General features: G+C 61.6%; 40 protein-coding genes and 16 pseudogenes (1 of these 56 running past the window's edge). 30 read left to right on the top strand and 26 right to left on the bottom strand.

Features of this window, described 5'->3' with window-relative positions:
• From AC0V2S_RS04990 to AC0V2S_RS04950, 9 genes and pseudogenes are all read left to right on the top strand, one after another.
• Window positions 1-355, top strand: a pseudogene (locus tag AC0V2S_RS04990) (peroxiredoxin) (it extends 283 nt beyond the left edge of the window).
• A gap of 82 nt (window positions 356-437) precedes the next feature.
• Window positions 438-1031: an NADPH-dependent FMN reductase gene (ssuE, locus tag AC0V2S_RS04985; protein WP_475508769.1), complete on the top strand. Its 594-nt coding sequence runs from the start codon at window positions 438-440 to the stop codon at window positions 1029-1031.
• A gap of 183 nt (window positions 1032-1214) precedes the next feature.
• Window positions 1215-2180: a sulfonate ABC transporter substrate-binding protein gene (locus AC0V2S_RS04980; protein WP_475508768.1), complete on the top strand. Its 966-nt coding sequence runs from the start codon at window positions 1215-1217 to the stop codon at window positions 2178-2180.
• 64 nt (window positions 2181-2244) lie between these two features.
• On the top strand, window positions 2245-3393 hold the full coding sequence (gene ssuD / locus AC0V2S_RS04975; protein WP_475508767.1) for an FMNH2-dependent alkanesulfonate monooxygenase: 1149 nt from the start codon (window positions 2245-2247) through the stop codon (window positions 3391-3393).
• Between the two features lie 17 nt (window positions 3394-3410).
• Window positions 3411-4205: an aliphatic sulfonate ABC transporter permease SsuC gene (gene ssuC / locus AC0V2S_RS04970; RefSeq protein WP_475508766.1), complete on the top strand. Its 795-nt coding sequence runs from the start codon at window positions 3411-3413 to the stop codon at window positions 4203-4205.
• Entirely contained in the window at window positions 4202-5023 is an 822-nt protein-coding gene (ssuB, locus tag AC0V2S_RS04965; protein WP_475508765.1) for an aliphatic sulfonates ABC transporter ATP-binding protein, read from the top strand. Before ssuC ends, ssuB begins: the two co-directional genes overlap by 4 nt.
• 31 nt (window positions 5024-5054) lie before the next feature.
• Window positions 5055-5270, top strand: a complete 216-nt coding sequence (locus AC0V2S_RS04960; protein WP_056842174.1) for a TOBE domain-containing protein — start codon at window positions 5055-5057, stop codon at window positions 5268-5270.
• Between the two features lie 449 nt (window positions 5271-5719).
• On the top strand, window positions 5720-6907 hold the full coding sequence (gene desA, locus AC0V2S_RS04955; RefSeq protein WP_475508764.1) for a delta-9 fatty acid desaturase DesA: 1188 nt from the start codon (window positions 5720-5722) through the stop codon (window positions 6905-6907).
• A gap of 135 nt (window positions 6908-7042) precedes the next feature.
• Window positions 7043-8028: pseudogene (locus AC0V2S_RS04950) on the top strand (GGDEF domain-containing protein).
• A gap of 145 nt (window positions 8029-8173) precedes the next feature.
• Here the strand turns inward: AC0V2S_RS04950 and aguA are convergent.
• The 3 pseudogenes from aguA to AC0V2S_RS04935 form a co-directional block, all read right to left on the bottom strand.
• Window positions 8174-9267: pseudogene (gene aguA, locus AC0V2S_RS04945) on the bottom strand (agmatine deiminase).
• Between the two features lie 38 nt (window positions 9268-9305).
• Window positions 9306-10183, bottom strand: a pseudogene (gene aguB, locus AC0V2S_RS04940) (N-carbamoylputrescine amidase).
• A 137-nt stretch (window positions 10184-10320) separates the two neighbouring features.
• A pseudogene (locus AC0V2S_RS04935) lies at window positions 10321-10958 on the bottom strand (TetR/AcrR family transcriptional regulator).
• Between the two features lie 187 nt (window positions 10959-11145).
• On the opposite strand from AC0V2S_RS04935, the pseudogene AC0V2S_RS04930 reads away from it, so the two are divergent.
• From AC0V2S_RS04930 to pcaC, 7 genes and pseudogenes are all read left to right on the top strand, one after another.
• Window positions 11146-12008, top strand: a pseudogene (locus AC0V2S_RS04930) (CoA transferase subunit A).
• On the top strand, window positions 12008-12790 hold the full coding sequence (locus tag AC0V2S_RS04925; RefSeq protein ID WP_475508763.1) for a CoA-transferase subunit beta: 783 nt from the start codon (window positions 12008-12010) through the stop codon (window positions 12788-12790). The pseudogene AC0V2S_RS04930 and the gene AC0V2S_RS04925 overlap by 1 nt, the downstream one beginning before the upstream one ends.
• A complete protein-coding gene (gene pcaF / locus AC0V2S_RS04920; protein WP_475508762.1) occupies window positions 12787-13992 on the top strand; it encodes a 3-oxoadipyl-CoA thiolase in 1206 nt (401 codons plus the stop codon). Before AC0V2S_RS04925 ends, pcaF begins: the two co-directional genes overlap by 4 nt.
• Window positions 13993-14189: 197 nt before the next feature.
• Window positions 14190-15479 (top strand): MFS family transporter, encoded by a 1290-nt coding sequence (locus tag AC0V2S_RS04915; RefSeq protein ID WP_475508761.1) that lies wholly within the window; start codon window positions 14190-14192, stop codon window positions 15477-15479.
• Between the two features lie 45 nt (window positions 15480-15524).
• The gene (locus tag AC0V2S_RS04910) at window positions 15525-16877 is read left to right on the top strand and encodes a 3-carboxy-cis,cis-muconate cycloisomerase (protein ID WP_475508760.1); all 1353 of its coding nucleotides are present in this window, start codon (window positions 15525-15527) and stop codon (window positions 16875-16877) included.
• A gap of 9 nt (window positions 16878-16886) precedes the next feature.
• On the top strand, window positions 16887-17675 hold the full coding sequence (gene pcaD, locus AC0V2S_RS04905) for a 3-oxoadipate enol-lactonase (RefSeq protein WP_475508759.1): 789 nt from the start codon (window positions 16887-16889) through the stop codon (window positions 17673-17675).
• Window positions 17676-17689: 14 nt separating this feature from the next.
• The gene (gene pcaC / locus AC0V2S_RS04900; RefSeq protein WP_475508758.1) at window positions 17690-18082 is read left to right on the top strand and encodes a 4-carboxymuconolactone decarboxylase; all 393 of its coding nucleotides are present in this window, start codon (window positions 17690-17692) and stop codon (window positions 18080-18082) included.
• A 99-nt stretch (window positions 18083-18181) separates the two neighbouring features.
• Here pcaC and AC0V2S_RS04895 read toward each other — a convergent pair whose 3' ends face one another.
• Window positions 18182-19012, bottom strand: a complete 831-nt coding sequence (locus AC0V2S_RS04895; protein WP_475508757.1) for an aldo/keto reductase — start codon at window positions 19010-19012, stop codon at window positions 18182-18184.
• Between the two features lie 241 nt (window positions 19013-19253).
• Window positions 19254-20525: an OprD family porin gene (locus AC0V2S_RS04890; RefSeq protein WP_475508756.1), complete on the bottom strand. Its 1272-nt coding sequence runs from the start codon at window positions 20523-20525 to the stop codon at window positions 19254-19256.
• A 237-nt stretch (window positions 20526-20762) separates the two neighbouring features.
• Between AC0V2S_RS04890 and AC0V2S_RS04885 the strand changes: the two genes are divergently transcribed.
• Entirely contained in the window at window positions 20763-21644 is an 882-nt protein-coding gene (locus AC0V2S_RS04885) for a DMT family transporter (RefSeq protein ID WP_475508755.1), read from the top strand.
• Between the two features lie 62 nt (window positions 21645-21706).
• Here the strand turns inward: AC0V2S_RS04885 and AC0V2S_RS04880 are convergent, their stop codons facing one another.
• Entirely contained in the window at window positions 21707-23047 is a 1341-nt protein-coding gene (locus tag AC0V2S_RS04880; RefSeq protein WP_475508754.1) for an MFS transporter, read from the bottom strand.
• Window positions 23048-23553: 506 nt separating this feature from the next.
• Between AC0V2S_RS04880 and quiC the strand changes: the two genes are divergently transcribed.
• Entirely contained in the window at window positions 23554-25479 is a 1926-nt protein-coding gene (quiC, locus tag AC0V2S_RS04875; protein ID WP_475508753.1) for a 3-dehydroshikimate dehydratase QuiC, read from the top strand.
• 67 nt (window positions 25480-25546) lie between these two features.
• On the top strand, window positions 25547-26215 hold the full coding sequence (locus AC0V2S_RS04870; RefSeq protein ID WP_475508752.1) for a TetR/AcrR family transcriptional regulator: 669 nt from the start codon (window positions 25547-25549) through the stop codon (window positions 26213-26215).
• A 125-nt stretch (window positions 26216-26340) separates the two neighbouring features.
• Here the strand turns inward: AC0V2S_RS04870 and AC0V2S_RS04865 are convergent, their stop codons facing one another.
• From AC0V2S_RS04865 to aroQ, 5 genes are all read right to left on the bottom strand, one after another.
• Window positions 26341-27357: a TRAP transporter substrate-binding protein gene (locus AC0V2S_RS04865; protein ID WP_475508751.1), complete on the bottom strand. Its 1017-nt coding sequence runs from the start codon at window positions 27355-27357 to the stop codon at window positions 26341-26343.
• Between the two features lie 59 nt (window positions 27358-27416).
• The gene (locus tag AC0V2S_RS04860; protein WP_475508750.1) at window positions 27417-28697 is read right to left on the bottom strand and encodes a TRAP transporter large permease subunit; all 1281 of its coding nucleotides are present in this window, start codon (window positions 28695-28697) and stop codon (window positions 27417-27419) included.
• A complete protein-coding gene (locus AC0V2S_RS04855) occupies window positions 28694-29221 on the bottom strand; it encodes a TRAP transporter small permease (RefSeq protein WP_475508749.1) in 528 nt (175 codons plus the stop codon). The genes AC0V2S_RS04860 and AC0V2S_RS04855 overlap by 4 nt, the downstream gene beginning before the upstream one ends.
• A gap of 75 nt (window positions 29222-29296) precedes the next feature.
• Entirely contained in the window at window positions 29297-30151 is an 855-nt protein-coding gene (locus AC0V2S_RS04850) for a shikimate dehydrogenase (RefSeq protein ID WP_475508748.1), read from the bottom strand.
• A gap of 2 nt (window positions 30152-30153) precedes the next feature.
• Window positions 30154-30594, bottom strand: a complete 441-nt coding sequence (aroQ, locus tag AC0V2S_RS04845) for a type II 3-dehydroquinate dehydratase (RefSeq protein WP_475508747.1) — start codon at window positions 30592-30594, stop codon at window positions 30154-30156.
• A gap of 279 nt (window positions 30595-30873) precedes the next feature.
• On the opposite strand from aroQ, the pseudogene AC0V2S_RS04840 reads away from it, so the two are divergent.
• Together AC0V2S_RS04840 and AC0V2S_RS04835 are read left to right on the top strand one after the other, a co-directional pair.
• Window positions 30874-31956: pseudogene (locus AC0V2S_RS04840) on the top strand (methyl-accepting chemotaxis protein); the annotation flags it as partial.
• Window positions 31942-32814 carry a methyl-accepting chemotaxis protein gene (locus tag AC0V2S_RS04835; protein ID WP_475508984.1) on the top strand — a complete coding sequence of 291 codons (873 nt, stop codon included), beginning with the start codon at window positions 31942-31944 and terminating at the stop codon, window positions 32812-32814. The pseudogene AC0V2S_RS04840 and the gene AC0V2S_RS04835, both read left to right, overlap by 15 nt.
• 184 nt (window positions 32815-32998) lie before the next feature.
• Here AC0V2S_RS04835 and AC0V2S_RS04830 read toward each other — a convergent pair whose 3' ends face one another.
• Window positions 32999-34924, bottom strand: coding sequence for a DUF2207 domain-containing protein (locus tag AC0V2S_RS04830; RefSeq protein ID WP_475508746.1), 1926 nt, complete (start codon window positions 34922-34924; stop codon window positions 32999-33001).
• Between the two features lie 2 nt (window positions 34925-34926).
• Window positions 34927-35480, bottom strand: a pseudogene (locus tag AC0V2S_RS04825) (LemA family protein).
• 209 nt (window positions 35481-35689) lie between these two features.
• Between AC0V2S_RS04825 and AC0V2S_RS04820 the strand changes: the two are divergent.
• Window positions 35690-35929 carry a hypothetical protein gene (locus AC0V2S_RS04820; RefSeq protein WP_475508745.1) on the top strand — a complete coding sequence of 80 codons (240 nt, stop codon included), beginning with the start codon at window positions 35690-35692 and terminating at the stop codon, window positions 35927-35929.
• Window positions 35930-35945: 16 nt separating this feature from the next.
• Here AC0V2S_RS04820 and AC0V2S_RS04815 read toward each other — a convergent pair whose 3' ends face one another.
• Window positions 35946-37253, bottom strand: coding sequence for a flavin-containing monooxygenase (locus AC0V2S_RS04815; RefSeq protein ID WP_475508744.1), 1308 nt, complete (start codon window positions 37251-37253; stop codon window positions 35946-35948).
• Between the two features lie 195 nt (window positions 37254-37448).
• Here AC0V2S_RS04815 and aspT point away from each other — a divergent pair.
• The 3 genes and pseudogenes from aspT to AC0V2S_RS04800 all read left to right on the top strand — a co-directional run bounded on the left by aspT (window position 37449) and on the right by AC0V2S_RS04800 (window position 40653).
• Window positions 37449-39139, top strand: a pseudogene (gene aspT, locus AC0V2S_RS04810) (aspartate-alanine antiporter).
• A 155-nt stretch (window positions 39140-39294) separates the two neighbouring features.
• Window positions 39295-40068 (top strand): annotated as a pseudogene (locus AC0V2S_RS04805) (PAS domain-containing protein); the annotation flags it as partial.
• A complete protein-coding gene (locus AC0V2S_RS04800) occupies window positions 40054-40653 on the top strand; it encodes a methyl-accepting chemotaxis protein (RefSeq protein ID WP_475508983.1) in 600 nt (199 codons plus the stop codon). The pseudogene AC0V2S_RS04805 and the gene AC0V2S_RS04800, both read left to right, overlap by 15 nt.
• 170 nt (window positions 40654-40823) lie before the next feature.
• On the opposite strand, the gene ppa is transcribed toward AC0V2S_RS04800, so the two are convergent.
• The 8 genes from ppa to exaC all read right to left on the bottom strand — a co-directional run bounded on the left by ppa (window position 40824) and on the right by exaC (window position 49472).
• Entirely contained in the window at window positions 40824-41351 is a 528-nt protein-coding gene (gene ppa, locus AC0V2S_RS04795; protein ID WP_475508743.1) for an inorganic diphosphatase, read from the bottom strand.
• A gap of 112 nt (window positions 41352-41463) precedes the next feature.
• The gene (locus AC0V2S_RS04790; protein WP_475508742.1) at window positions 41464-42276 is read right to left on the bottom strand and encodes a M90 family metallopeptidase; all 813 of its coding nucleotides are present in this window, start codon (window positions 42274-42276) and stop codon (window positions 41464-41466) included.
• Window positions 42277-42289: 13 nt separating this feature from the next.
• Entirely contained in the window at window positions 42290-42946 is a 657-nt protein-coding gene (locus AC0V2S_RS04785) for a DedA family protein (RefSeq protein WP_475508741.1), read from the bottom strand.
• Window positions 42947-43182: 236 nt separating this feature from the next.
• The gene (locus AC0V2S_RS04780) at window positions 43183-43638 is read right to left on the bottom strand and encodes a GNAT family N-acetyltransferase (RefSeq protein ID WP_108098881.1); all 456 of its coding nucleotides are present in this window, start codon (window positions 43636-43638) and stop codon (window positions 43183-43185) included.
• Window positions 43639-43754: 116 nt separating this feature from the next.
• A complete protein-coding gene (gene eutC / locus AC0V2S_RS04775) occupies window positions 43755-44582 on the bottom strand; it encodes an ethanolamine ammonia-lyase subunit EutC (RefSeq protein WP_475508740.1) in 828 nt (275 codons plus the stop codon).
• A 131-nt stretch (window positions 44583-44713) separates the two neighbouring features.
• Window positions 44714-46108 carry an ethanolamine ammonia-lyase subunit EutB gene (locus AC0V2S_RS04770; protein ID WP_475508739.1) on the bottom strand — a complete coding sequence of 465 codons (1395 nt, stop codon included), beginning with the start codon at window positions 46106-46108 and terminating at the stop codon, window positions 44714-44716.
• Window positions 46109-46249: 141 nt separating this feature from the next.
• Complete coding sequence (gene eat / locus AC0V2S_RS04765; RefSeq protein ID WP_475508738.1) at window positions 46250-47620, bottom strand: ethanolamine permease; 1371 nt, start codon at window positions 47618-47620, stop codon at window positions 46250-46252.
• Between the two features lie 331 nt (window positions 47621-47951).
• The gene (gene exaC / locus AC0V2S_RS04760; RefSeq protein WP_475508737.1) at window positions 47952-49472 is read right to left on the bottom strand and encodes an acetaldehyde dehydrogenase ExaC; all 1521 of its coding nucleotides are present in this window, start codon (window positions 49470-49472) and stop codon (window positions 47952-47954) included.
• A 276-nt stretch (window positions 49473-49748) separates the two neighbouring features.
• On the opposite strand from exaC, the pseudogene AC0V2S_RS04755 reads away from it, so the two are divergent.
• The 5 genes and pseudogenes from AC0V2S_RS04755 to AC0V2S_RS04735 form a co-directional block, all read left to right on the top strand.
• A pseudogene (locus AC0V2S_RS04755) lies at window positions 49749-50672 on the top strand (sigma-54-dependent Fis family transcriptional regulator); the annotation flags it as partial.
• Between the two features lie 65 nt (window positions 50673-50737).
• Window positions 50738-51646 (top strand): annotated as a pseudogene (locus AC0V2S_RS04750) (sigma-54-dependent Fis family transcriptional regulator); the annotation flags it as partial.
• 200 nt (window positions 51647-51846) lie between these two features.
• Window positions 51847-53193: pseudogene (gene mpl, locus AC0V2S_RS04745) on the top strand (UDP-N-acetylmuramate:L-alanyl-gamma-D-glutamyl-meso-diaminopimelate ligase).
• A 3-nt stretch (window positions 53194-53196) separates the two neighbouring features.
• Window positions 53197-53825, top strand: a pseudogene (gene ubiX, locus AC0V2S_RS04740) (flavin prenyltransferase UbiX).
• Window positions 53818-54114: a YceK/YidQ family lipoprotein gene (locus AC0V2S_RS04735; protein WP_475508736.1), complete on the top strand. Its 297-nt coding sequence runs from the start codon at window positions 53818-53820 to the stop codon at window positions 54112-54114. Before ubiX ends, AC0V2S_RS04735 begins: the two are co-directional and overlap by 8 nt.
• A 141-nt stretch (window positions 54115-54255) precedes the next feature.
• On the opposite strand, the pseudogene AC0V2S_RS04730 reads toward AC0V2S_RS04735, so the two are convergent.
• From AC0V2S_RS04730 to AC0V2S_RS04715, 4 genes and pseudogenes are all read right to left on the bottom strand, one after another.
• Window positions 54256-54866: pseudogene (locus tag AC0V2S_RS04730) on the bottom strand (class I SAM-dependent methyltransferase).
• A gap of 107 nt (window positions 54867-54973) precedes the next feature.
• On the bottom strand, window positions 54974-55288 hold the full coding sequence (locus AC0V2S_RS04725; protein ID WP_475508735.1) for a DUF5629 family protein: 315 nt from the start codon (window positions 55286-55288) through the stop codon (window positions 54974-54976).
• A gap of 65 nt (window positions 55289-55353) precedes the next feature.
• Window positions 55354-55995: an oxidoreductase gene (locus AC0V2S_RS04720; protein ID WP_475508734.1), complete on the bottom strand. Its 642-nt coding sequence runs from the start codon at window positions 55993-55995 to the stop codon at window positions 55354-55356.
• Between the two features lie 36 nt (window positions 55996-56031).
• Window positions 56032-57671: pseudogene (locus AC0V2S_RS04715) on the bottom strand (C13 family peptidase); the annotation flags it as partial.

Below are 57671 nucleotides of genomic sequence, written 5' to 3'. Positions count from 1 at the left end.
CGATCATCGCTGACGCCGACCGCAAAGTGTCGAGCCTCTACGACCTGATTCACCCCAACGCCAACGACACCCTCACCGTGCGTTCGCTGTTCGTGATCGACCCGAACAAAAAGGTGCGCCTGACCATCACCTACCCAGCCAGCACCGGCCGCAACTTCAACGAAATTCTGCGGGTGATCGACTCGCTGCAGCTGACCGACACCTACAAGGTTGCCACCCCCGCCAACTGGCAGGACGGTGACGAGGTGGTGATCGTGCCGTCGCTGCGTGACGAAGACGAAATCAAGCAACGCTTCCCAAAGGCTACCGTGCGGTGAAACCGTACCTGCGCCTAACCCCTCAACCCAATCGCTGATAGCGGCAACGTACATACCTGAGCGCGCTTGAGCCTCGGGCCAAGGCCCCCAGCAACAAGTCGGCAAGGCAAGGAGTAGGCAATGTTAGTGGTTTCGTTGAGCGGTAGTCCCAGCCAGAGATCCCGCAGTGGAATCTTGCTGGAGCGCTCGCAGCGTTGGCTGCAACAGCGCGGCGTGGAAGTGGTGAGCTACCGCATTCAAGACTTCGACGCCGAAGAACTGCTGCATGCCCGCTTTGATAGCCCGCAGATCCAGGCCTTGCAGGCCCACGTGGCTGCGGCCGACGGTTTGCTGATTGCCACGCCGGTTTACAAGGCCTCGTTCTCCGGTGCCTTGAAGGTGTTGCTGGACCTGCTGCCCGAGCGCGCCCTGGAGCACAAAGTGCTGCTGCCGTTTTCTACCGGCGGCAGCAGCGCGCACATGCTGGCTGTGGATTACGCCCTGCGCCCGGTGCTCACCGCACTCAAGGCGCAGGAAGTGCAGCACGGTGTATTCGCCGATGACAGCCAGATCGCCTACGGCGAAAACGGCGCCGCCGCGCAGTTGGCCGTGAGCCTGGAGCAGCGCCTGGAAGACGCGCTGGAACAGTTCCTCAGCGCCCTGGCCCGCCGGCCCAAACCCCTTGATCCGAATGTATTGAATCAGCGGTTGCTGGCGGCGAATTGGAGTATCTGACGCATTAGTTACTCCCCTCTCCCGCTTGCGGGAGAGGGGCGGGGGGTGAGGGGCCTTTGAGATTTCCCCCTCACCCCAGCCCTCTCCCTCAGGGAGAGGGGGCAAAAAAACCAAAAACATCAGCCTTACTCACCCGCCAACGGGCAAGCAGGCGACATCACTTAAACAGCAAAGGAGAGCGCCATGCGCCCAGTAAATTTGCGTCGGAGTTTGGTCGCCCTGTTTGTTGCGGCCACCGCTTTGGGCGCCGTCAGCCAAGCACAAGCCGAAACCCTGCGGATCGGTTATCAGAAGTACGGCACCCTGGTGCTGCTCAAAGCCAAAGGCACCTTGGAAAAACGCCTCGCCGAACAAGGCGTGGACGTTAAATGGACCGAGTTCCCCGGCGGCCCGCAGCTGCTTGAAGGCCTGAACGTAGGCTCCGTGGACTTCGGCGTCACCGGCGAAACCCCGCCGGTATTTGCCCAGGCCGCCGGCGCCGATCTGCTCTACGTCGCCTCCGAGCCACCGGCACCGCACAGCGAAGCGATCCTGGTGCCGAAAGACTCGCCGATCAAATCGGTGAAAGAACTCAAAGGCAAGAAAGTGGTGCTCAACAAGGGCTCCAACGTGCACTACCTGCTGGTGCGCGCCCTGGAAGACGCCGGCCTGAAATACAGCGACATCGACGTGGTGTACCTGGCCCCGGCCGACGCCCGTGCCGCGTTCGAACGCGGCAGCGTAGACGCCTGGGTTATCTGGGACCCCTTCCAGGCTGCCGCCGAAAATCAGCTGGGTGCTCACACCCTGCGTGACGGCCAGGGCCTGGTAGACAACCACCAGTTCTACCTCTCCACCAAGCCGTACGCCGAGAAGAACCCGAAAGTCATCGCCACCCTGATCGATGAAGTTCGTGCAGTCGGTGAAGACTCCAAAGCCGACCCGCAAGCCGTCACCGAACAAGTGGCACCGCTGCTGGGCCTGTCCAAGGAAATCACCCTGACCGCGGTGAAACGCCAAGGCTACGGCGCCCAGTTCATCACCCCGGAAGTGGTGGCTGCGCAGCAGAAAATCGCCGACACCTTTTACGCACTCAAATTGATTCCCAAGCCGTTGAGCATCAAGGACGTGATCTGGACGCCGCCGGCCAAAGTCGCCAGCGCCCAGTAATCAACTAATCGGCAATACCGCCGCTGCCCCGCGTGGGCAGCGGCACTTAAAGGAGACAACTCCCATGAGCTTGAACATTTTCTGGTTTCTTCCCACCCACGGCGACGGTCATTACCTTGGCACCGCTCAGGGCGCTCGCGCGGTCGATCACGGCTACCTGCAACAAATTGCCCAGGCGGCTGACCGCCTCGGTTTTGGTGGCGTACTGATCCCGACAGGGCGGTCCTGCGAAGATTCCTGGCTGGTGGCGGCATCGCTGATTCCGGTTACCACGCACCTCAAATTTCTCGTGGCGCTGCGCCCCGGCATTATTTCGCCGACTGTAGCGGCACGTCAGGCAGCCACGCTGGATCGTCTGTCCAATGGCCGTGCCCTGTTCAACCTGGTCACCGGCGGTGATCCCGACGAGCTGGCCGGCGACGGCCTGTTTCTGAGCCACGAAGAACGCTACGAAGCCTCGGTGGAATTCACCCGCATCTGGCGCCGTGTGCTCGAAGGCGAAACCGTCGATTACGACGGCAAACACATCACCGTAAAAGGCGCCAAGCTGCTTTATCCGCCGCTGCAACAACCGCGTCCCCCGCTGTACTTCGGTGGCTCCTCGGGCGCTGCACAAGACCTGGCCGCCGAGCAGGTGGAAATGGTCCTGACCTGGGGCGAGCCACCAGCCGCCGTCGCCGAGAAAATCGCCCAAGTGCGCGAGAAAGCCGCCGCCCATGGCCGCACCGTACGCTTCGGTATTCGCCTGCACGTGATCGTGCGTGAAACCAACGAAGAAGCCTGGGCCGCGGCCGATCGCCTGATTGCCCACGTGGACGACGAAACCATCAAAAAGGCCCAGGCATCCTTGGCGCGTTTCGACTCCGTTGGCCAACAACGCATGGCCGCCCTGCACGGCGGCAGCAAAGACAACCTCGAAGTCAGCCCCAACCTGTGGGCCGGCGTCGGCCTGGTGCGTGGGGGTGCCGGTACCGCATTGGTGGGCGATGGCCCAACCGTGGCGGCGCGCGTGAAGGAATACGCAGACCTGGGTATCGACACCTTTATCTTCTCCGGCTACCCGCACCTGGAAGAGTCGTACCGCGTGGCCGAGCTGCTGTTCCCGCACCTGGATGTGGCCCGTCCGCAGCGCCCTGAAGGCGCCAACTATGTCAGCCCGTTCGGCGAGATGATCGCCAACGACGTGTTGCCCAAAGCCGTATCGGCGAGCTGACGGTCAGGGACGCAGACATGAGCACACCTCTAAAAAAAGTCGTCGACCGCGTAGCACCCTTCGTGCTGCCGCTGGCGCTGCTCGCCATCTGGCAACTGGCGGTGGTTACCGGCTGGTTGTCGACGCGCATTTTGCCGGCGCCGAGCGCGGTGTTTGAAGCCGCCGTGACGTTGGTGAAAAGCGGCGACATCTGGCACCACCTGGCCATCAGCGGCTGGCGTGCCGGCATCGGTTTTCTGATTGGCGGAAGCATCGGCCTGACCCTGGGCTTTATCACCGGCCTGTCGAAGTGGGGCGAGCGCTTCCTCGACAGCACCGTGCAGATGATCCGCAACGTGCCGCACCTGGCGCTGATTCCGCTGGTGATTCTGTGGTTCGGTATCGATGAGTCGGCGAAGATTTTTCTGGTTGCCCTCGGCACCGTGTTCCCGATTTACCTCAACACTTACCACGGCATCCGCAACGTCGACCCGGCGTTGGTGGAGATGGCGCGCAGTTATGGTCTGTCCGGTTTCGGCCTGTTCCGTCAGGTGATTCTGCCGGGCGCCTTGCCCTCGATTCTGGTCGGCGTGCGCTTTGCGCTGGGCTTTATGTGGCTGACGCTGATCGTGGCGGAAACCATTTCGGCCAGCTCCGGTATCGGCTATCTGGCGATGAATGCCCGGGAGTTTCTGCAGACCGATATCGTCGTCGTCGCAATTCTGCTCTACGCCCTGCTGGGCAAACTGGCCGATACCACGGCCCGTGCTCTGGAACGTGTGTGGTTGCGCTGGCACCCCGCCTATCAAGTGAAAAAAGGCGGTGCCGCATGAACGCATTCAACCCTAATGGCGTGGCGCCCCAGCACCTCAAAGGTGGTATTCCGCTGGCGGTGCGTGGCCTGCATAAAGCGTTCGGTGAGCGCGAAGTACTGCACGACATCGAGCTGCTGATTCCGGCCGGGCAATTCGTCGCCGTGGTCGGGCGCAGCGGTTGCGGCAAAAGTACCTTGCTGCGTTTGCTCGCCGGCCTGGATACGCCCACCAGCGGCGCCTTGCTGGCCGGTTCAGCACCGCTGGCCGATGCCCGCGAAGACACGCGTTTGATGTTCCAGGACTCGCGCCTGCTGCCGTGGAAACGGGTGATCGACAACGTCGGCCTGGGCCTTTCCGGCGACTGGCGCGGTCGTGCCCTGGAAGCCTTGCAAGCGGTCGGCCTGGCCGAGCGTGCCCATGAATGGCCGGCGGCCTTGTCCGGCGGCCAGAAGCAGCGTGTGGCCTTGGCCCGAGCGCTGATTCACCAGCCGCGCCTGCTGCTGTTGGACGAGCCGCTGGGCGCGCTGGATGCCCTGACCCGCATCGAGATGCAACAACTGATTGAAGGCCTGTGGCAGAAGCATGGTTTTACCGTGCTGCTGGTGACCCACGACGTGGCCGAAGCGGTGGCAATTGCCGACCGCGTGATTCTGATTGAAGACGGCCATGTCGGCCTGGACCTGCCGGTAAACCTGGCCCGCCCACGGCAACGTGGCTCGGCGCGCCTGGCGGCACTGGAAGCCGAAGTACTCAACCGCGTGCTGGAGATTCCCGCCGGCCCGCCGCCACCCGAACCTGTTTCACCCTTGCCTACGCAACTGCGTTGGGCGCTGTAAACAAACCCCTCGAAAGACCAGGAGAAACACCATGACCATTAAAGCGATCAACGTCCGTAACCAGTTCAAAGGCACCATCAAGGAAATCGTACTGGGCGACGTACTGTCGGAAATCGACGTACAAACTGCTTCGGGCATCGTCACTTCCGTGATCACCACCCGTTCGGTTAAAGAGCTGGAACTGGGCGTGGGCAGCGAAGTGATTGCCTTCGTTAAGTCCACCGAAGTATCGATCGCCAAGCTCTAAGTAGCTGCGTTCGATGTTTCCAGGAAATCGAGGCTAAAGCCTCTCCCACAGGGATCGCGATTGCGCTTTTTGTGGGAGAGGCTTCAGCCTCGATGCTTTTAAGCCGTTGGCCGCCACTCAGCCTAATGCGGCTCCCCGCCCCAATGCACACCCCAACCCCTGCAGAACGCTGGCTTGGCGGGTGTCTGCTGCCTTCGCTTGCAGCTGAAATCCCAGGCTATGCCTCCGCTCGCTGGCCGGCTCGGCGTACCCAGGCTGGCACCAAGTTTGCTCAATAACAGGTCACTGAACGTAACCTGCGGCCTTTCATTGATGACTAGCCGTGAGGCTGGGCTAAAAATTGAACATATTTTGATCTAAGAGCAGGGTGGTTTTCTCACACTGCTTGGAGATAATGCCCACGCCTGGCTGCTCCTGCCGCGCCTTCACTTTCCGAGGTAGCTCCATCTATGTGGTACAACGGTTTTCTCGACCTGTCGGCCTGGCAGGTATTGGCGGTCACCTTGCTGATAACCCACGTGACTATCGTGTCCGTGACGGTTTATCTGCACCGCTATTCCGCGCACCGCTCGTTGGAACTGCATCCTGCGCTGAAGCACTTTTTCCGCTTCTGGCTGTGGATGACCACCGGCCAGAACACCCGTGAATGGACTGCCATTCACCGTAAGCACCACGCCAAGTGCGAAACCGTAGACGACCCCCACAGCCCGGTGATCAAAGGTCTGTCGACCGTGCTGCGAACCGGCGCGGAGTTGTACCGCGCTGAAGCGGAAAATCCGGAAACCCTGCGTATTTACGGCAAGAACTGCCCCGAGGACTGGATCGAGCGCAAGGTGTACTCGCGCTTCCCGCTCGGTGGTATCGCCATCATGGCGGTCATCGACCTGGCCCTGTTCGGCGCCTTGGGCATTACCGTTTGGGCCGTGCAGATGATGTGGATTCCGGTGTGGGCCGCCGGCGTTATCAATGGCCTGGGCCATGCCGTGGGCTACCGCAACTTCGAATGCCGCGATGCCGCGACCAACCTCGTGCCGTGGGGCATCCTCATCGGCGGCGAAGAGCTGCACAACAACCACCACACCTACCCGAACTCGGCGAAGTTGTCGGTGCGCAAGTGGGAATTCGACATGGGCTGGGCGTGGATTCAGCTGTTCAGCTTCTTGCGTCTGGCCAAAGTGCAGCGCGTGGCCCCGATTGCCCACCGGGTGACCGGCAAAGGCTACTTGGACATGGACACCGCCATGGCCATCCTCAACAACCGTTTCCAGATCATGGCCCAGTACCGCCGCGCCGTGATCGCGCCGCTGGTAAAACTGGAGCTGGCCAAGGCCGACGCCTCGGTACGCGCCAAGTTTCACCGTGCCAAAGGCCTGTTGTCCCGTGAAACCAGCCTGCTGGACGAGCGTCACCATGCGCGTATCCAAGTGATGCTGGAGCAAAGCCAGGCGCTGAAAGTGATCTACGAAAAACGCCTGGCCCTGCAACATATCTGGGTGAAAACCAGCAGCAACGGCCACGACATGCTTGAAGCGATGAAGGTGTGGGTACACGAGGCGGAGCAGAGCGGCATTCAGTCGCTGCGAGATTTCGCCGAACACCTGAAAACCTACTCACTGCGCCCAGCCGGTGCGCTGTGACAACGAGAAGAAGATCGCTAAAAAAGCGCCGTAAAGCGCCTAAGCCCGCCGTTCGGCGGGCTTTTTTCTGCCTAAGGAATTGGCACCTTATGCTGCGCGAATGGTCGTAGCTTCGTTACTAGAAAAGGACATCGAATGGACGAACATTCTCACCCCGCCCCGCCGCTTTCTCCTGAATTGGAAGAGTTGACGCTGGCGCTCTTGCACAGCCGTGGCGAAGTGGAGCGCTTGCGTGAGCGCGAGCACCTGTTCAGCTCGCTGTTGGACAGCGTCAACACCGTGCTCTGGGCCTTTGATTGGGATGCTCAGCGCATTATCTACGTGAGCCCCGCTTACGAGCGCGTGTTCGGCCGCAACGCCGGTCTGCTGCTGGCCGACTACGGCGAGTGGCTGAACTGCATCTACCCCGACGACGTCGAGCATGCCGCCGCGAGCTTTGCCGAAGTGCTGGTCAAAGGCGCCGTGGAAGACCGCGAATACCGCATTCTGCGGCCCGATGGGCAACTGCGCTGGCTGAGCGACAATGCTTTATCAGCCGCCAGGCCGAAGCCGGCAAACCGCTGATTGTGGTGGGCATCGCCGAAGACATCACCGACAAGAAACACCTCGAAGGCGAGCTGCACCGCCTGGCCACCACCGACGTGCTGACCCAGAGCAGCAACCGCCGCTACTTCTTCGAATGTGCCCACAGCGAAATTCCAGCAAGCGACTCAGGAAGAGGCGCCCTTGGCATTTCTGCTGTTGGATGTGGATAACTTCAAACACATCAACGACACCTACGGCCACCCGATGGGCGACGTGGTGCTGCAACGCATTGCCCAGTGCGGCACGGCCGCCTTGCGGCGCGGGGATCTGTTCGGGCGTATTGGCGGCGAAGAGTTCGCTGCGTTATTTCCCTGCTGCACTGAAGAATTGGCCCTGCAGATTGCCGAGCGCTTGCAGCGGGAAATTCAGCGGTTGGTATTCAGCTGCAACGGCACCACGTTTGGCGTAACCGTGAGCCAGGGGCTGACGAGTTTGACCCACGCTGACGCGACGCTGGATACCCTGTTTGCCCGGGCGGATGCGGCGATGTATGACGCTAAGCGGCAGCAGGGAAGAACCGGATTATTCGCGCGTAGATTCGTAAGCCGCGACCCTCACCCCCAGCCCCTCTCCCGCAAGCGGGAGAGGGGAGCCAGATCGCGTTCTGACCCGATACTCCGCTTTAGCCCCCTCTGCCCGCTTGCGGGAGAGGGTTGGGGAGAGGGTTTTTCGCTGACAGATTTACGCCGGCTGCTGCTGCGTAATGCAGTGAATATTCCCGCCACCCAGCAAAATCTCCCGCCCCGGCACCATCACCACTTCATGCTCCGGAAACAGGCGCTGCAGAATCGCCTTGGCTTCGGCATCTTTCGGATCATCAAAGCTCGGCGCGATGATGCCGCCGTTTACGATCAGGAAGTTGACGTAGGAACCGGCCAGACGAATCGACGGGTCACGCTCCTGCGTACCTGCTACCAAGTCCACACCCGCGCACTCTTCGTCGGTCGCATACAGCGGCCCCGGAATCGGCATCTTGTGCACCACCAACTGGCGGCCTTTGGCGTCTTTTACGGTTTCCAGTACGCGCATGGCGGCCTGGCAGCGCTCGTAGTTGGGGTTCTGTGCATCGTCGGTCCAGGCCAGCAGCACTTCACCGGGGCGCACGTAGCAGCAGAAGTTATCCACATGGCCGTCGGTTTCGTCGTTGAACAGGCCGTCGGGCAGCCAGATCACGGTGTCGATGGCCAGGTGGTCGCCTAGCACCGCTTCGATTTCTTCGCGGGTCAGGTGCGGGTTGCGGTTGCGGTTCAGCAGGCATTCTTCGGTGGTGATCACCGTGCCTTCGCCGTCGACGTGAATCGAGCCGCCCTCGAGCACAAAGCCTTCGGTGCGGTAACGGTCGCGGCGCTCGATTTCGAGGATCTTGCTGGCCACCTGATCGTCGCGCATCCACGGCGAATACAGGCCGCCGTCGAAGCCGCCCCAGGCGTTAAAACCCCAGTCCACACCGCGAACCACGCCTTCGGCGTTGCGTACGAAAGTCGGGCCGGTGTCGCGTACCCAGGCATCGTCGGTGGTGATTTCCAGCACGCGGATGTTGTCGCTATCCAGGCGCGCGCGGGCGTTTTCGTATTGCTCGGCGCTGACGCACACCGTCACCGGCTCGAAGCGGGCAATGGCCTTGGCCACGGCGGTGAACGCCGCCTGCGCCGGCTTGCCGCCAGGCGCCAGTTGTCTGGCCGTTGTGGCCAGACCATCCAGGTCTGGCTGTGGGGCGCCCACTCGGCAGGCATATGGAAGCCATCGGCGCGGGGGGTGGTGTTCAGTGTGGTCATTGGCAAGTCCCGGTATCGGTAGTTCTTTGCGGTAGGGGTCAGGATTCGAGGGCACCGTCGAGGGTCTTGATCGCGCCGTACAGATTCGGCCGACGATCACGGAAGCTGCCCCAGGCGCTGCGGATGTGTTCCAGCTGATCCAGGTCGAAAGTATGCACCAGGATGCCTTCTGCGGTTTCGTTCAGCTCCTGCACTTTTTCGCCGAACTGGTTGGCGATAAAGGACGAGCCGTAAAAGGTGATGTCGTAGCCGTCCTGCGCCTCGTTGCCGATGCGGTTGGAGGCAATCAGCGGCATCAGGTTGGCGCCGGCATGGCCTTGTTGCACGCGCTGCCAGTGGTCGCGCGAGCTGATGGATTGGTCATGGGGCTCGCTGCCGATGGCGGTGGGGTAGAACAGAATTTCCGCCCCTTGCAGCGCCATGCTGCGCGCGCACTCGGGGAACCACTGGTCCCAGCAGATGCCCACGCCAATCTTCGCGTAGCGGGTGTTCCACACCTTGAAGCCGGTGTCGCCGGGGTTGAAGTAGTACTTCTCGTGGTAGCCCGGGCCGTCGGGGATATGGCTTTTGCGGTACACGCCCAGGTTGCTGCCGTCGGCATCGATGATGGCAATGCTGTTAAAGCGCGCGCGGCCGGCCAGTTCGAAATAGCTGATCGGCAACACCACCTGCAGCTCTTTGGCCAGCTTCTGAAAGTGGGCGATGGCAGCGTTGGTCTCGGTGGGCGTGGCCAGCTGCAAATACTCAGGGTTGGGCTTCTGGCAGAAGTACGGGGTCTCGAACAGTTCCTGAATCAGGATGATCTGCGCGCCTTTAGCGGCAGCCTCACGGACCAGTTTTCGGCCGTGGCGATATTCGCCGCGCGGTCCCAGGAACAAGCCATCTGCGTGGCGGCGACAGTGACGGAACGAGCCATAAAGCACCTCTTTTATTGTTGGCAGGCTAAACGCCCAATGAGCAGGTGCGACTTTATAGTCGATAAAATCCGACTTAGAAGGTGATTATTTCTATTGCTTGCCTTTTATCGATAAAAATACAGATAAATATCGGCTATTAAAGCGGAGGTTCACGCTTGGGCAGGAAAGCCGGCAGGTACAGACCCAGATAAACATCGAATACTCGCATGCCTTCTTCGGCCAGGCGCGGGGTGATAGCGCCGTGCTGCTGCACCGAGCGGGCGTACACCCGGTCGCTCAGCTCCAGGGCCAGGGCAAACACGTCGAGCTCGGCGGGCAGGGTGGGCAGGGGGAAGTGGCGGTCGAACAGTTCGTGGAGCAGACGGCCCAGTTCGATATCGTGCTGGCGGTCGGCCTGGGTGACCTCGCTCAGGCCGTGCTGGGCGAGGATCAGTTGCCGGGCCGCCGCATCGCTCGTGTAAATGTCGAGCATCCGTTGCTCCACCAGGCCGACAGGTCGCGCCAGTGCTTGAGGCTGGCATGGTCGATGGGCAACGCCAGCGCGGCGCGAAAGGCGGCATGCACATCGGCGGTCAGCGCTTCGAGAATCGCCGGCACGCTGGCGAAGAAGTGATACACGGAGGAGGGCGGCATTTGCGCGCGTTCGGCCACGCTGTAGATGGACAGGCCGGTCACGCCCTCTTCGGCCAGCAGTGTCCGGGCGGCATCCACAATGGCGGCGATACGGGCCTGGCTGCTGGCGCGGGGTTTGCGGGCGGTGGCGGGACGCTGCATATGGCTCTCCTTGAACGAGGCGCTATTGGATGACAGCCGGCATAAGCGCGCAAGCCACTTACTTCACTGTTCGATAATCGAACGGATAGTCGATTATCGGATTGTTCCCCTCCCGTGCGCGGCGTACTGTTTTCCCACCCGGCGTCTACCCTTTTGGCACGCCTCGGATAACAAGACGAGATCGAACATGGCTGAACTCCTGTCTCTGCGCGAAGCGGTCGAGCGCTTTGTCCACGATGGCGACACCGTTGCCCTCGAAGGCTTTACCCACCTGATTCCGACTGCCGCGTCCCACGAATTGATTCGTCAGGGTAAAAAAGACCTGACCCTGGTGCGCATGACCCCGGACCTGGTCTACGACCTGCTGATCGGTGCCGGTTGCGCCAAGCGCCTGGTGTTTTCCTGGGGCGGCAACCCCGGTGTCGGTTCGCTCCATCGCCTGCGTGATGCCGTCGAAAAAGACTGGCCCCATGCGTTGGAAATCGAAGAGCACAGCCATGCGGATCTTGCCAACTCCTACGTCGCCGGCGCCTCGGGCCTGCCGTTCGCGGTGCTGCGTGCCTACGCCGGTTCCGACCTGCCCAAGGTCAACCCGCTGATCAAGACCGTCACCTGCCCGTTCACCGGTGAAGTGCTTGCGGCCGTGCCGTCGGTGCGCCCGGACGTCACCGTCATCCACGCGCAGAAAGCCGACCGCAAGGGCAACGTATTGCTCTGGGGCATTCTCGGCGTGCAGAAAGAAGCGGCCCTGGCGGCCAAGCGCTGCATCGTTACCGTGGAAGAAATCGTCGACGACCTTAATGCGCCGATGAACGCCTGCGTATTGCCCCTTGGGCGCTGACCGCCGTGTGCCTGGTGCCAGGTGGCGCGCACCCTTCATACGCCCATGGCTACTACGAGCGCGACAACCGCTTCTACCAAGCCTGGGACCCGATTGCCCGCGACCGTGCAACCTTCACCGCGTGGATCGATGAATACATTCGTGGCACCGAAGACTTCGCCGCTTTCCAGCAGAAGATCGCCAGCAAGCAACAAGCGGAGGCCAAGTAATGAGCGACTACAGCACCAATGAAATGATGACCGTCGCCGCCGCCCGCCGCCTGAAAAATGGCTCGGTGTGCTTCGTCGGTATCGGCCTGCCTTCCAAGGCCGCCAACCTCGCGCGGCTGACCTCGTCGCCCGACGTGGTTCTGATCTACGAGTCCGGCCCGATTGGCGCCAAGCCCACCGTGTTGCCGCTGTCGATTGGTGACGGCGAGCTGGCTGAAACCGCCGACACCGTGGTGCCGACCGGCGAGATTTTCCGTTACTGGCTGCAAGGCGGGCGTATCGACGTCGGCTTTCTCGGCGCCGCCCAGGTGGACAAGTTCGGCAATATCAACACCACCGTGATCGGTGATTACCACAAGCCCAAAGTGCGCCTGCCCGGTGCCGGTGGCGCGCCGGAAATCGCCGGGTCGGCCAAGTCGGTGCTGATCATCCTCAAGCAATCGCACCGCACCTTTGTGGATAAGTTGGCCTTTATTACCTCCGTTGGTTTTGGCGAGGGCGGCGACCACCGTCAGCGTTTGGGCCTGCCGGGCAAAGGGCCGGTCGGCATCATTACCGACCTGTGCATCATGGAGCCGGAAGCCGGCACCAACGAATTTATCGTCACCTCGCTGCATCCGGGCGTAACCCGCGAGCAAGTGGTGGAAGCCACTGGCTGGCAGATTCGGTTTGCCGAGAACGTCACCGTCAACGAAGCGCCGCAAGCCCACGAACTGGAAGCGCTGCGTGCCCTCGAAGCGCGTACCGCCGCAGCCCACGGCCAGGCCGGGGGTGAGGAATGACCCGCGACGTTTTTATCTGCGATGCCGTGCGCACGCCGATTGGTCGCCTGAACGGCGGCCTGGCGCCGGTGCGTGCCGATGACCTGGCCGCGGTGCCGCTCAAGGCGCTGATGGAGCGCAATCCGCAGGTGGATTGGACCGCGCTGGACGAAGTCTTTATGGGCTGCGCTAACCAGTCCGGCGAGGACAACCGCAACGTCGCGCGCATGGCCGTGCTGCTCGCCGGTCTGCCGGAGAGCGTGCCGGGCGTTACCCTTAACCGCCTGTGTGCCTCGGGTATGGAAGCGGTCGGCGCCGCCTTCCGCGCCATCGCCAGCGGCGAGATGGAATTGGCCATCGCCGCCGGCGTCGAGTCGATGACCCGTGCGCCATACGTAATGGGCAAAGCCGACAGCGCCTTTGGCCGTGGGCAGAAACTGGAAGACACCACGCTCGGCTGGCGCTTCGTAAACCCGGCGATGAAAGAGCAGTACGGCGTCGACCCGATGCCGGTCACCGGCGACAACGTGGCCGAGGATTACAGCATCAGCCGCGCCGACCAGGACGCCTTCGCCCTGCGCAGCCAGCAACGTGCAGCGGCCGCCCAAGAGGCTGGTTTCTTCGCCGAAGAAATCGTGCCGGTGGTGATTAAAGGCAAGAAGGGCGACACCGTATTTAGCGTCGACGAACACCCGCGTGCCGATACCAACGCCGAAGGCCTGGCCAAGCTGAAACCGGTAAACGGTGCGGATAAAACCGTCACCGCCGGCAATGCCTCGGGCCTTAACGATGGCGCCTCGGCGATCATCCTGGCATCGGCCGAGGCGGTGAAGAAATTCGGCCTCACCCCGCGTGCCAAAGTGCTCGGCATGGCCAGCGGCGGCGTGGCGCCACGCGTAATGGGCATCGGCCCGATTCCTGCGGTGCGCAAGTTGCTGGAGCGTTTGAACCTGGCCATCGACGCGTTCGATGTGGTCGAGCTGAACGAAGCCTTTGCTGCGCAAGGGTTGGCGGTGATGCGTGACCTCGGTCTAGCCGACGACAGCGCCAAGGTGAACCCCAATGGCGGTGCTATCGCCCTCGGCCATCCGCTGGGCATGAGTGGTAATCGCCTGGTGCTGACTGCGGTGCATCAATTGCAGAAGACCGGCGGCAAGCTGGCGTTGGCGACGATGTGTGTCGGCGTGGGGCAGGGTTTGGCGATTGCCATCGAAGCTGTGTAGGCCGCTATCCCGAGCCTGTCTTGAATTCTGGGTCCCAGCCTTCGCTGGGACGACGGTGGACTCTCACCCACCACCGTCATCCCAGCGCAGGCTGGGATCCAGGTACACCGATCAAAGCAAAGGAAGGTGCTTTGGTTTGAACGGGGTTGCAGTTGCTGGGTCTAGACTCAGGCAAACCCTCTGATGAGTAACAAATTATGACCACCCCGCATTACACCGGCGAAGAGCGCAGCAAGCGCATCTTTGCGATCGTAGGTGCCTCTTCGGGCAACTTGGTTGAATGGTTCGACTTCTATGTCTATGCCTTCTGCGCCATCTATTTCGCCCCGGCCTTCTTCCCGTCTGACGACCCCACGGTGCAGTTGCTCAACACCGCAGGCGTATTCGCCGCCGGGTTTCTGATGCGCCCCATCGGCGGCTGGCTGTTCGGTCGACTCGCCGACAAGCGCGGTCGCAAGCACTCGATGATGATTTCGGTGCTGATGATGTGCGCCGGCTCCCTGGTCATCGCCTTTATGCCGACCTACGCCACCATCGGCGCCTGGGCGCCGGCCATTCTGCTGATGGCGCGGATGTTCCAGGGCTTGTCAGTGGGCGGCGAATACGGCGCCACGGCGACCTATATGAGTGAGGTGGCGCTGCGTGGCCAACGGGGTTTCTTCGCTTCGTTCCAGTACGTGACCCTGATCGGCGGGCAACTGCTGGCGGTGTTGCTGGTGGTGATCCTGCAGCAGTTCCTGACCGAAGAAGAACTGCGTGACTGGGGCTGGCGCATTCCGTTCGTAGTCGGCGCCTGTGCGGCGGTGATTTCCTTGTTGCTGCGTCGCAGCCTGGAAGAAACCACGACTGCCGAGCAACGTGCCGACAAGGACGCCGGCAGCATTGCCGCGCTGTTCAAACACCACAAGGCAGCGTTTATCACCGTGCTCGGTTACACCGCCGGTGGTTCGCTGATTTTCTATACGTTCACCACCTATATGCAGAAGTACCTGGTGAACACCGCCGGCATGCACGCCAAGACGGCGAGCTACATCATGACCGGCGCGCTGTTCCTGTACATGTGCATGCAGCCGGTGTTCGGCATGCTCTCCGACCGCATCGGCCGCCGTACTTCCATGCTCTGGTTCGGCGGCCTCGGCACCCTGTGCACCGTGCCGATTCTGCTTAGCCTGAAAACCATCAGCAGCCCGTTTCTGGCGTTTGTGCTGATTACCCTGGCGCTGGCCATCGTCAGTTTCTACACCTCCATCAGCGGCCTGGTGAAAGCGGAAATGTTCCCGCCACAAGTGCGTGCATTGGGCGTGGGCCTGGCGTATGCGGTGGCCAACGCGATATTCGGCGGCTCGGCGGAATACGTGGCGCTGGGGCTGAAAAGCATCGGCATGGAAAACACCTTCTACTGGTACGTGACGGCGATGATGGCGATAGCGTTCCTGTTCAGCCTGCGCTTGCCGAAACAGGCTGCGTATCTGCATCACGATCACTAAGATCGGTGCGCGCGCCTGTTTGGCGCGCGCCATTAAGGACGATGTATGAGCAACAAGTTGTTCGACACCTACTTCACCCAGCCGGCCATGCGCGCGATCTTTTCCGATCACGGTCGTCTGCAGGGCATGCTCGATTTCGAAGCCGCGTTGGCCCGTGCCCAAGCGGCCACCGGGCTGATTCCCGCCGAGGTTGTGCCGCCGATTCAAGGCGCCTGCCAGGCCGACTTGTTCGATGTGGATAACCTCGCCGTGGCCATCGCCACCGCCGGCAACTCGGCTATTCCATTGGTCAAGGCGCTGGGCAAACAGATTTCCGCCGTAAGCGCGCAAGCCGAGCGCTATGTGCACTTGGGCGCCACCAGCCAGGATGTGATGGACAGCGGCCTGGTGCTGCAACTGCGCAGCGCCATCGACCTGTTCGAGAAAGACTTGGCCACCCTGGCCAATGCCCTGGCCAGTCAGGCCAGCCTGCACTGCGCCACGCCGATGGCCGGTCGCACCTGGTTGCAGCACGCCACGCCGGTGACGCTGGGGATGAAAATCGCCAGTACCCTGGGCGCCATTACCCGTCACCGTCAGCGCTTGGCCGAACTCAAGCCGCGCCTGCTGGTGCTGCAATTTGGCGGTGCGTCCGGCAGCCTCGCGGCTTTGGGCGACAACGCTATGCCGGTGGCCGAATCGTTGGCCGCTGAATTGAATCTGCGCTTGCCGGAGCAGCCTTGGCACACTCAGCGTGATCGCCTCGTGGAGTTTGCCAGTTGGCTCGGCCTGGTCGCTGGCACGCTGGGCAAACTCGGTCGCGACCTGAGTCTGCTGATGCAAACCGAAGCCGGCGAAGTGTTCGAGCCGTCGGCGCCGGGCAAAGGTGGTTCGTCCACCATGCCGCACAAACGTAACCCGGTGAGCTGCGCCGTGTTGATCGGCGCGGCTACCCGCGCGCCCGGTTTGGTCGCGACGATGTTTTCGGCGATGCCGCAAGAACACGAACGCAGCCTGGGCCTGTGGCACGCCGAATGGGAAACCTTGCCGGAGCTGTGCTGCCTGCTGTCGGGTGCGCTGCAACAAGCGTTAGTGGTGGTGCCGGGGCTGGAAGTAAATGCCGAGCGCATGCGCCGCAACCTCGACCTGACCCAAGGCCTGGTGCTGGCCGAAGCGGTGAGCATCACCCTGGCCCAGCGCATCGGCCGCGACGCCGCGCACCATCTGCTGGAACAGTGCTGCCGCCTGGCGGTGGAGCAGGGCGTGCACCTGCGCCAGGTGCTCGGCGAAAACGCCGAGGTCACCGCCCAGCTCAGCGACGAAGAATTGGACCATCTGCTCGACCCCGCCCATTACCTCGGCCAGGCGCGTCTGTGGGTGCAGCGCGCGATTGCCGACCATCAGTTACTGAGTGCTTAGGAGCGTTTCATGCCTGCCGTACACCTCGCCGATGGCGACCTGAACTACCTACTCGAAGGCGATAAACACCTGCCGGTGCTGGTGCTGTCCAACTCGTTGGGTACCGACCTGCATATGTGGGACGCGCAGATCGAAGCGTTCACCCAGCACTTCCAGGTGCTGCGTTACGACACCCGTGGCCATGGCAAATCCTTGGTCACCGAGGGCACCTACAGCATCGAACAGAACGGCCGCGACGTGCTGGCGCTGCTTGATGCGCTGGCGATCGAGCAGGTGTATTTCTGCGGGTTGTCGATGGGCGGGCTGATTGGTCAGTGGCTGGCGATCAATGCGCCAGAGCGTCTCAAGCGCGTGGTGCTGTGCAACACCGCCGCCAAGATCGGCAATGACGATGTATGGAACCCGCGTATCGAGATGGTGCTGCGTGACGGCGCGGCGGCCATGGTTGCACTGCGCAACGGCTCCATCGCCCGCTGGTTTACTCCGGCATTTGCAGAAGCTGAAACCGCTAAGGTCGAGGCCGTGGTCGGCATGCTCGCCGCCACCTCGCCGCAAGGCTACGCCGCCAACTGCGCCGCCGTGCGCGATGCCGATTTCCGTGAGCAGATTGGCGCCGTGACCTTGCCGCTGTTGATGGTGTGCGGCACCGAAGATGCGGTGACCACGCCAGCGGATGGGCGCTTTATTGTCGAGCGCGTAGCGGGTGCCCAACTGGTGGAATTCCACGCCGCGCACCTCTCCAACGTCGAGGCTGGCGATGCCTTCAGCCAGGCTGTTCTCGACTTTCTTACCCACTGATTGGCGGACGCCCGATGGACGAAAAACAACGTTATGACGCCGGCATGGAAGTACGCCGCGCGGTACTCGGCGACGCCCACGTCGACCGCAGCCTGAAGAACCTCACGCCGTTCAACGAAGAGTTCCAGGAAATGATCACCCGCCACGCCTGGGGTGATATCTGGACGCGCCCGGGCTTGCCACGCCATACCCGCAGTTTGATCACCATCGCCATGCTGATCGGCATGAACCGCGAGGGCGAATTGAAGCTGCACCTCAAGGCCGCGAAGAACAACGGCGTGACGCGCGAGGAGATTAAAGAGGTGCTGATGCAGAGCGCGATTTATTGCGGGATTCCGGCAGCGAATGCCACGTTTCATCTGGCAGAAGAAGTGTGGGATGAGATGGGCGTGGAATCCCTGGAGTAGGCGAAGTTCGTTGCGTAGGAGCGAGCTTGCTCGCGAAGCTCTTTAGATCAAACGCTTCGCTAGCAAGCTAGCTCCTACAGAAAAGCCGCGCCGTGCTGATCAATCCCACTTCGGCGCAAACGCCGGGTTCACAATCCGCACATCCTTGGGCAACGCCGCAATCGCCGCGCGGTCTTCGTCGTCCAGCTTCACCTTTACTGCCTCCAGGTTGGCCCGCTGATTCACCACGCTATTGGACTTGGGAATCGCCGCCACACCGTCCTGCTCCAACAACCACCCCAACGCAATCTGACTCGGCAGCACGCCATGCTTCTTGGCGATGCGTTGCACCGTTTCCGTCTCCGCGCCCTGGCCACGCGCCAGCGGGGTATAGGCGGTCAGCGCCATGCCGTGCTGACGGGCAAAATCGAGCACCGGTTGCTGGTTCAACAGCACGTGGTATTCCACCTGCACCACGGCCAACGGCGCGCCCAGTTCCACCACCGCGCGGGTGAGTTGCGCGACGTTGAAGTTGGCCACGCCGATCTGCCGCGCCTTGCCTTCTTCACGCAGCTTCACCAGGGTTTCGATGCTGCGTTCCAGGTTCCAGCCTTCGCTTTCCTGGCCCGGCCAGTGGATGAGGAACAGGTCGAGGCAATCGTCGCCCAGCGCTTTGCGGCTGGCATCCAGCGAATCGCGCATGGCTTGCGGGGCGAGCTGGTTGTGCCAGACCTTGGTGGTGACATGGATCTTTTCACGGGGCAGGGACGTCTGCGCCAGGGCTTTGCCGACGGCGGCTTCGTTGTCGTATGCCGTGGCCGTGTCGAGGTGGCGGTAGCCCAGGTCCAGGGCCTGTTCGACGAGGCGCGTACAGTCATCGCCGAGCATCCGCCAGGTGCCCAGGCCGACCTTGGGAATGTGCAGGCCGGTGCGGGTGGTGATGGATTCCATAAAAGCGGCTCCCTGTGGGGTGGGTGTGGGGGTTGGACTCTACAGTCTTTCGAGTGTTCGGTACCGCTGGGAAAACCCTCTCCCCAGCCCTCTCCCGCAAGCGGGCAGAGGGGGCCGGTCACGCGCAGATTAGCTCCCCTCGCCCGCTTGCGGGAGAGGGGTTGGGGGAGAGGGCGGCCATAAAAAAGCCCATCAAAGAGATGGGCTTGGAGGCCAAATTCAGCCAAGAAATTGTGCCTGTTTACAGCAACGAAATCGGGTAGCTGACGAAAATCCGGTTCTCATCAAACTCGTTGGTGCTGTAGTCACGGCGCATGGTCGAGTTGCGCCATTTGAAGTTGAGGTTCTTAAACGTACCGCTCTGCACGGTGTAGGCGAGCTCGGATTCACGCCCCCATTCCTTGCCGTCAGTGATGGTGCCGGTGTGCACGTTATCGCCGCTGATATAGCGGTTCATCAGGGTCAGCCCCGGCACGCCCACGGCGGCGAAGTTGTAGTCGTGACGCACCTGCCAGGATTTCTCCTTGGCGTTGTCGTAGCTGGAGTTGTAGCTGTCGTTCGCCAGGGTGCCACCGCTGGTGCCGTTGACGCGCATCCACAGGGTGTCGCCGGTCAGCTTTTGCAGGCCGACATAAAACACGCTGCCGCCGTATTTGGCCGAGAGCATGGCGAACGCGGTTTTGTTGTCCAGGTCGCCGGCCAGTTGGCTGCCGTCTTCTTTGCCGATGAAGTAGCCCAGGTTGGCGCCCAGAGTCACGTCGCCCACTGGTTGGCTATGCAGCACGTTGAAGTATTGCTGCTGGTAGATATCTTCCAGCTCGGAATACCACACGCCAATGGTGGTGCGCTTTTCGTTGAAGGTGTACTCGCCGCCGCCGAAGTTGAAACGGTCGGAAAGCACCGCCGCGCGACCGTTCATGGACATATCTTCCATGCTCGCATCGTTACGCGGGCTGTTCTGGCGGAACTGGCCGCCGTACAAGGTGAGGCCGTCGATTTCCTGCGAGGTTACCTGGCCGCCACGGAAGGTTTGCGGCAGCGAGCGACCGTCATCGGAACGCAGAATCGGCAGCACCGGCATCCATTCGCCGACCTTCAATTCGGTCTTGGAAATCTTCGCTTTGGCGGCCACACCCAGGCGCCCAAAGTTATCGGCTGGGCGGCCATCGTCGTGCACTGGCAGCAGTTGTGTGCCGGCAGTGCCTTTGCCGCCGTCCAGTTTCTGCGAGTACGTACCCAGTACATCCACACCAAAACCGACCAGGCCAGGGGTGTAGCCGGATTTCACGTCGAGGATAAAGTTTTGCGTCCACTCTTCAGCCTTGCCCTGCGCATTGTCGGGGTTGGTGAAGTTGCGGTTGAAGTAGGCGTTGCGCAAGTTCAGCGTGGCCTTGGTGTCATCCAGAAAACCTTCAGCTTGGGTCAACGGGGTGAACCCTGCGACGGCGAAGGCGATCAGAGCTGGGGCGCGAGCAGGACGCAATGCGCCCTTTTTGAAAGAGACATGCAGCATCGGAGTAGACCTTTTTTGTAGTTGTTGGTCATCGCAAGCGCCGCAGGGCGGCGTTCAATGTGAGAGGCATAGTGGAAGTAGTAACTAAACGGTTCAATTCGATAATCGTCGTTTTGTTCGGTTATCGAACGCTAATTAACCGGGTAGTACATTCGTCCGAGGCGCCAGGGGGCCGCTATAGTTCAGCGGCCTGTAAGCTGTTTTTTAAATGTCAGCGCACGTTTTTTTGAGAGCCGTATGAGTTTGCCAAGCTCCCCACTGTCCACCGCCCAGCAGCCGTTTCGCGGCATTTTGCTGATTCTGCTGGCCACCTTTCTGTTTTCCAGCCACGACGCTTTGTCGAAATACCTGTCGGGTTTTTACCCGGTGGTGATGGTGGTGTGGGCGCGTTATGTGGTGCACACCTTGCTGATGGCAGGCATCTTTCTGCCGCAATCGGGCTTGCGTGTGCTGCGCAGCAAACGGCCGGCTTTGCAGGTGTTGCGGGCGGTGTGTCTGCTGGGCACCAGCCTGTTGTTCACCACCGGTATTCGCTATATCCCGTTGGCCGAAGCCACGGCGGTCAACTTTCTCGCGCCGTTGCTGGTAACTGCGCTGTCGGTACCGCTGCTCGGCGAGCGCGTGACCAAGGGCCAATGGGCGGCGGTGCTGGTGGGGTTTTCCGGGGTGCTGGTGATTGTGCATCCGGGCGGCGAACTGTTTACCCCGGCGGTGCTGCTGCCGTTCGGTTCGGCGCTGTGTTTTGGCGTGTACCAGATCCTTACGCGCATCCTCGCCACAGTCGATACACCCACCACCAGCAACTTTTTCGCCGGCCTGTGCAATACCTTGCTGGTCAGTCTGCTGGTGCCGTTCTTCTGGCAAGTGCCGACCTGGGGGCATGCAGTGTTGATGATTGCGCTGGGCACCTGCGGTATGACGGCGCACCTGATGCTGACTCAGGCGTTCCGCTACGCGGCACCGGCATTGCTGGCGCCGTTTGGCTACTGCCAGATCGTGTTTGCCGGGCTGCTCGGGTTTGTGGTGTTTGCCCATACGCCGTCGATGAGCGCCATGCTGGGCATTGCCATTATTTGCCTGAGCGGGTTGGCGGCGGCGTGGTTGCAGAAGCGCCAATAATTCAAAAGCATCGCTGCTAACACTAAAAAAGGCCCCGAAGGGCCTTTTTTAGTGCGCGGTCGTTAAGCCTGTTTCACCTCAGGCACCTTGCGCGGCGCCATAAAGTAGAGCCAGGTCAGCGCCAGGAAGTACATGGTCGGAATCAACGTAAACAACACGGCGTAATTGTTGTTGGTGACGGTCAGTACATACCCCACCAACTGCGTCATAAACATCCCGCCAATCGCCGCACACATCCCGCCAAAACCAAACACGGTGCTCATCATGTGCTTGGGCGTGAAGTCCATTACCAGGCTCCAGATATTGGCGGTCCACGCCTGGTGCGCGCCCACGCCCAGGGCGATGGCCAGCACGGCGATCCACAGCCCGCTTGCATGCGCCGCGAAGATCACGCCGATGATGGCGCAGGCACAGAGCAGCATCGACAGCAGCCGTGCCTTAATTGCGTTCATACCGCGGCCGATCAGCCACGACGACAACACGCCGCCGCCGATGCTGCCGAAATCGGCGGTGAGCCAGATCAGAATCAGCGGAATGCCCATCTGCGACACGCTGATGCCCAGGTTGTATTGCTGGTTCAGAAACGGCGGCAGCCAGTACAGGTAAAACCAGAACACCGGCGCGGTCATCGAGAACGCGATGGCAAATGCCCAGGTGCCACGCATGCGCAGAATTTCGCGCAGCGGTACGCGGGCCTGGGCCGGTTCTTCGTTGTGCTGGATGTAGTCGAGTTCGCTCTGTTTAACGCGTGGGTGGTCTTCGGGGTTGAAGTATTTCAGGCCCCAGAACACCAGCCAGATCGCGCCCAGTGCCGACATGCAGAGGAACACCGCCTGCCAGCCCCAGGCCACTAGAATCAGCGGCAGCAAGGCGGGGGTGAGCATGGCGCCGACGTTGGTGCCGGCGTTGAAGATGCCGGTGGCCACGGCCCGTTCGCCGGCCGGGAACCAGATGCGGGCGGTCTTCACGCAGGCCGGGTAGTTGGCCGCTTCGGTGAGGCCGAGCACAAAGCGGCAAACCATAAAGCCGACCGCCGAGGTGGCCAGGCCATGGGCGCCAGTGGCGATGCTCCAGAGCAGTACGGCGAAGAAGAAGGCGCGTTTGACGCCGACCCTGTCGATAAACCGCCCTTGCAGCAGAAAGCCGATGGCGTAGCCGACCTGGAACCAGAAGTTGATGTTGGCGTAGTCCATCGCCGTCCAGCTCATCTTCTCGGCGAGCACCGGTTGCATCACGCCCAGTGCGGCGCGGTCGATGTAGTTCAGGGTGGTGGCGAAAAACACCAGGGCGAGCATGGCCCAGCGGGTTTTGCCCACTGCCATGGCGCCGCGGATTTTGTCGCCGATGCCGGCGTGGGGCGAAACGGCCTGCGCCGCTACGGGAGTGCTTTGGGACTGAATCATGGGGGTGACCATCCGTTCTAAGACTGCGCGAGCATTCCTGCTTTTGAGTAAAGCAGGCGTCTCAAGGCAGACGACTTGCGTGCGGACCGTTCGCCGGAGTGCGGCGCGGCAGGCTAGGGCAAGACGGTGTCTGCGGCTAAGGGCGTGTCAGGGGCGCAAGGCCCGTCTGAGTGCGGTCTGGATGGCGAGAGGCGTGATGATGAGCATGAGGGTGTACCTGTTTTTGAAATTGTTATGGTCTGGTTATGTACCGCGATCGCCTGATTTCGGCCCTTTAACGACTGCATGCACGGCAAGGGGACCGAAGAGCGACTGCAATGTGGAACCGATGTTGGTCACTGGCGAAAAAATCGTCAATTCGATAAACGGCCATTTGGTCGATAATCGAACACAAAAGTAACCAGTCAGTACAAAATTCTTTTCGCATTAAAGCTGATGGCGAATACTCCATGCACCCTGATTCGCATCGTCAAACGGTGCGCGCCAACAAAAACAGGAGTTGAAGCATGCAACGTTCGATTGCCACCGTTTCCTTGAGCGGCACCCTGCCGGAAAAGCTTGAAGCCATTGCTGCCGCCGGTTTCGACGGGGTAGAAATCTTCGAAAACGACTTGCTCTACTACGCCGGCAGTCCGCGCGAGATCCGCCAGATGTGCGCGGATCTGGGCATCGCCATCACCCTGTTTCAGCCCTTCCGTGATTTTGAAGGCTGTCGCCGCGACCGCCTGGCGCGCAACCTTGACCGCGCCGAACGCAAGTTCGACCTGATGCAGGAGTTGGGCACGGACCTGGTGCTGGTGTGCAGCAACGTGGCTGCTGATTCGCTGGGCGACACGCAAATTCTGGTCGACGACCTGCGCCTGCTTGGCGAGCGCGCCGGTGCACGCGGCTTGCGGATTGGTTACGAAGCCCTGGCCTGGGGCCGGCATGTAAATACCTACCAGCAGGTCTGGGAGATCGTTCGCCAGGCCGACCACAGCGCCGTCGGCGTGCTGCTCGACAGCTTCCACACCCTGTCGCTCAAGGGCGACCCGGCTGCTATCGCCGATATCCCCGGCGACAAGATCTTCTTCGTGCAGATGGCCGATGCGCCGATTCTGGCGATGGACGTGCTGGAGTGGAGCCGGCATTTTCGTTGCTTCCCCGGCCAGGGCGAATTCGACTTGGCGGGCTTTCTCGCGCCGATCATTCGCAGCGGCTACACCGGCCCGCTGTCGCTGGAAATCTTCAACGATGGCTTTCGCGCCGCGCCGCCGCGCGCCAACGCGGCCGATGGCCTGCGTTCGCTGCTTTATCTCGAAGAGAAAACCCGCAACCTGCTGGAGCGCCAGGCCAGCGAGGGCACGATTACACCTGTGCCGGCCGGCAGCCTGGACATGCTGGTCAACCCGCCCGCTGCCAGCCGGTACGACGGTGTGGAGTTTCTGGAATTCGCCGTGGATGGCGAGCAGGGCACCAAGCTCGCCGGTTGGTTAGAGCGTCTGGGCTTTGCCCGCGCCGGTCAGCACCGTTCCAAAGACGTGAGCCTGCTGCGCCAGGGCGATATCAATATCGTGCTCAACGCCGAGCCCTATTCGTTTGCCCACAGCTTTTTCGAAGCCCACGGCCCGTCGCTGTGCGCCACCGCCCTGCGGGTAAAAGACAGCCACAGCGCCTTCGAGCGCGCCCGTGAATTCAAGGGCCAGCCGTACCGTGGCCTGGTCGGGCCGAACGAGCGGGAGATTCCGTCGCTGCGCGCGCCGGATGGCAGCCTGATTTATCTGGTGGGTCAGGCCGAGAACGGTCTGTATGACAGCGACTTCATCCTTAATGACAGCGTTGTGCCCAGCGGCAATCTGCAGCGCATTGACCATATGGCCATGGCCCTGCCGGCCGACAGCCTCGACAGTTGGGTGCTGTTCTACAAAGCATTGTTCGACTTTGCCGCCGACGACGAAGTGGTGCTGCCAGACCCCTACGGCCTGGTAAAAAGCCGCGCCCTACGCAGCAGCTGCAGCTCGGTGCGTCTGGCGCTGAATATCTCGGAAAACCGCAACACCGCCATCTCCCATGCGCTGTCCAGCTACCGGGGTTCCGGCGTGCACCACATTGCGTTTGCCTGCGACGACCTTTTTGCCGAAATCAACCGCGCCAAAGACGCCGGCGTGCCGCTGCTGGATATCCCGCTGAACTACTACGACGACCTGGCCGCGCGCTTTGATTTCGACGATGAGTTTCTGAGCGAGCTGGCCTATTACAACGTGCTTTACGACCGTGATGCCCAGGGCGGCGAGCTATTCCACGTGTACACCGAGCCGTTCGAAGGGCGGTTCTTCTTCGAGCTGTTGCAGCGCAAGAATGGCTATGTGGGGTATGGCGCGGCGAACGTGGCGGTGCGGTTGGCAGCCATGGCTAAAGTGCGCAGCGGCTCCGGTCGCCAAACCCGCTTGTAGTGCTTTCATCGGATCACGGCCAGGACCATAATCGCCGCTACCTTGCCCAACCGGCCGTGAGCCTTGTATGACCCTTATCCAAGAACTTCCCGAGGAGCTTCCGGAGGCCCCTCGCAAAAGTCGCAAGAACAACCCGGAAAAGACCCGCGAGAATATCTTGCAGGCGGCCATCGTCGAGTTCGTTCAGCAGGGCCTGTCCGGCGCCCGCGTGGACGCCATCGCCGAGCGCACCCACACGTCCAAGCGGATGATCTACTACTACTTCAACAGCAAAGAAGAGCTCTACGTTGAAGTGCTGGAGAAACTCTACGGCGACATCCGGCGCACCGAGGCTCAGTTGCACCTGGCTGAGTTGGAGCCGTTCGAAGCCATCCGCCGACTGGTGGAATTCACCTTCGATCACCACGACCGCAACGTGGATTTCGTGCGCATTGTCTGCATCGAAAACATCCACAACGGCGCCAACGTCAAACAGTCGCCGACCATCCGTTCGCTCAGCCACAACGTGCTCAATCTGCTGGATGAAACCCTGCGCCGTGGCGAAGCGGCGGGGCTGTTCCGCCCGGGGCTGCAAGCCATCGACATGCATTTGCTGATCAGCTCGTTCTGTTTTTACCGGGTGTCCAACCGCCATACGTTCAGCGAGATCTTCCAGATCGACCTGACGGATGAGCAGGTAAAACAGCGGCATAAGGCGATGATCTGCGAATCGGTGCAGGCGTATCTGCGTAAATAAAAAAACGGCCTGTAACGGCCGTTTTTTTATGTGCGCTTCTTGTTGGGCTTCGCTGCGCTCAACCCAACCTACCCGATGTCGTAGGTTGGGTTGAGCGCAGCGAAGCCCAACTAAGCTCCCGCCACTCAGTTACTGGCGCGTACCGCCTCCACCGACTCATACATGGCCTTGACCAGCGCCGGGTCCATATCTTTGGAGAACTGCTCGATCACCGGTTTTACTTTTTCGCGGAAGCGTTCCATTTCGGCCGGCGAAATGGAGTTGGCCTGCATCTCCGTCGACAGCTCGCTATACGCCGAATCCTGAGCGACTGCGGTGATCTGACGTTGGTACACGGTTGCCTCTTTGGCCGCCTCGGTGATCACAGCCTGCTCCTCTGCGTTGAGCTTGCCCCAGCTTTTCGCGCCAATCACAAAAGACTGCGGGTTATAGATGTGCTGGGTCACGCTCAGGTATTTCTGCACTTCGTTGAACTTGCTGCCTTTGATCACGGTGAAGGGGTTCTCCTGGCCATCCACGGTCTTCTGTTCCAGGCCCGTGTACACCTCAGGGAACGGCATTGGTACCGGGTTGGCGCCGAGGGCCTTGAAGGTTTCCAGGTAGATAGGGGACTGAATCACGCGCACCTTCAGGCCCGCCATGTCTTCCCACTTGGTGACCGGGGTTTTGCTGTTGGTCAGGTTGCGGAAACCCAGGTCCCAGTAACCCAGATTCAACAGGCCTTTGCTTTCCAGGCGCTTGGCCAGTTCTTTGCCGACCGGGCCGTCGATCACGGCCTGGGCTTCCTTGGTGTTGTTGAACAGAAACGGGAAGTCGAGCAGTGCGAACTCAGGCACTTGCGCGGCGAGAATGCCTGAGTTGAGTACGGTCAGATCCAGGGTCGAGCCTTGCAGCGCGGACACGGTTTGCAGGTCGCCGCCCAGCACGCCGCCGGGGAACAGGCGCACGGTCATTTTGCCGCCGCTTTTCTCTTTCACCAGGTCGGCGAATTTCTGCGCGCCCTGGCCCTGGGGGTGTTCCTTCACGTTCTGGAACGCAAAGCGCAGGGTGTGCTCACTGATTTCGGCGTGGGCGGTCAGACCGTTGAGCAGCAGGCCTGCAGCGCAGGCAGAAGTGAGTAAGGGTTTCAGCCATTTTTTCATTGTCGGTGTTCTCCATTGTTGTTGTTTTGAAGCACGAGACTTTCCTTGGGACCCGGCGCTTAGCCGGTGAAAAACTTCAGCGGCACCAGCACCAGTTGCGGGAATATCACCAGCAAGGCCAGCACTATCAATTGCGCCAGCATGAACGGCCAGACGCCGCGGGTGATCTCTTCCAGGGTCAACTTGGAAACGCCACACACCACGTTGAGCACGGTGCCCACCGGCGGGGTGATCAAGCCAATCGAGGTGTTCACCAGAAACAGCACGCCGAAATACACCGGATCGATTCCGGCCTGAATCACTACCGGCATCAGCACGGGCGTGAGGATCAGGATAGAAGGCGTCATGTCCATTACGGTGCCTACCAGCACAATCAGCAGCATGATCATCAGCAGCAGCGCGGTGGGGGAATCGAGGAACGGCGCCAACACGTCGGTAAGTTGGCCAGGCAGGTCGGCGATGGTGATCAGCCAGGACGACACCATGGCTGCCGCCACCAGCAGCATCACCACCGAGGTGGTTTTGGCCGCCGATAACACCACTTCGTAAAGCTGGCTGAGCTTGAGCTCGCGGTAAATGAACAGCGACACGAACAGCGCGTATACCGCCGCCACCACGGCCGCTTCGGTGGGGGTGAAAATGCCGAACTTGAGACCAAAGACAATGATCAAGGGCAAGCCCAGGGCCCAGCTGCCATCGAGCAGGGTTTTGATGATTTCGCTGCGACTGGCCTTGGCCGGCGTGGCGATATTTTCGCTGCGCGAAACAAACCACCAGGCGACTGCCAACGAAACGCCGAGCAGCAGGCCGGGCACGATGCCCGCCAGAAACAGCTTGGAAATCGATACGCCCGAGGCCACCCCGAACACGATAAAACCAATGCTCGGCGGAATGATCGGCGCCAGGATGCCACCCGAGGCGATCAGCCCGGCAGCGCGTTCTTTGTTGTGGCCGGCTTGCACCATCATCGGCACCAGGAGTGCCGCCAAGGCAGCGGCGTCGGCCACAGCCGAACCGGACAGCGACGCCAGCAGACACGAAGCAATGATCGCCACGTAACCCAGGCCACCACGCTTATGGCCGACCAACGCCATGGCGATGTTCACGATGCGTCGAGACAGGCCGCCGGCATTCATGATTTCGCCGGCCAGCATAAAGAAAGGTACGGCCAGCAGCGGGAAACTGTCAGCGCCGTTGAGCAGGTTCTGGGCAATGATCTGGGCGTCGAAGAGGTCCAGTTGCCACATCAGCACCACGCTCACCAACAACAAGGCAAAAGCAATCGGAATACCCAGGGCCATGGTGCCGAGCAGGGAGCCGAGAAACAGTAGAAGGGTCATGGGCGGCTCCCTTCGCTGGCGGGCAGGTGCACCGACTCGATCTCCGCCTTGCCCAACGGCAAGCGCCCCTGCAGGGCCAGAATCAGCTCGCCAATGATGATGGGAATAGCCGTTACGCCGAACACCACGCCGATGCCATAGAACCAGGCCATGGAGAGGCCGGAGGCGGGGGCGACCACGTCAAGGTTGATGACGGCTTGCTGCCAGCTGCCACTCAAGATCAGCCAGGCGATGTACAGCATCATCAGTTGACCGATGGCCAGGCACAGGTTGCGCCCGCGTGCGGGTAGCTTCTTGATCAGCAGATCAAGGCCCAGGTGACCGCGTTCGCGCATGGCAATCAGTGAGCCGAGAAACACCATCAGCACAAACAACCAGCGCGACAGCTCTTCGGAAATGGTGAGGCCGGAGTTGAATGCGTAGCGCATCACCACATTGCCAAACACCATCAACACCATGCCGAGCATGCACAGCACGACTATCAATTTCAGGAAGCGGAAGTACAGATCGATAATTTTTGTCATTGTTGTTGATCTCGCAAGGCTGACCACAACCGAGACTGTGGGCGCCATTTTTTATTGTTGAGTGTGTAGTGCCGGTTACGCGGTCATCCCTTTGAAGTGCTCTTGCATACGTTGTGCATCGGCGACCACGCCGCTGAACAACTCAAACGCTTTTACCGCCTGAAACACCGCCATGGTGCCGCCATCCAGCGTGCGACAGCCCAGCGCGCGGGCTTCGCGCAGCAGTTCGGTTTCCAGTGGGAAGTAGACGATCTCGGCCACCCATAGGGCGGCGCGCAGCAGTTCCTTGGGCACCGGCATGCCCGGCAACTTGGCCATGCCCATAGGTGTGGTGTTCACCAGGCCGTCCGCGTTGGCCATGGCGCCGGCCAGATCGTTGCCCGCCTGGGCGCGGTTGCCGGGGAAGTGCTCATTGAGGTTTGCGGCTAACGCCTGGGCGCGGCTGGCATCCACATCGAAAATGCTCAGGTGCTGCACGCCTTCAATCAGCAGGGCATGAGCCACGGCGGCGCCGGCACCGCCCGCACCCATCTGCACCACGCGCTCGCGGGCCACGTCATTCAGGCCACGACGAAAGCCTTCGGCAAAACCCAGGCAGTCGGTGTTATGGCCGATGCGTTTGCCGTTCTGAAACACCACGGTGTTTACCGCGCCAATTCCACGCGCTTCGGGGGAGAGTTCGTCCAGCAGCGGAATCACCGCCTGCTTGCACGGAAAGGTGATGTTCAGACCGGTAAAACCACTGTGCTCGGCGGCGCTGATCAAGCTGGGCAGATCGTCGAGGCCGAGCTTCAGGGCGTCGAGGTCAATCAGCCGGTACAGGTAACGCATGCCCTGGGCATCGCCTTCATGCTCATGCATGGCCGGGGTGCGCGAGGCCTGAATGCCGGAGCCGATCAGGCCGGCCAGAATGCTGGGAGGTGTGGACATGTTCAGGCCTGCAACAGATGGGCGAAGTGCTGGACGGCCATGCGGTAGCCGTTGCTGCCAAACCCGGCGAGCACGGCCACGGCAATGCCGGACACATACGAGTGGTGACGGAATTCTTCGCGCTTGTGCACGTTGGACAGGTGTACTTCGATTACCGGCAATTCGCTGGCGACCAGCGCATCGCGGATGGCGACGGAGGTGTGGGTCCAGGCGCCGGGGTTGATCACAATGCCGACGCAGCGGCCGCGGGCCTGGTGAATCCAGTCGATCAACTGGCCTTCGTGGTTGGTTTGCTGAAATTCCACGTCGAGATCCAGCGCGCTGCCGGTGCGGCGGCACAGCTCGGCGATATCGGCGAGGGTTTCGTGACCATAGGTGGCGGGCTCGCGGGTGCCGAGCATATTGAGATTGGGGCCGTTGAGTACCAGCAGGGTACGAGGCATGTGGGAACTCTCCATTGTTATTGTCGGTTTGCTGGCGTGGGCCGCAAACGCTTGTAGGAGAAAATGTACTAACCGGTTAATACGGTCAATGCTCCGTTAGTCTGTTGTCCGATAATCGACCAGTTTCTATTGCCAGCAATCGCTGGGCGAGTTTGGTTATCGCCCGCCATCAGCCCGTGAAATCGCACTTAAGGATGTGACGAGGAAGTCGATATAGTGCGTAGGATTCAGCCGACAAGAGCTGAAGCATTCGCCTCGCTCCCCCGGAGAACACTCCCCATGTTTGGATGGCTTACTCAGACGCTGAGCAATATCAGCGTCGGCGCAAAACTGGCCCTCGGTTTTGGTTTGGTCCTGCTGTTGACGCTGTTGATCACGCTGGCTGGTTGGGTGGGCCTGACGTCCGTGCTGGAGCGGGGCGACAAGTTGGCGGCGATCTCCAAACTGGGCGCCACGGCGCGCGATGTGCGCATTTCCCGTCTGAGCTATATGCAGACCAGCGACAGCGCCCACAGCGCCACCGTGCTGGAAAACCTCGACAAGCTGGACGCCGGTATTCAGCACGGCAACGAGGTGATGAAGCAGCCCAGCGACCTGGCGCTGCTCAAACAGGCCGGCGATGCCAGCAGTCTTTATCGCCAGGCGTTCAACCAGATGAACCAGGGCGTTGCCACCCGTGAAGGGCTGCGCAGCCAGTTCGGCAAGTTCGCCGATGCGGCGGTGGCCGAGCTGGGCAATGTGAGCGCGGCGGTGCATGCGGTTGAAGTGACCGAAGAAAATGCCGAGCAGCATGAAACCGCGGTCGATTCGCTGATCGCCCAAGGCGCGTTGATTCAAAACGCCCGTTTCGAGTTGCGCGGTTTCACCTACAGCGGCAAGGCCGAGCTGCAACAACCGGCGCTGGCTGCCATCGACCAGGCGCTGGCCAACCTCAAACCGTTGGCAGACAAACTGCCAAGTGAGCAGGCCGCCGGGCTGCAAAAAGTGGCTGAGGCATTGAACGGTTACCGCGCCACCGTGGGCCAGTTTGCGGCGGCGTTATCCTCCATCACCGCCGCGCAGGCGGTGCTGGATACGCAGATCGCGCAGATTTTCGACGCCTGCACCAAGTTGACCATCAGCCAGAACGCCAAGCGCGACGCAGAAGAGCACGAGGCCCGACTGATTCTGCTGGTGGCCTCTGCGATCGCCCTGGTGCTTGGCCTGATCGCCGCGCTGTTTATCACCCGGCAGATTGTCGGACCGCTGAAAACCGTGCTGCGCCGGGTGGAACGCATCGCCTCGGGCGACCTTAGCCACGACATCGAAACCCGACGCGGCGATGAACTGGGCCAATTGCAGAGCAGCATGCAGAACATGACCCTGGGCCTGCGCGAGTTGATTGGCGGCATTCGTGACGGCGTCACCCAGATCGCCAGCGCTGCCGAAGAGCTGTCGGCCGTTACCGAGCAGACCAGCTCCGGGGTAAACAGTCAGAAAGTGGAAACCGATCAGGTGGCCACCGCGATGCATGAAATGACCGCCACCGTGCAGGAAGTGGCACGCAATGCCGAAGAGGCCTCCGAAGCCGCCAAAACCGCTGACCAGCAAGCCCGTGACGGTGATCGCGTGGTGGGCGAGGCGGTCGCGCAGATCGAGCGATTGGCGATTGCGGTGGGCAGTTCCACCAACGCCATGAACGACCTCAAGCGCGAAAGCGACAAGATCGGCAGCGTGCTGGACGTGATCAAGTCTGTGGCGCAACAAACCAACCTGCTGGCCTTGAACGCCGCCATCGAGGCCGCGCGTGCCGGTGAAGCCGGTCGTGGGTTTGCCGTGGTGGCCGACGAAGTACGCAGCCTGGCGCAGCGCACCCAGCAATCCACCGAAGAAATCGAAGAGCTGATCAGCGGCCTGCAAAGCGGCACTCAGCAGGTGGCCACCACCCTGGAAAACAGCCGTGACCTGACCGACAGCAGCGTGGAATTGACCCGCCGGGCCGGTGAGTCGTTGGGCAGCATTACGCGTACGGTGTCGGCGATTCAGGCGATGAACCAGCAGATCGCCACGGCGGCCGAAGAGCAGACCGCAGTGGCTGAAGAGATCAACCGCAGCGTATTGAACGTGCGCGATGTGTCGGAACAGACGGCGGCGGCGAGTGAAGAGACGGCGGCGTCGAGCGTGGAGTTGGCTCGGTTGGGCGGGCATCTGCAGAGCTTGGTGCAACGCTTCCGGATCTAAGCTGGCTGTTGATTTTTCGATCTACGCCTTTCAACGGTCTAGATCGAGCGAGCTAGAGCGAGGCAAGGCCAATACGGCCCGGGCAAAAACGGTTTTTGAAGCGCAGTTGGCTGTAGCCAATGAGCATTCGAAAACTGTTTTTAACGCAGCATCGCCGACGCGCAGCCGATCGGTTAGTAACGGGTTACCAACCGCCGCCACCACCTCCACCCCCGCCTCCACCTGAAGAACCCCCGCCTGACGAACTGCTACTCCCCGAGCTGGAACTGGAACCCGAGGACGGACTCGGCGGCGGAGTTGACGCCGTGCTAGCTGCGGCCACCAATGCGCTACTCAACGCACTCGGCGTACTGAACCGGCTGCTGTCGCGATACCACGTCGGCTGATACGTCGGCTCGCTCCACTCCACCACGCCACTGGCAATCGCTGCACTCAGCCGCGCGGTCCATTGCTGTTCCACGCCCAGGGCCATGGCATAGGGCAGGTGCTGCTCGTACAGGGCGATGGTCATGGCCGGTGCATCGGCGGCGCGGGCCAGGGTGTCGGTTTCGGCCAGTTGCAGGTAGTTGCGGTAGCCTTCCAGTTCGTCGAGGAGGGCGCGACCTTCTACGGTCGGCGCCTCTAACCAACGGCGGAATAGCCAGATTTGCAGCACGATCAGCACCACACTCACCGCCACATATGGCGACGTGGTGTAGAGCATCGCCGCCGCCGTGCCCAGCCCGCCGAGCACGAACAGCAGACCAAACAGAATCGGCACACTGCCAACCGCGTTGGAGCGCCCGAGGCTGGTAATGGTGTTCCAGCCAAACGCCATCAACGCGACGCCTATGGCGACGAAAATAATCGGGAACAGGGCGAACAGCATCACCGGATCACCCAACAGGCCCATGGCCACAAATGCCAGCAGCGCGCCGAGCATGCCCAAGTACCAGGGTTTGCGGTTTTTGCTGAACAGCCGGTCGCCCCATTCACGGAGTTTTTCGCGATGGGCCGATAGCGCTTCGCTCAGTGCTTTGATGTATTTATTGCCGACCCGAATCTCGCTCTTGTCGTTGGCAAACAGCTGGGTGAACAGTGCTCGCTCGTGGGGCTGGGCCGCTTCGTCCAGCGCACCTTTGCTGAGAATAAAGGCGGTGCTTTTAGGCGCATCGGCAAGGCTCAGCACCTTGCGCCGGGCAAGGTCGGTGACGGTAATGGTGAAGGCTTCAACGTCGCTGAACTGCTGACTGAACCCTTCATTCCATACATAGCCCGCGCGCGCCGGGCTGACGGTGTCGGGCGCCTCGTAGCGGGGAATGATCACGCCTTTGGCCGGGTCGCGGCCGACCTTGCGCCACCAGTGGAGGTAATAGGCAAACAGGCCGAGCACCGCGAGTACGGCGACCAGCACCGGCAGGTTGTCCCACACCAGGCGCGCGGCGCGCACCAGGGCGTTAGGCCGTTTGACCAAGCCGGCCTGCCAGTCCAGCGCGATGGTAAAACCTTCCCTGGCGGCCAGCGGCTGGGTGATGGCCAGCTCCACCACGTTGTCGTGCTGGCTCACCACTTTGTAGGCGCGGCCGCCGGTGCGCCCGGCATACCCGGTGTAGCCGGTCAGTTGGTCGATACGCGCGCCTTCGGGCAACTCGATCCGGGCGGTGGCGTTGGCAATCGGGAACTGCCACTGGTTGCCCGTAAGGTTCCAGTACAACTCGGCCTTCTCGGCCGTGAAATGCAACTGCGCGTCCATGCGGTATTTCAGTTCGTACAGGTGCTGGCCCTGCTCGACGAATTCATCCGGCGAGCCCAGGTAATAGCGCACACCCCACTGGGTGTTTTCCTTTTTATATGGCTCGCTATGGCCATCGCGCTGCACGCTGAGCAGATCGACCGGCGTATGCCGCCGCAGAGCGCCGGGCAGGCTGTAGGTGGTGGGAATGTCGCGGTAAATGCCGTGGCGAATCTGCTCGCCTTCGGCCGTCACCTGGATGCGCTCGGTAATCAGCAACTCGCCGCTGGGCTCGACCTTGAGGGTGATATCGAAGTGGTCGATACGCTCGTCAGCCAACACCCAGTTGGGCAGAAAAATGCAGCACAAAACAAGGGCGCGGATCAGTCTTCCCGACATGCTTAAAACTCCATTTTTGGTGACTGCGCCTGGCTCACATCATCCAGCGTAAAGTACGCCGCACCGCTAAACCCAAAGGCCTTGGCCAGCAGATTGGTCGGCACCGACTCCACCAGAATATTCAGCTCGCGCACCGCGCCGTTGTAGTAACGGCGGGCCATCTGAATATGGTCTTCCACTTCGCTTAAGGTGCGCTGCAGATCGAGAAAACCGCATCGGCCTTCAGCTCGGGATAGGCCTCGGCGCGGGCGAAAACCTGTTTGAGAGTGGCCGACACCTGGCCCTCTGCGGCGCCGCGTTCCGGCGCGCTGCTGGCCTCGGCGCGCTGGGCCTGGCTGCGTTGTTCGGTCAGCGTGCTGAGCGTGCTGCTTTCATGGGCCATATAGGCTTTCAGGCACTGCACCAATTGCGGAATCAGGCTGGAGCGGCGCTTGAGCTGCACATCGATATCGCTCCAGGCCGCCTCCACCCGCACCCGGTTGAACACCAGGCGGTTGTAGCCCCAGATAATCCCGGCCGCCAGTACCAGTAGCAGCGCCACCACGAACCATCCCATCGTTCCTTGCATGCCATTACTCCCTTGCCGCGCCGCGGCCCGTGTCTGGCTGGCGATGCTACTGCAAAACGATGCAGGTGGGTTTCCCCAAGGTTTGGGAAGCGACCTACTCGGCGGTGAAGGCCGTCGTAAATCGCTGAAAGCGGCGCGCGCGTAGCGTCGACCTCTAGGTTTTTTCCGCATTTCGCGGGCCGAGCAGGAGGTGGACGATGAGTCGAGTCGAAGCGTTATTGGTGTGGGCGGGGATACTGCTATTGGCCGTAGCGGCGGTGTTGCTGGTTGCCCATGGCAACCTTTCCGAATGCATCGATCTGATCGACGGCGGGTGCCAGGAGGTAGGCTTTGCGTATGAAGGCGGCGGCAAGCTGGCGCTGCTGCTGGGCTTTGTTTTGCTTCTGCTGGCGGCGTTGCATGGGCTCTTCAGCGGTCCGGGAAAACGCAACCGCTGAAGTTACTTCCATCGTATCAGCCGTTCTTGCGCTGCCCCGCATCCCGATACGCCAGGTATTTACGCTGGGTGGCGATATGGTCGGCGATGATCTTGGCGTCGTGCCACACGCCCCAGATAAAGGTCGAGCCGCGGCGCAGTAGCCATGGCAAGCCGAGGAAGTACACACCCGGCTCGCTGGACACCCCGCGCTGGTGCTGCGGTTTGCCGTTGGTATCGAAGGCGTTCACCTGTAGCCAGCTGTAATCCACTGCATAGCCGGTGGCCCAGATGATGGAAGTAACGCCGGCTGCGGCCAGGTCCAGGTTCTGTAACGGGTGGGTGACGCACTCGGGCTCCGGCAGAAAGAAGCGCGCTTCTGGCTCTTCCGGCAAGTCCAGGCCATTGCGGGCGATATAGGCATCGGCCGCATCCAGCAGTGACAGGTAGTTCTGGTCACCGGCAGCGAGGTTCTGCGCCAGGTCAGCCTTGAACTTCACCACGTTGCCGTCGAACGAATCGGTCAGGCCCACCAGGGTGATACCCAGTTTGGCCAGCGCGCGAAAATCCACGGTGTGCCCGCCACGGGCGCCGCTTACGGCGATGGTCACGTGTTCTTTGCCCGGCTTGCTGGCCGGCGCATCCCACTCGCCGAGCACGCCCAACCACCAGCAGAAATCGCGGTTGCGGTAGGCGCGTGGCGGCCGGTCATGGGCACCGACAGACAAATACACCTGCTTGCCGGCGCGCTGTAATTCATCGGCAATCTGCACGCCCGACGAGCCCGCGCCCACCACCAGCACGGCGCCTTTAGGCAGTTGCTCGGGGTTGCGGTAGTCGGCCGAGTGAATCTGGTTGATGCCCAACAACTTTGGCGCAATCGGCGGAATCACCGGCTTCTGGAACGGGCCGGTGGCGGCTACCACGCGGTTGGCTTCGAACACGCCTTGCGAGGTTTCCACGGTAAAGCCCGGGCGGTCGGCATTGCGGGTGACTTTTTTTACCTCAACGCCAGTGCGCACCGGCGCGTTGAATTTCTCGGCGTAGGCCACGAAGTAGTCGGCAACGACCTCTTTGCCGGCAAAGGCATCCGGTTCCATGCCGTCGAATTCCAGGCCGGGAAAGCGGTCGTGCCACACCGGGCCGTTGGCGACCAGCGAATCCCAACGGCCGGTGCGCCAGGCTTCGGCAATGCGGCTGCGCTCCAGCACCAGGTGCGGGACGCCGAGGTTGGAGAGGTGCTCGCTCATGGCGATACCGGCCTGGCCTGCGCCAATCACGAGTGTGTCGATACTGGTTTTTTCAACGGTCACAGCGGCGTCCTTCTTAAAGGCGGTTTCACGCACGAGCGAGAATGGAAGTTCGATGGGCGCATTCTGTTCAGCCGCAGCCAATAGCGAAAATATGATTTATGTAGTCGCTGCCTAGGAAAAGTTGCCCCGCGCGCAAGCGCTGGGTTACGCGGCGCAACGGTCCGGCAAAACCCCACCTATGCTGGAGCTACCGAGCGCGCAGACGCTCATCGGTGGGCGGCCCATTTCATGTACGAGTTGTTGGTTAATACCCTGCGGGCCTCGCCCGAGATCGCCATTTTTCTAGCCATTTCCCTCGGCGTTTTAATTGGCCGCATTCATATCGGCAGCTTCCACTTGGGCTCGGTGGCCGGTGCGCTGTTGATGGGTTTGGTGATCGGCCAGATCGGCCTGGACGTGCCGCCGATGGCCAAGTCAGTGTTCTTCGTGTGTTTATCTACGCGGTCGGTTTCAAGAGCGGGCCGGAGTTTTTCGGCAGCCTCAATCGCGGCACGTTAAAGCTGGTGCTGGTGTCGGTGGTGCTCTGCGCCACGGCGCTGGGCTGCATTCTGGCGATGAACGCCATCTTCCACTTCGACGCCGGTTTTACCGCAGGCCTGGGCGCCGGCGCGCTGACCGATACGGCGATCATGGGGACCGCCAGCAGCGCCATCAATCAGTTGAGCCTCGATGCAGCGGCCAAAACCCAGCTCAACAGCCATATGGCCGTGGCCTACGCCATCACCTACCTGTTCGGCACCATCGGCCTGGTGGTGTTTGTCGGCTCCATTGCGCCGCTGTTGCTGGGCATCGATGTGCGCGAATCGGCACGGGAGCTGGAATTGGAACTGGGCATCGCCCGCGAGGAAGACGCCATTACCGTGCCCTACACACGCATCGTCGTGCGCGCCCACAAAGTAGCGGCCGAGGGCGCGGCGGACGGTAAAACCGTCGGCGAAATCGAGGCGTTGCACACCAACCTCAGCATCGAACGGGTGGTGCGCGGCGACCAGGTATTCGAGCGCGACCTGAGCCTGACCCTGCGCGCCGGCGATGTGGTCGGCGTATACGCCATTCGCGAAGCGGTGAGCACCCTGGCGCAGTGGATCGGCGCCGAGATCGATCATCCGCTGTCCTTGTCGTTCCCCACGCGCCAAGCCGAAATTGTGCTCACCTCGCCGACCTTCGCCGGCAAAACGGTCAGCCAGGTGAAAGCGTTGCTGTCCGGCATCGAGCGCCTCGGCTGTTTTGTGGTCGGCATTACCCGTCAGGGCCTGGACCTGCCGCCGCTACCGGAAACCGTGCTGCGCCGGGGCGATGTAATCACCCTCAATGGCCGCACCACCAGTGTCGAAGCGGTGGCCGCGCAGTTGGGGCGGATTCGCGAGACCAGTTACCACAGCGATATCGCCATTCACACCTTGGGCATGGTGGTCGGCTCCCTGGTGGGCTTGCTCTCGACCCATATCGGCATGATTCCCGTGGAGCTCGGTGTGGGCGGCGGGGTGCTGGTGGTGGGGCTGCTGATCGGCTGGTACAACTCGCGGCATCCGGAAGTCGGCGCGCTGCCGCCAGCGGCGCAGTGGGCGTTTGCCGAGTTTGGTTTGACGGCCTTTGGTGCCGTGGTCGGGTTGCTCGCCGGCCCGGCCGCCATTACTGCATTGCAGGAAAACGGCCTGGCCATTCTGGTCGCCGGGGTGGTAGTGACCATCGTGCCGCCGCTGGTAACGCTGTACGTGGGCCGTTACCTGCTCGGCCTGCACCCGATGATTCTGCTCGGCGCCCTGGCCGGCGCGCAGACTGAAGCGGCGTCGATGAACAAGATCATCGACCAGTCCGGCAGCAGCACGCCGGTGATTGGTTTTACCGTGTGCTACGCCATTTCCAACGTGCTGCTGGCGGTGTGCGGGCCGATCATCGTGTTTGTGGTGGCGGGATAGGAGCGCGCCATTCATCTGCTGAAACGTAAATACTTGTACGAAGTTGTTGAGTTGTACAATTTTTTTGTTAGTGTCGCCTTGATATCAGTCGGCCATGGTTTTTGGCGCGCTTTGCCATTGCACCCCGGTCAGGATTCCATAGGCGAGGTCACACGATGTTTTCTAAGAGTCTCAAGCTAGAGCTGGCAGCCAGGACGGCCGAAGTGGAAGGATTCAAAGGAATGATGGCCGCGTTGGAGCGTTCCATGGCCGTGGTCGAGTTCGACCTTGAAGGCCGCGTGCTGCGCGGCAACCAGAATTTTCTCGACACCCTCGGCTACCGCGCCGAGCAGGTCGTCGGCAAACCCCACCGCGATTTCTGCACCGCCAGCCATGCCGCCAGCCGTGAATACGCGGACCTGTGGGCCAGCTTGCGGGCGGGCAAATTTGTATCCGGCACCTTCCAACGGGTAGACGCCAGCGGCCGCAAAGTGTGGCTCGAAGCCAGCTACAACCCGGTGTTCGACACAAGCGGCAAGGTGCTGAAAGTGGTGAAGTACGCCATGGACGTCACCGCCAAGGTGATGCGCGAAAGCGATATCCACGCCCGCCTGGACGCCGTTGACCGCGCCATGGCCATTATCGAATTCGACCTCGAGGGCAACATCCTCAGCGCCAACGACAACTTCGTGCACGCGATGGGGTACGGCCTGAACGAAATCATCGGCAAACCGCACAAGATGTTCTGCGAGCCGGCGCTGGTGAACAGCGCCGAATACGGCGAGCTGTGGCGCGGCCTTAACCGCGGCGAAATCCGTGGCGGGCAGTTCAAACGCCTGGCCAAACACGGCCGCGTGGTGTGGCTGGAAGCCACCTACAACCCGGTGTACGACGCGGACGGCAAGCTGTGCAAAGTGGTGAAATTTGCCCGCGACATTAGCGAGCGCATCGAAAAGCAGGAACAGGACGCCCAAAGCGCCGCGCGTGCTTACCACATCTCCGCCGAAACCGAGAAAGCCGCCGAGCACGGCACCGACGTCATCCAGCAAACCGCCCACGAAATGCGCCAGATCGCCAGCAACATTGGCGCCTCGGCCGCGCTGGTGGCGCAACTTGGCGCGCGGTCCGAGCAGATCACCGCCATCGTCAACACCATCCGTGGCATCGCCGACCAGACCAACTTGCTGGCGCTTAACGCCGCGATTGAAGCGGCGCGCGCCGGCGAACAAGGCCGCGGTTTTGCCGTGGTGGCCGACGAAGTGCGCAGCCTGGCCGGGCGCACCAGCGGCTCGACTGCCGAGATTGCCGAGCTGATCGGCAAGATCCTGCAAGAAACCCGCGAAGCCGTGGCCAGCATGAGCCAGACCCAGGAGGCGGCGAACCACGGCGTGGAACTGGCCGATCAGGCCGGCGTGGTGATTGTGCAGATCAGGGATGGGGCGAGCGGGGCGGTGGAGGCGGTGAGCCGGTTTGCGGCGGCCCTTGATGGGCACGATCCGGCTCTCAAGGGCAAACCGAAGATGGCGCGCGCCTAAGATCAAAAACTCGAGGCTGAAGCCTCTCCCACAAAGGATCGAGCACCCCTGTAGGAGAGGCTTCAGCCTCGATGCTTTTGATCTTCTACACAACTTTAGACCGACGCGCAGCCGATCGCTTAGAAACAAAAAAGCCGGCTTGTGGCCGGCTTTTAGTGGGAAGCTTTGGCTTATTTTTGGTAAGCCGCAACCGCCTTCAAAATCTCGGCGCGGGCTGCGTCTGCATTGCCCCAGCCTTCTACCTTGACCCATTTGCCTTTCTCGAGATCTTTGTAGTTCTCGAAGAAGTGCTTGATCTGCTCGAGCAGCAGCGCAGGCAGGTCGGTGTATTCCTTAACGTCGACGTACAGCTGCGACAGCTTGTCGTGCGGTACGGCCAGCAGTTTGGCGTCGCCGCCGGCTTCGTCGGTCATGTGCAGCACGCCAACCGGGCGCGCGCGAATCACCGAGCCTGGGGCTACTGGATAAGGGGTTACCACCAGCACGTCGAGGGCGTCGCCGTCGTCAGCCAGGGTGTTGGGGATGTAGCCGTAGTTGGCCGGGTAGAACATTGGGGTGGCCATAAAACGGTCGACGAACAGGCAGTCGCTGTCTTTGTCGATTTCGTATTTGATCGGCGCATGGTTGGCCGGAATCTCGATGGCGACGTAGATGTCGTTCGGCAGGTCTTTGCCGGCCGGGATCTTGCTGTAGCTCATGGGTTCGCTTCCCTTGGTTGGCCAATCAGGTCTGGCGCAGCGTGTGCCGGCCAAAAAGTGGGCGCGATTATAGGCATAAACGCCTGCCGTTACCATGCTTGGCGTCTGCGCTCTAAGTCGCGTTTGTCTCGTTCAAACGGTGCACATGCAGGCTCTGCAAGCGCGTCAACGGGTCTTGCTGATAGAACAACTGCAATTGCTGGTAAACCTTGGGGTACGCCTGCACCAACAGATCCGGTGCGCTGAAAAAGTACTCGCTTGTGACCGCAAAAAACTCCGCCGGGTTCTCCGCCGCGTACGGGTCGATGGCGGTTTCGGCGTCGGGGTTGTTATCCAACTGCGCATTGAGGTCGTCGTAGGCGCTCTGCATGGCGCTCGACCAGTCTTCCAGCCGCATATTGCGGTGCAGCGGCGGCAGGCCATTGGCGTCGCCGTTGAGCATATCCAGCTTATGCGCCAGCTCGTGAATCACCAGGTTGTACGCATCCCAGCTGCCGCTGCTGACTACGCCGGGCCAGGCCAGAATCACCGGGCCGCGTAGCCAGGCTTCGCCGCTGTGCTCGCCGTCCCATTCGTGCTCGATGCCATTGGGGTCGCGGTGGCGCTGCGGGCTCACGAAGTCACCGGGGTACAGCAGAATTTCGTGAAAGCCCTGATACCAGTCCAGGTCCGGCAAATGCAGCAACGGCAATTGCGCCTGGGCCGCGAGGTGCAGGCGGTCTTCGCCGTGCAGCTCGACGCCCGCCAGGGCGGTCAGGTGTTTGTCGTGCAGAAACAGCACGGCGCGGCGTTGCAGGCGTTTGAGTTCTTCGCCATTCAGGCCGTCGAGGATCGGCAAGCGGTGCAGCACCCGGGCCCAGCTTTCAGGCGTTATCGGGTGCTTGGCGAGAATGCGGCGCTGGCGCCAGCCACGCAAAAACCACATGGCGCGGTGCCGATCAGTGCGTCGAGTCGGGCGCGGTGTCTGGGCGCAGGCGGTGATGAACCCAGCCGATCAGCATTGGCAGCAGGGAGCAACCAATCACCACCAGAATCATCAGCGATAGGTTTTCTTTCACGAAGGGCGTGTTGCCGAAGAAGTAGCCCAAGGTGACCAGGCCGCCAACCCAGGCGACGGTACCCAGCACGCTAAAACCGAGAAAGCGCAGGTAATGCATTTTGCCGACGCCAGCCACGAACGGGGCGAAGGTCCGTACGATGGGCAGAAAGCGCGCCAGTGTGACGGTCTTGCCGCCATGGCGATCGTAGAAGTCGTGTGTGCGTTGAAGGTAGTCGCGGCGGAAGATTTTCGATTTGGGATTGCTGAAGAGTTTTTCCCCGACGTTGCGCCCAATCAGGTAATTGGTGCTGTCACCGAGGATGGCCGCCGCCATCAACAGCGCCGCCAGGGCTACGGGGTCCATGCTGCCGGTGGCGCACATGGCGCCGGCAATAAAGAGCAGGGAATCGCCGGGCAGGAAGGGCATGACCACCAGGCCGGTTTCGCAAAAGATCACCAGAAACAGGATGGCGTAGATCCACGCACCGTAGTTGGCCACCAGCACGGCCAGGTAATTGTCCAGGTGCAGAATCAGATCGATCGGGTTGAATTCCATATGACGCCTATTGCGCTGCGATGAAAAGGCACTGGCGTTCGATAGCCGGTAGGTCGGTCGGCATTATAAGAGCAAGGTCCGGGGCTCGCGCTGCAGTTTGTTGCAGCGCGTTTCCAGCAATGCGACCGGCGGCCCAGTGCTGAAAACAATCTCGCCCTGCCTTGGTGCGCGCTCTGGCGCGGCGTTCGCTCTTGGGGCCGCGAGCGAGGCTAGCGCAGCCCTGTGAACGCTTTAAGTCAGTCGCTGTTGATGGGCAATACGTAGTTTTTGAACTGGGTGTCTTCACGAAAACCAATGGACTCGTACACCTTCTGTGCCACTTCGTTGTTGCTGCTGGTGGACACACGCATGCGCACGGCGTTGGTTTCCTTGGCCATCTTTTTCGCGGTTTGCAGCAGGCGGTCGGCCACCAACTGACGGCGGGCGTCTTCGGCTACGTAGATGTCGTTGAGGATCCACACGCGCTTGAGCGACAGCGACGAATAGCTGGGGTACAGCTGGCAAAAGCCCATCAGCTTGTCTTCGTCGTCGGCCAGGGCCAGGTAAATCACCGACTCTTTGCGGCGCAGACGCACTTCGAGAAATTTGCGCGAGGAGTCCGGAAACGGCAGCTCACCATAGAACTCACGGTATTTGACGAACAACGGCGTCAACAGATCCAGGTGCTCAAGGGTGGCTTGGACAATGCGCATAGTGGCCTCGACTGCAAAGAAATAGGGCGACGCTGGCAATGCCCGCGTTTGCCGAGATGCTGCCTGTGGTCGCTAGAAAGCGCAATCCAAGCAAGCGTTTGATCCGACGTCAGTCATTAGACTTTCGGCGCATCCAGAAGGAAGTTATGGCGCATGTCCGGGGCGTCGTCGCTGCCCAGGCTGTGCACTTCGGCTTCGTCCTTGAGGTTTACGCCGGACAGCTGCCGGCGACAGGCCTCACGCATCAAGTACAGCAGGCGATGCGCCGCCATGCCATAACTCAGGCCCTCCAGGCGCACATTGGAGATGCAATTGCGGTAGGCGTCGGTCAAACCAACCTTGGGCGCATAGGTGAAATACAGGCCCAGGCTGTCTGGCGAACTCAGGCCCGGGCGCTCGCCAATCAGGATCACCACCATCTTGGCATTCAGCAGCTGGCCCACTTCATCGGCCACGGCGACGCGGCCTTGCTCCACCAACACCACCGGTGACAGGCTCCACTTATCGGCCGTGGCCTGTTCTTCCAGGCGCTGCAAAAACGGCAGGCTGTGGCGATGCACGGCCAGGGCAGAAAGGCCGTCGGCAATCACGATGGCCAGGTCGACGCCGCCGGGGTTGGCCTGGGCGTGGTCGCGCAGGATCTGTGCGGACTCGGCATTCAGCTTGCGGCCCAGGTCTGGCCGTTGCAGGTAGCTGTGGCGGTCAGCGGCGGCGCTGTGCAGCAACAGGCTGGGGCGGCCGCGTTCGGCCAGTTGGGCGCTGAGGCCGGCGTGGTCGAAGGGCAGGTGCACCGCGTCGCGGGCCTGGGCGTGGGCGTATTGGAAGTCGAGCTGGGCGTTGGTTGGCAGGCTGGTGCCGGCGCGGCCCAGGGCGATGCGCGCGGGCGTAAGGCGGCGCAGTTCCTGCCAGGGGTTGTCGATGCTGCCCTTGATTTCGTTGTCCATGGTTACGTCCTTAACCGCCAGTGGCAGGTCCTGCTCTAGCCCTTCGTAGGAGCGAGCTTGCTCGCGAAGCTTTTGCCTTGGGAGCGCTAAGAGCTTCGCGAGCAAGCTCGCTCCTACAGGATTTCCGAAAATTAACTCAACTGCGCGAGCGCCTGCCTGAACGCCGGCGGCAACTGCTCGCCAAACCGCACCCGGCCATCGGCTTGGGTAAAGATACCCATGCGCTGCAACCACCCCTCAAACTCCGGCGCCGGGCGCAGGCCCAGGGTTTGCCGGGCGTACAGGGCGTCGTGAAACGAGGTGGTCTGGTAGTTCAGCATGATGTCGTCGGAGCCGGGGATGCCCATGATGAAGTTGATGCCCGCCACCCCGAGCAACGTCAGGAGCATGTCCATATCGTCCTGGTCGGCTTCGGCGTGGTTGGTGTAGCAGATGTCGCAACCCATCGGTACGCCCAGCAGCTTGCCGCAGAAGTGGTCTTCTAATCCTGCGCGAATGATCTGCTTGCCGTTGTACAGGTACTCCGGGCCGATAAAACCGACCACAGTGTTGACCAGGAACGGTTTGAAATGCCGGGCCACGGCGTAGGCCCGCGCTTCGCAGGTTTGCTGGTCGACGCCATGGTGCGCGTTAGCCGACAGCGCGCTGCCCTGGCCGGTTTCGAAGTACATCAGGTTGTTGCCCAGCGTGCCGCGCTTGAGGCTTAGCCCCGCTTCGTAGCCTTCTTGCAGCAACTTCAGGCTGATGCCGAAGCTGGCGTTGGCCGCCTCGGTGCCGGCGATGGACTGAAACACCAGATCCAGCGGCACGCCCCGTTCGATGGCCGCAATCGAGGTGGTGACGTGGGTAAGCACGCAGGCCTGGGTGGGGATTTCGTAGCGCTGAATAATAGCGTCGAGCATTTCCAGCATCGCGCAGATCGAGGCAATGCTGTCGGTGGCCGGGTTGATGCCGATCATGGCGTCGCCGTTGCCGTACAGCAGGCCATCGAGAATGCTCGCGGCAATGCCGGCCGGTTCATCGGTGGGGTGGTTCGGTTGCAGGCGAGTGGAGAGCCGGCCCTGCAAACCCAGCGTGCCGCGGAACTGGGTGACCACGCGGATCTTCTGCGCCACCAACACCAGATCCTGCACACGCATGATCTTAGATACTGCGGCCGCCATCTCTGGCGTCAACCCCGGCGCCAGGGCGCGCAGGCTCGTTTCATTGGCGTGGTCGCTGAGCAGCCAGTCGCGGAAGCCGCCGACGGTGAGGTGGCTGACCGGCGCAAAGGCGGCGGCATCGTGGGTGTCGATGATCAGGCGGGTGACTTCGTCCTGTTCATAAGGGATCAGCGCTTCGTCGAGAAAATGCTTGAGCGGGATATCGGCCAGGGCCATTTGCGCGGCCACGCGTTCGCCGTCATTGCTGGCCGCCACTTCGGCCAGAAAATCGCCGGAGCGCGCCGGGCTGGCTTTGGCCATAACGTCTTTGAGGCTGTCGAAACGGTAGGTTTCGCTGCCAACTGAATGAGAAAAACGGGCCATAGGCACTCCTTCAAAGGCTGCGAGAGCTCATTTGCCATGTTCTGAAACCTTAGCTGGCTCAGCGCATCGCAGATAAGTTCTTGCTGCAAAGACTGGGCCCGCAAAGCGGGCCCAGGTGTATCGGTTAGCAAACTACAACGATCAGATTCCGTTGAGCATGGCATCTGCCGGTGCACTGGCGCGTTGCGCGCCGGTCAGCATGAAGTACACGAAACCTACCGCCATAAAGCCCAAGAAGATCAGGCCGATGGTGACGTTGAAGTACGCCATGGCCACCAGGCACACCACGGCCAGCGCCAGAGCAATGCCCGGCACGATCGGGTAGCCGGGGGCGCGGAAGGTGCGCTCCAGGTTCGGTTCGGTTTTACGCAGTTTGAACAGGCTGAGCATGCTGATGATGTACATCACGATGGCGCCGAATACCGACATGGTGATCATGGCGGCGGTCAGGCTCATGCCTTGCAGGTTGATCAGGCCGTCGCTGTAGATCGCGGCGATGCCGACCAGGCCGCCGGCGATGATGGCGCGGTGCGGGGTCTGGAAACGCGACAGCTTGGCCAGGCCTTTGGGCAGGTAGCCGGCGCGAGCCAGGGCGAAGAACTGACGGGAGTAGCCCAGGATAATGCCGTGGAAACTGGCCACCAGACCGAACAGGCCGATCCACACCAGCATATGCATCCAGCCGGAGTTTTCCCCGACCACGGTTTTCATCGCTTGTGGCAGTGGGTCGTTGATGCCCGACAGTTTGGTCCAGTCGCCAACGCCACCGGCCATGATCATCACGCCAACGGCCAGGAACACCAGGGTCAGAATGCCGCTGATATAGGCTTTTGGAATGGTGCGTTTCGGGTCTTTGGCTTCTTCGGCGGCCATGGCGGCGCCTTCGATGGCCAGGAAGAACCAGATGGCGAAGGGGATGGCGGCGAAGATGCCGGAGATCGATGCGGCGCTGAATTCGTTAGCGCCCGACCAGCCATTCAATACGAAGTTGCTGAAGCTGAAGCCCGGTGCAACCACGCCCATAAACACCAGCAGTTCGGCCACAGCGAGCACGGTAACCACCAGCTCGAAGGTGGCGGCAATGCGTACGCCGAGAATGTTCAGGGTCATGAACACGAAGTACGCGCCTACAGCGGCGTGTTTCGGGTCCAGGCTCGGGAACTGCACATTCAGGTAAGCGCCGATGGCCATGGCAATGGCAGGCGGAGCGAACACGAACTCGATCAGCGTGGCCAGGCCGGCAACCAACCCGGCCTTCTCGCCAAAGGCACGACGTGCATACGCGAACGGGCCGCCGGCGTGGGGAATGGCGGTGGTCAGTTCGGTGAAACTGAAAATAAAGCAGGTGTACATCGCCGCGACCATCAAGGCCGTAACGAGAAAGCCCAACGTGCCTGCGGTTCCCCAACCGTAGCTCCAGCCAAAGTATTCGCCAGAAATCACCAGGCCAACGGCAATCCCCCATAAATGCAGGGTGCCTAGCGTGGGTTTGAGTTGTGTTGTTGTAGTCATGTGAGTACCCGCCCTGAGTGTTGAACAGATCAGAAAGACCGGGGCAATCACGCAACGGGCATGCCATCAGCAACAAAATGTTGCGAGCTACTGGGAAAAGGTCGCGATTGGGGAGGGTGTGGGTCGTTTTTGGTGCAGGGGTGGGAATGACTGATTGGTCGGTGATTTTGGGAGGATAGGGCGGGTGCCGAAATGGTGCGTGCAATGGCCCTCTCCCCCAGCCCCTCTCCCGCGAGCGGGAGAGGGGAGCCAAACCGTGGTCTCGTCAGAAACGCCGATCAGGCCCCCTCTGCCCGCTAGCGGGAGAGGGCTGGGGAGAGGGTTTTAGCTGTTAAAAGAACCCCAACGGATTGATGTCGTAGCTAACGAGCAGGTTTTTAGTCTGCTGGTAATGATCCAACATCATCTTGTGCGTCTCGCGCCCAACTCCCGACTTCTTGTACCCGCCAAACGCCGCATGAGCCGGATACAGGTGGTAGCAGTTGGTCCACACACGCCCGGCTTTAATCGCCCGGCCAACGCGATACGCCCGGTTGATATCCCGTGTCCACAGCCCGGCACCCAGACCAAACTCGGTGTCGTTGGCAATCGCCAGCGCCTCGGCTTCGTCCTTGAACGTGGTCACGCTCACCACCGGGCCAAAGATCTCTTCTTGGAACACGCGCATCTTGTTGTTGCCCTTGAGCAGCGTCGGCTGGATGTAATAGCCCGACGACAAGTCGCCGGCCAGTTGCTCCACCTTGCCGCCGGTGAGCAGCTCGGCGCCTTCGCTTTTGGCGATTTCCAGGTACGAGAGGATTTTGTCGAACTGCTGCTCGGAAGCCTGGGCGCCGACCATGGTGTCGGTGTCCAAAGGGTCGCCGCGTTTGATCTGGGTGATCTTCTTCATCACCTCAGCCATAAACGCTGGGTAGATCGACTCCTGGACCAGCGCCCGCGATGGGCAGGTGCACACTTCGCCCTGGTTGAAGAACGCCAGCACCAGGCCTTCGGCGGCCTTTTCAATAAAGGTCGGCTCGGCCTGCATGATGTCTTCGAAGAAGATATTCGGCGACTTGCCGCCCAGCTCCACGGTGCTCGGAATAATGTTTTCCGCCGCGCATTTCATGATGTGCGAGCCCACCGGCGTGGAGCCGGTAAAGGCGATTTTGGCGATGCGTTTGCTGGTGGCCAGCGCCTCGCCGGCTTCCTTGCCAAAACCTTGCACCACGTTGAGCACGCCTGGCGGCAACAGGTCACCAATCAGCTCCATCAGCACGGCGATACCCAGCGGCGTTTGCTCGGCGGGTTTGAGCACCACGCAGTTGCCGGCCGCCAGGGCCGGGGCGAGTTTCCAGGCGGCCATCAGCAGCGGGAAGTTCCACGGGATGATCTGCCCGACCACGCCCAGCGGTTCGTGGATGTGATACGCCACGGTGTGTTCGGTGATTTCGGAGGCAGAGCCTTCCTGGGCGCGGATGCAGCCGGCGAAGTAGCGGAAGTGGTCGGCCGCCAGGGGGATATCGGCGTTGAGGGTTTCGCGCACGGCTTTGCCGTTGTCCCAGGTTTCGGTTACCGCCAGCAACTCCAGATTGGCTTCGATGCGGTCGGCGATTTTCAGTAGCACCAGGGAGCGGTCCTGGGCGGAGGTTTTACCCCAGGCGTCAGCGGCGGCATGGGCGGCGTCCAGGGCTTTGTCGATGTCTTTGGCAGTGGAGCGGGGAAATTCGGCGATGGCCTTGCCGTTCACAGGCGAAGTGTTGGTGAAGTACTGGCCTTCGACCGGGGCCACGAACTCGCCGTTGATGTAATTGCCGTAGCGGCTCTTGAAGGAAACGATGGCGCCGCTGGTGCCCGGATGTGCGTATTGCATGGTGAAGTTCTCCTGGCTTTTGTGCTTTTGGGGAGTACGCGCCTAAGCGCTGGGTTAAGCGTAGAGCAAGGGCTGCGCCACGCCGGGGCAAATGGCGCAACGCACGGGTGACGGGGGCTTGGCGCTAGCGGCTTGGCGCTGCTTGGCAACTGATGGGCGGTTATGCAACAGCGGCGGTGACAGTTTGTCCCATTCTTGGTACAGCCGCCGCGCGGCGGTCAGGCTATGCTCAGCCGGCCGCGGCAATCCGACGGCACACTGCGGAGAACAATAACAATGCAGAGTCATTTCAACCGTCACACCCAACAGGTGATGACCTTGGCCCAGGGCAAAACTCAGTTCGAGGGCCCGGCGGCCGATCCTTCCATCGCCCGCTCCTGGCTGCGCTGCCTGCAGGACTATCACCTCGACCCCGGCCAGACCATGGCGCCCACCGTGCTCGAACACGGCCGGCTGCTGGAGCGCCGCGAGCAACTGCAGCAGGTGCTGGAAATCGCCAGCGGCGAGATGACCAACCTCTACCAGCAACTGGCCGGCGCCGGCCACGCGGTGCTGCTCACCGATGCCCGCGGCGTCATCCTTAATAGCGTGACCGGCAATGCCGAACGCAAAACCTTCGAGCGCGCCGGGCTGTGGCTGGGTGCCGATTGGAGTGAAGCGTGCGAAGGCACCAATGGCATCGGTACCTGCCTGGTGGAACGTCAGGCGCTGACCATTCACCAGGACGAACATTTTCGCGGCCGGCATACCGGCCTGACCTGCTCGGCCAGCCCGGTGTTCGACTGCCAGGGCGATTTGCTGGCGGTATTGGATGTGTCGTCGGCGCGCCAGGACGTGTCGCGGCAAAGCCAGTTTCACACCATGGCGCTGGTCAACCTGTCGGCCAAGATGATCGAAAGCTGCTACTTCCTGCGCCGCTTCGAAGGGCAGTGGTTGCTGCGCTTTCATTTGCAGGCCGAGTACGTTGGCCTGTTCAGCGAAGGCTTGCTGGCCTTTGATGGGGAAGGGCGGATATCTGCCGTCAACCAGAGCGCCATGACCTGCTCGGCGAAAGCCGCGCGCACCTGATCGGTCAGCCGCTGGAAGCTTTCTTCGACTGCCGCCTGGATGAGCTGCTCGGCCGCTCCAACCTGGCCAGCAGTTGGCCGCTGCGCAGCCACAACGGTCGTGCGCTGTTTGCTCAGCTGCGCGGCGTGGCCAAAAGCCCGGCCGCGTCGGTGAGCCGCCTGACCAGCAAACAACCGGCCGCCGATATTCCCGCCAGCCTGTGCCTGGGCGATGTGGCCTTGCAGGGCGAATTCCGCCGCGCGCTGCGGGTGTTCGAACGCGATGTGCCGCTGCTGATCCATGGCGAAACCGGCACCGGCAAGGAAGCCTTCGCCAAGGCGATTCACCAGGCCAGCTCCCGTTCCGCGCATGCCTTCGTCGCCCTTAACTGCGCGGCCATTCCGGAAAGCCTGATCGAGAGCGAGTTGTTCGGTTATCGCGGCGGCAGTTTTACCGGCGCGCGCAAGGAAGGCATGACCGGCAAGCTGCAGCAGGCCGATGGCGGCACGCTGTTTCTCGATGAAATCGGCGATATGCCGCTGGCCCTGCAAACCCGATTGTTGCGCGTGCTGGAAGACCGTCAGGTGGTGCCGATTGGCGGCACGTCGCAGGCAGTGAATGTGCGGGTGATCAGCGCCACCCACCGGGAATTGGGCGAGCACGTGGCCAACGGCAGTTTCCGTGAAGACCTTTACTACCGCCTGAACGGCCTGGTGCTCAGCCTGCCGCCGCTGCGCGAGCGCAGCGACCGTGAGCAACTGTTGCAGCACCTGCTGGCTGAAGAGGCGCAAGGGCAAACCTTGCGGTTGGATGCCGATGCGCGCCAGGCGCTGCTGGATCATCCATGGCCCGGCAATGTGCGGCAACTGCGCACTGTGCTGCGCACGTTGGCGGCGTTGTGTGAGGGCGAGCGCATCAGCCTGCGGGATTTGCCGGCGGAGTTTCGCCAGCGTTCGCGGCTGCCGGCCATCGTAGTTGAGCAGCCGTTGCATGCGGCGGAACGCAGTACGTTGCTTGCCACGCTTAACCAGCAGCATTGGCATATGAGCAGGACGGCGGAGCAGTTGGGGATTAGCAGGAATACGTTGTATCGGAAGTTGCATAAGCATGGGATTGAGCGGCCGTGATGAGCATTCCCTTCACTATTCTGGATCCCAGCCTGCGCTGGGATGACGGTGGTGAGTGTAAAAACTCCGTCGTCCCAGCGCATGCTGGGACCCAGAATCTCGCAGGTGACGATGCCCGTCGCGGCGAGCCATCACTACCCCCCATCCCCCCGCCTGCGGTAACCTGCCGGCCTGTTTCTCCAGGCGGTTCGAGGTTGTTTATGCACATTCATGTTCTGGGTATTTGCGGCACTTTCATGGGCTCGCTGGCGGTGTTGGCCAAAGAGCTGGGCCACCGGGTGACCGGCTCCGATGCCAACGTGTACCCGCCCATGAGCACCCAGCTGCAAGCCCAGGGCATCGAGTTGATGCAAGGCTACGACCCCTCGCACCTCGACCCCGCGCCCGATCTGGTGGTGGTCGGCAACGCCCTGTCGCGTGGCAACCCGGCCGTCGAGTACGTGCTGAACAAGGGCCTGCCCTATGTGTCCGGCCCGCAGTGGCTCGCCGACCATGTATTGCAAGGTCGCTGGGTATTGGCGGTGGCCGGCACCCACGGCAAAACCACCACCAGCTCGATGCTGGCCTGGGTGCTGGACATGCCGGCATGAGCCCGGGCTTTCTGATTGGCGGCGTGCCACAGAACTTTGCCGTGTCGGCGCGCCTCGGTGGTACGCCGTTTTTTGTGGTCGAGGCCGACGAGTACGACAGCGCCTTCTTCGACAAGCGTTCGAAGTTCGTTCACTACCGCCCGCGCACCGCCATCCTCAATAACCTTGAATTCGATCACGCCGATATCTTCCCCGACCTCGCCGCCATCGAGCGTCAGTTCCACCACCTGGTGCGCACCATTCCCAGCGAAGGCCTGGTGATTTACCCGATCGCCGAAACCGCGCTCAAGCGCGTGATCGACATGGGCTGTTGGACCCCGGTGCAAACCACCGGCGAGGGCGCGCAATGGCAGGCGAAATTGCTCAGCCCCGACGGCTCGAAATTTGAAGTGAGTTTTGAAGGCGTGGCCCAGGGCGTGGTCGACTGGCCGCTCACCGGCCAGCACAACGTGGCCAATGCCTTGGTCTGCCTGGCCGCCGCCCGCCATGTGGGCGTAGTGCCGGCGCAGGGCGTGGAAGCCTTGAGCGCGTTCAAGAACGTAAAGCGGCGCATGGAGAAGGTGGCCGAGGTGAAAGGCGTGACCATCTACGACGACTTCGCCCACCCCACCGCAATCGCCACAACCCTGGACGGCCTGCGCAAGCGCGTGGGCGATGCCAAGGTGATCGCCATTATCGAACCGCGCTCCAACTCGATGAAGCTCGGGGCACACCGCGATGGTTTGCCGGATTCGGTGACGCAGGCCGATCAGGTTTACTGTTCGCGCCGCCGAACCTCGGCTGGGACTTGGGCGCGACCACCGCCAGCTGCACCGTGCCCTCGCAGGTGTGTGATTCGCTGGAAGCCATCATTGCCGCCGTCAAAGCCCAGGCCACGCCGGGCACGCAAGTGGTGGTGATGAGCAACGGCGGCTTTGGCGGCTGCACGGCAAACTCGCAGCGGCGCTGGAGGGCTGACATATGAATGGTCCTGAACGCGTCACCCTGGCCATGACCGGCGCTTCCGGCGCGCAATACGGCCTGCGTTTGCTTGACTGCCTGGTGCAGGAAGACCGCGAGGTGCACTTTCTGATTTCCAAGGCTGCGCAGTTGGTGATGGCCACCGAAACCGACGTCACCCTGCCGGCCAAGCCGCAAGCCATGCAGCAGTTTCTCAGCGAATACACAGGTGCTGCGGCGGGGCAGATTCGTGTGTATGGCAAGGAAGACTGGATGGCGCCCGTGGCCTCCGGCTCCGGCGCGCCGGGGCGATGGTGGTGGTGCCGTGTTCGACCGGCACGCTGTCGGCGATTGCCACCGGGGCCTGCAACAACCTGATCGAGCGCGCCGCCGATGTGGCGTTGAAAGAACGCCGGCAGCTGATTCTGGTGCCGCGTGAGGCGCCGTTCTCCAGCATTCATCTGGAGAACATGCTCAAGCTGTCGAATATGGGCGCGGTAATTCTGCCGGCGGCGCCGGGTTTTTATCATCAGCCGCAGACCATCGACGACCTGATCGACTTCGTGGTCGCGCGCATTCTCAACGTGCTGAATATTCCCCAGGACATGCTGCCGCGCTGGGGCGAGCACCATTTGACCAGCGATGAATAACGTCACGCGCGGCGTCGTGCTGGTGCTGCTGGCGGTGCAGTTGTTTGGCTGCGCCACCTCACGCACCTTGAACGCTGCCAAGCCGGGCGCGCCGGTGGTGTATGCCGGTACGCGGCTGGACTGGTACAGCCTGAACGGCGGGTGCTGCCCGCTGGACCGCTTTGGGGCTGAAGCGCCGAAGTATGCCGGGCTGGATCTGCCGGCCAGTGCGTTGCTCGACACCTTGCTGTTGCCGCTGTCGTTGGCGGCGGCGATAGGGTTTTCGCTGGGGATTAGCGGGGGATTGTAGAGCTGCGCTCGACGTTGAATTCTGGGCCCCTGCCTGCGCAGGGGCGACGGAGATATAAGCTAAAACTTCCGTCGTTCCGAATCGTCGGACCGCCGCGCAGGCGGGAATCCAGAATCTTGGGGGAGACGCCGATCCCCGCCGTTATTCCGCCCACCCCGAATACACATACGTCATCGGCCTCGGCCCCTTCAAATACCGACTCTGCAACTCGCCAATCCGAAACCCGCCCGCGCAGATCAGCTCGGGAATATCGCGGTTCAAATGGCACCCACCGGCCAGCGGTTTCCAGATCGGCGTCAGGCGGTTTTGCCAGCGCAGCACGGGTAAGTCCGGCGCCTTGCCATGTTCGCAAAACCACAGCCGGCCACCGGGTTTCAGCACCCGGCGCATTTCTTTGAGGGCGGCCACCGCATCAGGAATCGTGCAGAGGGTGAAGGTGCACACGATGCTGTCGAAACTTGCCTCGGGCGCCTGAATCTGGCCCAGCTCCAGGGCAATCATTTCCACCGGAATGCTGATACGCGTCGCGCGCTCGCGGGCCAGGGCCTGCATATCGGCGGACGGGTCGACGCCGACAATTTCTGCACCTTGGCCGGGTCGTAGAACTCAAGGTTAAGCCCGCTGCCGATGCCAATCTCCAGCACCCGGCCGTGGGCCTGGGGCACGATTTGCGAGCGCGCCTTCATCACCGCGCCCATGCCGCAGGCGAGGTCGATCAGGTGGGGGAGGATGTGGCGGTCGTAGAAGCCCATGGACAACACTCCTTGTTGGGTGCTCGCAAGATCAACAGCATCGCGGCTGAAGCCGCTCCCACAATGGATTGAGGTCTCCTGTGGGAGAGGCTTTAGCCTCGATGCTTTTAAAGTTCCGCTACGTCATCTTCCGGCGTGTCGTCATCGGCATCCGAGTTATCGGCATTGATGCCCGCCAGCAACTTCAGCTCATGGCTGCCCTTGTCGTCGTTGATGCTCCAGCTATCCGTCGCGGCGTTGTGTTTGGCGGCGGCAATCTGTTCATGGCTGAACTGCCATTTACGCAGCTCGCGCCCGTCCATGCATTCGATGCGCAACGCCGGACCTGGGTGCGCCGGATCGCTGTGCAATTCGAATTGCCAGGCATACAGGTTGTTGATTTCCAGCATGTCGGCGGTTTTCAGGACGGTCAGCAAGCTCATGGGTTCTCTCAGGCAATAACGAAACAAGCGGCCATAGTGGCCGCTCGTTTAGCGATAGACAACGGTTAGCGGCCGAGCCGACGCAGCTCGTCCGACTCCACAATCCGCACGCCTTCACCATCTTCCAGCGCCAGACGCCACAGCGCGCGGGCCAGGGTGCAGGCGGGAATGCCGCGGTATTTGCCCGGCACCCAACGCATGACGGTGGCCAGCAAGCGCTCGCCGAAACGCGGTTCGATGCGGTCGCCGATCAATAGCGAAGGGCGGGCGATGGTCAGTTGCGGCCAGTTCTGCGCGATCAGTGCCTGCTCCACTTCGCCCTTCACCCGGTTATAAAACACCGACGATTTCGGGTTGGCGCCCATGGCACTGATCAGCAGGAAATGCCGCGCGCCCAAATCCCGCGCGCGCTGGCTGACGGCCAGCACCATGTCGTAGTCCACGGCGCGAAAGGCTTCCTGCGAGCCGGCCTGCTTGATGGTGGTGCCCAGGCAGCAAAAGGCGATGTCCTGTTTGCCGCCGAGCATCGGCAGCAGGGTCAGCAGTTCACCTTGCGGGTTATCCAGGTGAGTGTGCTCGGCCAGGGCTCGGCGCGTCGGGGCCAGCACGCGCTGCACCGTGGGTTCGCTGAGCAAACGGTCGAGCAGGTGTTCGCCGGTCAGGCCAGTGGCGCCGGTGAGCAGGATATTTTGCGGGGTCAAATACATGGCTGTAGTCCCTCCTGGAGTCACAACAACCTGAGTTTAGTTGTTGCCGGCTGCTTTGCTGGCAGTCGCCGTCAACGCCTGCTTGGCCTGGCTCTCGCGCAACTGTCGCCAGTGTGCAAGCACGCCCTTGGGGGCCCAGATCTGTGGCTCCGATGGTTCGAAATCGTCTTCCTGCTCGCGCTTGGCCACACTGGCCTTGGCTTGCTCGAAGGCGCGTTCGAGGTCATCGGTGGTGCTCAACGCTTCGGCAAATAGTGCCCGGCCGAAATAGGTGAAGTCAGCTTCGTCAGAGCAGCCGAACGAGGTTCGGTCACTGCGCGCCGCCGTCATCACCAGCGTCTTGTCATCCTTGAGTTCAGGGATGAAGCCACCGGAAAAGCATGCCGATACGACTACCACTTTGTAATGACTCTTTAGTGGCAAAAGCAGTTCCGCGAATTCGCTGGCGGGCATATTGGCAAGCTCCAGACCCGGCTGTACCAGGCTGAGTTGGTGGTCGCGCGAGCCATGGCTTGTAAGGTAGATGAACACCATGTCTTCCGGCCCTGATCGTTCGGCCAGTACCTTCACGGCGCGGCGCAGGTTTTCCCGGGTGGCCAGGGGGCGGTCGAGCATATGGTCGCGGTGATTCACCAGGGTGATCTGGCCATGGGCGCCAAAACGTTCGCGCAGCAGGTTGCTGACGTAGTCGGCCTCGCGCAGAAACACGCTTTGCTCGCCGTCACCAGCCAGGGTCAGGCTGTACAGCTCGACGGCGGGTGTGGACGGCGGCACAGCGGCCAACGCTTGGTCGAGGAGTTTGCCTTGTTCCAGCAGGCCGACTTCCAGCGGGTCGGGCAGGGCCTTGCCCTGGGCGTCGCGCACCAGCGCGCCGTTTTGCCAGGTGCCGGTCTGGGTGGTGCCGTCAGCGGCGGTCAACGTACCGATGCCGTCGTATTCACCATGGGCGAAATGGCCCTGGTAGCGGCTGCCGTCGGCCAGCTTCAACAGGCCCTCGCCGTGGGAGCGCCATTGGTTGAACTGGCCTTCGTAGTGACTGCCATCGGCGCCGTCGAACTGACCTTTGCCGGCGAAGCGACCGTTGGCAAAGGTGCCGAGCCAGATATCGCCATCGGCGGTTTCATAGCGGCCTTTGCCTTCGAAATTGGAGTTCTTGAAACCGCCGACATAGGTGTCGCCGTCTTTGCTTTTATAGGTGCCTTCGCCGTTCACCTTGTCGTTCTTGAAGGTGCCGGTGAGCTGGGTGTCATCTTTGCTGCTGGCCGTGCCAGCGCCGTTGGGCTCGCCTTTGTTGAAGCTGCCTTCAAAGCTGCTGCCATCGGCGCGCTGCAATTTGCCGATGCCGTGGTAGAGGTCGGCCTTGAACTCGCCCTGGTAAGTGTCGCCGCCTTTGATCTTCAGCTTGCCGACGCCGTCTTTGAGCCCGGCCTTGAAGCCGCCTTCGTAGCGGCTGCCTTCGCTGTAAGTCAGCGTGCCTGGCCGCCAAAGTCGCCGGCCACGAAGCCGCCGATGTAGTGGGTGCCGTCGGCGTGCTGCAGTTCGCCCTGGCCTTCCATCTGGCCATCTTTGAAAGCGCGGCGTACCAGCTGCCGTTCGGGTAATCGATACGGCCTGCCTTGCAGCAGCCGTCGACCACGTCGCCACGGAAGCGGCCGCCGTCGGTAGCACGGCATTGG

It is taken from the genome of Pseudomonas sp. CC11G, from assembly GCF_056174845.1.
Note: the sequence above shows the minus strand (reverse complement) of the source record. Positions and strands in the feature narration are given on the sequence as shown.

Excerpts from the sequence above, each read along its gene's own strand:
- eat (WP_475508738.1), bottom strand. The coding sequence starts at position 47,620 with ATGACTACAACAACACAACTCAAACCCACGCTAGGCACCCTGCATTTA.
- AC0V2S_RS04855 (WP_475508749.1), bottom strand. The coding sequence starts at position 29,221 with ATGACAAAAATTATCGATCTGTACTTCCGCTTCCTGAAATTGATAGTC.
- AC0V2S_RS04770 (WP_475508739.1), bottom strand. The coding sequence starts at position 46,108 with ATGGCCCGTTTTTCTCATTCAGTTGGCAGCGAAACCTACCGTTTCGAC.
- eutC (WP_475508740.1), bottom strand. The coding sequence starts at position 44,582 with ATGGACAACGAAATCAAGGGCAGCATCGACAACCCCTGGCAGGAACTG.
- pcaF (WP_475508762.1), top strand. The coding sequence starts at position 12,787 with ATGACCCGCGACGTTTTTATCTGCGATGCCGTGCGCACGCCGATTGGT.
- ppa (WP_475508743.1), bottom strand. The coding sequence starts at position 41,351 with ATGAGCTACAGCAAGATCCCGGCCGGCAAAGACCTGCCGAACGACATC.
- AC0V2S_RS04735 (WP_475508736.1), top strand. The coding sequence starts at position 53,818 with ATGAATAACGTCACGCGCGGCGTCGTGCTGGTGCTGCTGGCGGTGCAG.
- pcaD (WP_475508759.1), top strand. The coding sequence starts at position 16,887 with ATGCCTGCCGTACACCTCGCCGATGGCGACCTGAACTACCTACTCGAA.
- AC0V2S_RS04915 (WP_475508761.1), top strand. The coding sequence starts at position 14,190 with ATGACCACCCCGCATTACACCGGCGAAGAGCGCAGCAAGCGCATCTTT.
- aroQ (WP_475508747.1), bottom strand. The coding sequence starts at position 30,594 with ATGCCTCGTACCCTGCTGGTACTCAACGGCCCCAATCTCAATATGCTC.
- AC0V2S_RS04785 (WP_475508741.1), bottom strand. The coding sequence starts at position 42,946 with ATGGAATTCAACCCGATCGATCTGATTCTGCACCTGGACAATTACCTG.
- AC0V2S_RS04720 (WP_475508734.1), bottom strand. The coding sequence starts at position 55,995 with ATGTATTTGACCCCGCAAAATATCCTGCTCACCGGCGCCACTGGCCTG.
- ssuB (WP_475508765.1), top strand. The coding sequence starts at position 4,202 with ATGAACGCATTCAACCCTAATGGCGTGGCGCCCCAGCACCTCAAAGGT.
- AC0V2S_RS04790 (WP_475508742.1), bottom strand. The coding sequence starts at position 42,276 with ATGTGGTTTTTGCGTGGCTGGCGCCAGCGCCGCATTCTCGCCAAGCAC.
- AC0V2S_RS04880 (WP_475508754.1), bottom strand. The coding sequence starts at position 23,047 with ATGATTCAGTCCCAAAGCACTCCCGTAGCGGCGCAGGCCGTTTCGCCC.
- AC0V2S_RS04925 (WP_475508763.1), top strand. The coding sequence starts at position 12,008 with ATGAGCGACTACAGCACCAATGAAATGATGACCGTCGCCGCCGCCCGC.
- exaC (WP_475508737.1), bottom strand. The coding sequence starts at position 49,472 with ATGCAATACGCACATCCGGGCACCAGCGGCGCCATCGTTTCCTTCAAG.
- ssuE (WP_475508769.1), top strand. The coding sequence starts at position 438 with ATGTTAGTGGTTTCGTTGAGCGGTAGTCCCAGCCAGAGATCCCGCAGT.
- AC0V2S_RS04890 (WP_475508756.1), bottom strand. The coding sequence starts at position 20,525 with ATGCTGCATGTCTCTTTCAAAAAGGGCGCATTGCGTCCTGCTCGCGCC.
- AC0V2S_RS04960 (WP_056842174.1), top strand. The coding sequence starts at position 5,055 with ATGACCATTAAAGCGATCAACGTCCGTAACCAGTTCAAAGGCACCATC.
- AC0V2S_RS04820 (WP_475508745.1), top strand. The coding sequence starts at position 35,690 with ATGAGTCGAGTCGAAGCGTTATTGGTGTGGGCGGGGATACTGCTATTG.
- AC0V2S_RS04980 (WP_475508768.1), top strand. The coding sequence starts at position 1,215 with ATGCGCCCAGTAAATTTGCGTCGGAGTTTGGTCGCCCTGTTTGTTGCG.
- AC0V2S_RS04850 (WP_475508748.1), bottom strand. The coding sequence starts at position 30,151 with ATGTCCACACCTCCCAGCATTCTGGCCGGCCTGATCGGCTCCGGCATT.
- AC0V2S_RS04780 (WP_108098881.1), bottom strand. The coding sequence starts at position 43,638 with ATGCGCATTGTCCAAGCCACCCTTGAGCACCTGGATCTGTTGACGCCG.
- AC0V2S_RS04830 (WP_475508746.1), bottom strand. The coding sequence starts at position 34,924 with ATGTCGGGAAGACTGATCCGCGCCCTTGTTTTGTGCTGCATTTTTCTG.
- pcaC (WP_475508758.1), top strand. The coding sequence starts at position 17,690 with ATGGACGAAAAACAACGTTATGACGCCGGCATGGAAGTACGCCGCGCG.
- quiC (WP_475508753.1), top strand. The coding sequence starts at position 23,554 with ATGCAACGTTCGATTGCCACCGTTTCCTTGAGCGGCACCCTGCCGGAA.
- AC0V2S_RS04885 (WP_475508755.1), top strand. The coding sequence starts at position 20,763 with ATGAGTTTGCCAAGCTCCCCACTGTCCACCGCCCAGCAGCCGTTTCGC.
- AC0V2S_RS04865 (WP_475508751.1), bottom strand. The coding sequence starts at position 27,357 with ATGAAAAAATGGCTGAAACCCTTACTCACTTCTGCCTGCGCTGCAGGC.
- AC0V2S_RS04895 (WP_475508757.1), bottom strand. The coding sequence starts at position 19,012 with ATGGAATCCATCACCACCCGCACCGGCCTGCACATTCCCAAGGTCGGC.
- AC0V2S_RS04910 (WP_475508760.1), top strand. The coding sequence starts at position 15,525 with ATGAGCAACAAGTTGTTCGACACCTACTTCACCCAGCCGGCCATGCGC.
- AC0V2S_RS04835 (WP_475508984.1), top strand. The coding sequence starts at position 31,942 with ATGCAGAACATGACCCTGGGCCTGCGCGAGTTGATTGGCGGCATTCGT.
- desA (WP_475508764.1), top strand. The coding sequence starts at position 5,720 with ATGTGGTACAACGGTTTTCTCGACCTGTCGGCCTGGCAGGTATTGGCG.
- AC0V2S_RS04870 (WP_475508752.1), top strand. The coding sequence starts at position 25,547 with ATGACCCTTATCCAAGAACTTCCCGAGGAGCTTCCGGAGGCCCCTCGC.
- ssuC (WP_475508766.1), top strand. The coding sequence starts at position 3,411 with ATGAGCACACCTCTAAAAAAAGTCGTCGACCGCGTAGCACCCTTCGTG.
- AC0V2S_RS04725 (WP_475508735.1), bottom strand. The coding sequence starts at position 55,288 with ATGAGCTTGCTGACCGTCCTGAAAACCGCCGACATGCTGGAAATCAAC.
- AC0V2S_RS04860 (WP_475508750.1), bottom strand. The coding sequence starts at position 28,697 with ATGACCCTTCTACTGTTTCTCGGCTCCCTGCTCGGCACCATGGCCCTG.
- ssuD (WP_475508767.1), top strand. The coding sequence starts at position 2,245 with ATGAGCTTGAACATTTTCTGGTTTCTTCCCACCCACGGCGACGGTCAT.